Origin of the sequence: Streptosporangium heterodermiicola, from assembly GCF_051390675.1 — a bacterium.
Classification (GTDB): domain Bacteria; phylum Actinomycetota; class Actinomycetes; order Streptosporangiales; family Streptosporangiaceae; genus Streptosporangium.
In genome coordinates, this window is record NZ_JBPJSR010000005.1 from 283,962 (window position 1) to 338,668 (window position 54,707).

The 54,707-nt window shown below is 70.2% G+C and carries 52 protein-coding genes (2 of these 52 cut by a window edge); 25 read left to right on the top strand and 27 right to left on the bottom strand.

Features of this window, described 5'->3' with window-relative positions; translation table 11 throughout:
• On the top strand, window positions 1–728 hold the 3' portion of the coding sequence (locus tag ACSC1Q_RS13605) for a TrmH family RNA methyltransferase (protein ID WP_436759047.1). Its footprint begins 223 nt before the window's first position; only the last 728 of its 951 coding nucleotides appear in the window; its start codon lies beyond the left edge, outside the window; the stop codon is at window positions 726–728.
• A gap of 100 nt (window positions 729–828) precedes the next feature.
• Here the strand turns inward: ACSC1Q_RS13605 and ACSC1Q_RS13610 are convergent, their stop codons facing one another.
• Entirely contained in the window at window positions 829–1,257 is a 429-nt protein-coding gene (locus ACSC1Q_RS13610; RefSeq protein ID WP_436759048.1) for an ATP-binding protein, read from the bottom strand.
• 158 nt (window positions 1,258–1,415) lie between these two features.
• Between ACSC1Q_RS13610 and ACSC1Q_RS13615 the strand changes: the two genes are divergently transcribed.
• Together ACSC1Q_RS13615 and ACSC1Q_RS13620 are read left to right on the top strand one after the other, a co-directional pair.
• Window positions 1,416–2,576: a helix-turn-helix transcriptional regulator gene (locus ACSC1Q_RS13615; protein WP_436759049.1), complete on the top strand. Its 1,161-nt coding sequence runs from the start codon at window positions 1,416–1,418 to the stop codon at window positions 2,574–2,576.
• A 12-nt stretch (window positions 2,577–2,588) separates the two neighbouring features.
• A complete protein-coding gene (locus ACSC1Q_RS13620) occupies window positions 2,589–3,371 on the top strand; it encodes a 5-formyltetrahydrofolate cyclo-ligase (RefSeq protein ID WP_436759050.1) in 783 nt (260 codons plus the stop codon).
• Here the strand turns inward: ACSC1Q_RS13620 and ACSC1Q_RS13625 are convergent.
• From ACSC1Q_RS13625 to ACSC1Q_RS13675, 11 genes are all read right to left on the bottom strand, one after another.
• The gene (locus ACSC1Q_RS13625) at window positions 3,330–5,330 is read right to left on the bottom strand and encodes a hypothetical protein (RefSeq protein ID WP_436759051.1); all 2,001 of its coding nucleotides are present in this window, start codon (window positions 5,328–5,330) and stop codon (window positions 3,330–3,332) included. The genes ACSC1Q_RS13620 and ACSC1Q_RS13625 overlap by 42 nt on opposite strands.
• On the bottom strand, window positions 5,327–6,487 hold the full coding sequence (locus ACSC1Q_RS13630) for a 5'-methylthioadenosine/S-adenosylhomocysteine nucleosidase (protein ID WP_436759052.1): 1,161 nt from the start codon (window positions 6,485–6,487) through the stop codon (window positions 5,327–5,329). The genes ACSC1Q_RS13625 and ACSC1Q_RS13630 overlap by 4 nt, the downstream gene beginning before the upstream one ends.
• Entirely contained in the window at window positions 6,484–7,251 is a 768-nt protein-coding gene (locus ACSC1Q_RS13635) for an NUDIX hydrolase (protein WP_436759053.1), read from the bottom strand. Before ACSC1Q_RS13635 ends, ACSC1Q_RS13630 begins: the two co-directional genes overlap by 4 nt.
• A gap of 495 nt (window positions 7,252–7,746) precedes the next feature.
• The gene (locus ACSC1Q_RS13640; RefSeq protein WP_436759054.1) at window positions 7,747–8,145 is read right to left on the bottom strand and encodes a RidA family protein; all 399 of its coding nucleotides are present in this window, start codon (window positions 8,143–8,145) and stop codon (window positions 7,747–7,749) included.
• Between the two features lie 70 nt (window positions 8,146–8,215).
• On the bottom strand, window positions 8,216–10,132 hold the full coding sequence (gene atzF, locus ACSC1Q_RS13645) for an allophanate hydrolase (protein ID WP_436759055.1): 1,917 nt from the start codon (window positions 10,130–10,132) through the stop codon (window positions 8,216–8,218).
• Between the two features lie 160 nt (window positions 10,133–10,292).
• Entirely contained in the window at window positions 10,293–11,909 is a 1,617-nt protein-coding gene (locus tag ACSC1Q_RS13650) for a SulP family inorganic anion transporter (protein ID WP_436759056.1), read from the bottom strand.
• Window positions 11,910–11,912: 3 nt separating this feature from the next.
• Window positions 11,913–12,593, bottom strand: coding sequence for a cysteine hydrolase family protein (locus tag ACSC1Q_RS13655; RefSeq protein WP_436759057.1), 681 nt, complete (start codon window positions 12,591–12,593; stop codon window positions 11,913–11,915).
• Window positions 12,594–12,773: 180 nt separating this feature from the next.
• Window positions 12,774–13,157 carry a VOC family protein gene (locus ACSC1Q_RS13660; protein ID WP_436759058.1) on the bottom strand — a complete coding sequence of 128 codons (384 nt, stop codon included), beginning with the start codon at window positions 13,155–13,157 and terminating at the stop codon, window positions 12,774–12,776.
• 150 nt (window positions 13,158–13,307) lie between these two features.
• Complete coding sequence (locus ACSC1Q_RS13665; protein WP_436759059.1) at window positions 13,308–13,964, bottom strand: GntR family transcriptional regulator; 657 nt, start codon at window positions 13,962–13,964, stop codon at window positions 13,308–13,310.
• A 126-nt stretch (window positions 13,965–14,090) separates the two neighbouring features.
• A complete protein-coding gene (locus tag ACSC1Q_RS13670) occupies window positions 14,091–15,179 on the bottom strand; it encodes a D-alanyl-D-alanine carboxypeptidase family protein (RefSeq protein WP_436759060.1) in 1,089 nt (362 codons plus the stop codon).
• Window positions 15,180–15,326: 147 nt separating this feature from the next.
• Complete coding sequence (locus ACSC1Q_RS13675) at window positions 15,327–15,737, bottom strand: MerR family transcriptional regulator (protein ID WP_436759061.1); 411 nt, start codon at window positions 15,735–15,737, stop codon at window positions 15,327–15,329.
• Window positions 15,738–15,794: 57 nt separating this feature from the next.
• Between ACSC1Q_RS13675 and ACSC1Q_RS13680 the strand changes: the two genes are divergently transcribed.
• A complete protein-coding gene (locus ACSC1Q_RS13680) occupies window positions 15,795–16,460 on the top strand; it encodes an SDR family NAD(P)-dependent oxidoreductase (protein WP_436759062.1) in 666 nt (221 codons plus the stop codon).
• A gap of 151 nt (window positions 16,461–16,611) precedes the next feature.
• On the opposite strand, the gene ACSC1Q_RS13685 is transcribed toward ACSC1Q_RS13680, so the two are convergent.
• Window positions 16,612–17,154, bottom strand: a complete 543-nt coding sequence (locus tag ACSC1Q_RS13685) for a DedA family protein (protein WP_436759063.1) — start codon at window positions 17,152–17,154, stop codon at window positions 16,612–16,614.
• Between the two features lie 160 nt (window positions 17,155–17,314).
• Here ACSC1Q_RS13685 and ACSC1Q_RS13690 point away from each other — a divergent pair, with 160 nt between their 5' ends.
• Window positions 17,315–17,983 (top strand): hypothetical protein, encoded by a 669-nt coding sequence (locus ACSC1Q_RS13690; RefSeq protein ID WP_436759064.1) that lies wholly within the window; start codon window positions 17,315–17,317, stop codon window positions 17,981–17,983.
• Window positions 17,984–18,048: 65 nt separating this feature from the next.
• On the opposite strand, the gene ACSC1Q_RS13695 is transcribed toward ACSC1Q_RS13690, so the two are convergent.
• From ACSC1Q_RS13695 to ACSC1Q_RS13705, 3 genes are read right to left on the bottom strand one after another with little or no spacing between them, the layout of a single operon-like run.
• Window positions 18,049–21,420 (bottom strand): ATP-binding protein, encoded by a 3,372-nt coding sequence (locus tag ACSC1Q_RS13695; protein ID WP_436759065.1) that lies wholly within the window; start codon window positions 21,418–21,420, stop codon window positions 18,049–18,051.
• A gap of 60 nt (window positions 21,421–21,480) precedes the next feature.
• Entirely contained in the window at window positions 21,481–22,542 is a 1,062-nt protein-coding gene (locus ACSC1Q_RS13700; RefSeq protein ID WP_436759066.1) for a lysylphosphatidylglycerol synthase domain-containing protein, read from the bottom strand.
• A 60-nt stretch (window positions 22,543–22,602) separates the two neighbouring features.
• Window positions 22,603–23,424, bottom strand: coding sequence for a PIG-L deacetylase family protein (locus ACSC1Q_RS13705; protein WP_436759067.1), 822 nt, complete (start codon window positions 23,422–23,424; stop codon window positions 22,603–22,605).
• Window positions 23,425–23,496: 72 nt separating this feature from the next.
• Here ACSC1Q_RS13705 and ACSC1Q_RS13710 point away from each other — a divergent pair, with 72 nt between their 5' ends.
• Window positions 23,497–24,684, top strand: a complete 1,188-nt coding sequence (locus tag ACSC1Q_RS13710; protein ID WP_436759068.1) for a glycosyltransferase family 4 protein — start codon at window positions 23,497–23,499, stop codon at window positions 24,682–24,684.
• 221 nt (window positions 24,685–24,905) lie between these two features.
• On the opposite strand, the gene ACSC1Q_RS13715 is transcribed toward ACSC1Q_RS13710, so the two are convergent.
• Window positions 24,906–25,298, bottom strand: a complete 393-nt coding sequence (locus ACSC1Q_RS13715) for a DUF8711 family protein (protein ID WP_436759069.1) — start codon at window positions 25,296–25,298, stop codon at window positions 24,906–24,908.
• Between the two features lie 133 nt (window positions 25,299–25,431).
• Between ACSC1Q_RS13715 and ACSC1Q_RS13720 the strand changes: the two genes are divergently transcribed.
• A complete protein-coding gene (locus tag ACSC1Q_RS13720) occupies window positions 25,432–26,772 on the top strand; it encodes an APC family permease (RefSeq protein ID WP_436759070.1) in 1,341 nt (446 codons plus the stop codon).
• Window positions 26,773–27,203: 431 nt separating this feature from the next.
• On the opposite strand, the gene ACSC1Q_RS13725 is transcribed toward ACSC1Q_RS13720, so the two are convergent.
• A complete protein-coding gene (locus tag ACSC1Q_RS13725; protein WP_436759071.1) occupies window positions 27,204–28,457 on the bottom strand; it encodes a hypothetical protein in 1,254 nt (417 codons plus the stop codon).
• A 98-nt stretch (window positions 28,458–28,555) separates the two neighbouring features.
• Between ACSC1Q_RS13725 and ACSC1Q_RS13730 the strand changes: the two genes are divergently transcribed.
• The 5 genes from ACSC1Q_RS13730 to ACSC1Q_RS13750 all read left to right on the top strand — a co-directional run bounded on the left by ACSC1Q_RS13730 (window position 28,556) and on the right by ACSC1Q_RS13750 (window position 32,226).
• Window positions 28,556–28,930, top strand: coding sequence for an STAS domain-containing protein (locus tag ACSC1Q_RS13730; protein ID WP_436759072.1), 375 nt, complete (start codon window positions 28,556–28,558; stop codon window positions 28,928–28,930).
• Window positions 28,931–29,017: 87 nt separating this feature from the next.
• The gene (locus ACSC1Q_RS13735) at window positions 29,018–29,383 is read left to right on the top strand and encodes an STAS domain-containing protein (protein ID WP_350968242.1); all 366 of its coding nucleotides are present in this window, start codon (window positions 29,018–29,020) and stop codon (window positions 29,381–29,383) included.
• 293 nt (window positions 29,384–29,676) lie between these two features.
• Entirely contained in the window at window positions 29,677–31,044 is a 1,368-nt protein-coding gene (locus tag ACSC1Q_RS13740; protein ID WP_436759073.1) for an ATP-binding protein, read from the top strand.
• Window positions 31,045–31,157: 113 nt separating this feature from the next.
• A complete protein-coding gene (locus tag ACSC1Q_RS13745) occupies window positions 31,158–31,703 on the top strand; it encodes a helix-turn-helix domain-containing protein (RefSeq protein ID WP_436759074.1) in 546 nt (181 codons plus the stop codon).
• A 175-nt stretch (window positions 31,704–31,878) separates the two neighbouring features.
• Complete coding sequence (locus ACSC1Q_RS13750) at window positions 31,879–32,226, top strand: transposase (RefSeq protein ID WP_436759075.1); 348 nt, start codon at window positions 31,879–31,881, stop codon at window positions 32,224–32,226.
• 77 nt (window positions 32,227–32,303) lie between these two features.
• Here the strand turns inward: ACSC1Q_RS13750 and ACSC1Q_RS13755 are convergent, their stop codons facing one another.
• From ACSC1Q_RS13755 to ACSC1Q_RS13765, 3 genes are all read right to left on the bottom strand, one after another.
• A complete protein-coding gene (locus ACSC1Q_RS13755) occupies window positions 32,304–32,495 on the bottom strand; it encodes a type II toxin-antitoxin system Phd/YefM family antitoxin (protein ID WP_436759076.1) in 192 nt (63 codons plus the stop codon).
• 184 nt (window positions 32,496–32,679) lie between these two features.
• Complete coding sequence (locus ACSC1Q_RS13760) at window positions 32,680–33,405, bottom strand: glycosyltransferase family 2 protein (protein WP_436759077.1); 726 nt, start codon at window positions 33,403–33,405, stop codon at window positions 32,680–32,682.
• 322 nt (window positions 33,406–33,727) lie between these two features.
• Window positions 33,728–34,012 carry a hypothetical protein gene (locus ACSC1Q_RS13765; protein WP_350968244.1) on the bottom strand — a complete coding sequence of 95 codons (285 nt, stop codon included), beginning with the start codon at window positions 34,010–34,012 and terminating at the stop codon, window positions 33,728–33,730.
• Between the two features lie 230 nt (window positions 34,013–34,242).
• On the opposite strand from ACSC1Q_RS13765, the gene ACSC1Q_RS13770 reads away from it, so the two are divergent.
• From ACSC1Q_RS13770 to ACSC1Q_RS13810, 9 genes are all read left to right on the top strand, one after another.
• The gene (locus ACSC1Q_RS13770) at window positions 34,243–35,691 is read left to right on the top strand and encodes a helix-turn-helix domain-containing protein (protein WP_436759078.1); all 1,449 of its coding nucleotides are present in this window, start codon (window positions 34,243–34,245) and stop codon (window positions 35,689–35,691) included.
• Window positions 35,691–36,596, top strand: a complete 906-nt coding sequence (locus ACSC1Q_RS13775) for a phosphotransferase enzyme family protein (protein WP_436759079.1) — start codon at window positions 35,691–35,693, stop codon at window positions 36,594–36,596. The genes ACSC1Q_RS13770 and ACSC1Q_RS13775 overlap by 1 nt, the downstream gene beginning before the upstream one ends.
• Before the next feature lie 22 nt (window positions 36,597–36,618).
• Entirely contained in the window at window positions 36,619–37,062 is a 444-nt protein-coding gene (locus tag ACSC1Q_RS13780; protein ID WP_436759080.1) for an SRPBCC family protein, read from the top strand.
• 99 nt (window positions 37,063–37,161) lie between these two features.
• Window positions 37,162–37,908 carry an IclR family transcriptional regulator gene (locus tag ACSC1Q_RS13785; RefSeq protein ID WP_436759081.1) on the top strand — a complete coding sequence of 249 codons (747 nt, stop codon included), beginning with the start codon at window positions 37,162–37,164 and terminating at the stop codon, window positions 37,906–37,908.
• A gap of 167 nt (window positions 37,909–38,075) precedes the next feature.
• Window positions 38,076–39,251, top strand: coding sequence for a 4-hydroxybenzoate 3-monooxygenase (locus ACSC1Q_RS13790; protein WP_436759082.1), 1,176 nt, complete (start codon window positions 38,076–38,078; stop codon window positions 39,249–39,251).
• A gap of 266 nt (window positions 39,252–39,517) precedes the next feature.
• On the top strand, window positions 39,518–40,177 hold the full coding sequence (locus ACSC1Q_RS13795) for a DUF998 domain-containing protein (RefSeq protein ID WP_436759083.1): 660 nt from the start codon (window positions 39,518–39,520) through the stop codon (window positions 40,175–40,177).
• 193 nt (window positions 40,178–40,370) lie between these two features.
• Window positions 40,371–41,348, top strand: a complete 978-nt coding sequence (locus ACSC1Q_RS13800; protein WP_436759084.1) for a phosphotriesterase family protein — start codon at window positions 40,371–40,373, stop codon at window positions 41,346–41,348.
• Window positions 41,349–41,414: 66 nt separating this feature from the next.
• A complete protein-coding gene (locus ACSC1Q_RS13805; RefSeq protein WP_436759085.1) occupies window positions 41,415–42,857 on the top strand; it encodes a WGR domain-containing protein in 1,443 nt (480 codons plus the stop codon).
• A 121-nt stretch (window positions 42,858–42,978) separates the two neighbouring features.
• Window positions 42,979–43,848 carry an MOSC domain-containing protein gene (locus ACSC1Q_RS13810; RefSeq protein WP_436759086.1) on the top strand — a complete coding sequence of 290 codons (870 nt, stop codon included), beginning with the start codon at window positions 42,979–42,981 and terminating at the stop codon, window positions 43,846–43,848.
• A gap of 105 nt (window positions 43,849–43,953) precedes the next feature.
• On the opposite strand, the gene ACSC1Q_RS13815 is transcribed toward ACSC1Q_RS13810, so the two are convergent.
• Together ACSC1Q_RS13815 and ACSC1Q_RS13820 are read right to left on the bottom strand one after the other, a co-directional pair.
• A complete protein-coding gene (locus ACSC1Q_RS13815) occupies window positions 43,954–45,291 on the bottom strand; it encodes a ricin-type beta-trefoil lectin domain protein (protein WP_436759087.1) in 1,338 nt (445 codons plus the stop codon).
• Window positions 45,292–45,336: 45 nt separating this feature from the next.
• Window positions 45,337–46,740: a ricin-type beta-trefoil lectin domain protein gene (locus tag ACSC1Q_RS13820; RefSeq protein ID WP_436759088.1), complete on the bottom strand. Its 1,404-nt coding sequence runs from the start codon at window positions 46,738–46,740 to the stop codon at window positions 45,337–45,339.
• 941 nt (window positions 46,741–47,681) lie between these two features.
• On the opposite strand from ACSC1Q_RS13820, the gene ACSC1Q_RS13825 reads away from it, so the two are divergent.
• Complete coding sequence (locus ACSC1Q_RS13825; protein WP_436759089.1) at window positions 47,682–48,227, top strand: GNAT family N-acetyltransferase; 546 nt, start codon at window positions 47,682–47,684, stop codon at window positions 48,225–48,227.
• 3 nt (window positions 48,228–48,230) lie between these two features.
• Window positions 48,231–48,437 (top strand): hypothetical protein, encoded by a 207-nt coding sequence (locus ACSC1Q_RS13830; protein ID WP_436759090.1) that lies wholly within the window; start codon window positions 48,231–48,233, stop codon window positions 48,435–48,437.
• 161 nt (window positions 48,438–48,598) lie between these two features.
• Here the strand turns inward: ACSC1Q_RS13830 and ACSC1Q_RS13835 are convergent, their stop codons facing one another.
• Both ACSC1Q_RS13835 and ACSC1Q_RS13840 read right to left on the bottom strand, forming a co-directional pair.
• Window positions 48,599–51,037: a Tex family protein gene (locus tag ACSC1Q_RS13835; protein WP_436759091.1), complete on the bottom strand. Its 2,439-nt coding sequence runs from the start codon at window positions 51,035–51,037 to the stop codon at window positions 48,599–48,601.
• A gap of 128 nt (window positions 51,038–51,165) precedes the next feature.
• Window positions 51,166–52,914 carry a sialidase family protein gene (locus ACSC1Q_RS13840; protein ID WP_436759092.1) on the bottom strand — a complete coding sequence of 583 codons (1,749 nt, stop codon included), beginning with the start codon at window positions 52,912–52,914 and terminating at the stop codon, window positions 51,166–51,168.
• A gap of 171 nt (window positions 52,915–53,085) precedes the next feature.
• Here ACSC1Q_RS13840 and rpmG point away from each other — a divergent pair, with 171 nt between their 5' ends.
• Together rpmG and ACSC1Q_RS13850 are read left to right on the top strand one after the other, a co-directional pair.
• Window positions 53,086–53,250 carry a 50S ribosomal protein L33 gene (rpmG, locus tag ACSC1Q_RS13845; RefSeq protein WP_329084587.1) on the top strand — a complete coding sequence of 55 codons (165 nt, stop codon included), beginning with the start codon at window positions 53,086–53,088 and terminating at the stop codon, window positions 53,248–53,250.
• Between the two features lie 2 nt (window positions 53,251–53,252).
• Window positions 53,253–53,498 (top strand): type B 50S ribosomal protein L31, encoded by a 246-nt coding sequence (locus tag ACSC1Q_RS13850; RefSeq protein WP_436759093.1) that lies wholly within the window; start codon window positions 53,253–53,255, stop codon window positions 53,496–53,498.
• 95 nt (window positions 53,499–53,593) lie between these two features.
• Here the strand turns inward: ACSC1Q_RS13850 and ACSC1Q_RS13855 are convergent, their stop codons facing one another.
• Both ACSC1Q_RS13855 and ACSC1Q_RS13860 read right to left on the bottom strand, forming a co-directional pair.
• Window positions 53,594–54,160: a cellulose binding domain-containing protein gene (locus ACSC1Q_RS13855; RefSeq protein WP_436759094.1), complete on the bottom strand. Its 567-nt coding sequence runs from the start codon at window positions 54,158–54,160 to the stop codon at window positions 53,594–53,596.
• Between the two features lie 203 nt (window positions 54,161–54,363).
• On the bottom strand, window positions 54,364–54,707 hold the final stretch of the coding sequence (locus tag ACSC1Q_RS13860) for a lytic polysaccharide monooxygenase auxiliary activity family 9 protein (RefSeq protein WP_436759095.1). It continues 703 nt past the right edge of the window; 344 of the gene's 1,047 nt are visible here — the last part of the coding sequence; the start codon falls outside the window, past its right edge; it ends in the stop codon at window positions 54,364–54,366.

Sequence of the window (54,707 nt, forward strand, 5' to 3'; positions counted from 1 at the left end):
TCGTGGACGACACCGTCATGGAGGACGTCACCGGCTTCCAGGTCCACCGGGGCGCCCTCGCCGCCATGGAACGCCTCCCGCTTCCCGAGGTGACGGACCTCCTGTCGGGGCACGGGACACGAAGCGCTCCCGTCGGTCACGTGGCACGGTCAGGTGCCTCTGCCACGCGAAGTGCTTTCGCCGAGAACAAGGCGCGGTCAGGCGGCGAACTCGGGACGGGCCACTCCGCCGCGCGAAGCGCTCCCGTCGGGCATGTGGCGCCCCGGCGCGTCCTGGTCCTCGAAGACCTCGTCGACCACGGCAACGTCGGCGCCATCTTCCGCTGCGCCGCCGCCCTGGGCGTGGAGGCGGTCATCCTCTCGCCGCGCTGCGCCGACCCTCTCTACCGGCGCTCGGTGAAGGTCTCGATGGGCGCGGTCTTCGCGATCCCGTATGCCCGGATGACCGACTGGTACGCGGGCCTGGCCGAGCTGCGCGGGGCGGGCTTCCAGACGCTCGCCCTCACCCCGGACCAGTCCGCCACTCCCATGGACAGAGTCACCATGGCCGATCGGGTGGCCCTGCTCCTCGGTTCGGAGGGGGACGGGCTCTCCTCCCGCTGGCTGCGCGAAGCCGACGATGCGGTGTGCATCCCGATGAGCCCAGCCGCGATGGGCCTGGGCGTCGACTCCCTCAACGTGGTGGCCGCCGCCGCCATCGCCTGCCATGGACTCATGCGCGCGGGGTGAGCTATTAGGGCGGGGTCGACTTCTCATGAATCCGCGAGTGCCCGCATCGGCGGACGAACCGAACGAGCACTTCCCGATGTCATTGTCCTATCCAGTTGTCCTACCCATCGGACGACGGGGCGGTGAGCTCACACCAGACCGTCTTGCCGGACTCCGCCAGCCGCACCCCCCAGCGATCGGCGCACGCGTCGACGATCAGAAGCCCTCGCCCCGTCTCCTCCTCGGAACCCGGCTCCCGCCATATCGGCAGGGTGGTCCTGTCACAATCGCGGACCTCGATCCTGAGCGTTCCGACCGTGTATGTCAGCAGCACCTTCACGGACGCGCCACCCGCACGGGCGTGCCTGACCGCGTTGGCCGTCAGCTCAGTGACAAGGAGATCGGCCCGCTCCTGGAAGTGCGTGATCTCCCATTGGGTGAGTGCCTGCCGTACCAGCATGCGTGCCATGGGGGCCGACGCCGGAACCGGGGACAAGGTGAATACCCGCGACAGGTCATCGCTCGTGTACGTAGGGTGGCGACTGGTCATAGCTCAGCAGAAGACATCCCCGCGCCCTCTCGTTCCACAGCACAACGGTGCGGAAACGACGCATCGATGTCGCGTTGAGCCTGATGAGCTGCGCGAAGGAGAGGAACACTCCAGGAGGAACTCCTGACAGTCCTACGGCCTCACGGGAGGAGCGAAGCATGCCGACCAGACGACAACGGCTTACACAACGGCGCAAATCGCTGGGTTTCTCGCAGGAGAGCTTCGCGCACGCCGTTGGGGTCGAACGCTCGACCGTCGTGCGGTGGGAACTCGGCGAGACCGAACCGCGCCCGTGGCAACGTCCCAAACTCGCGGTGATCCTCAAGGTCTCCCTGGAAGAACTCGAAGGCATCCTCTCCAGCTACATGGATGGCGCAGCAGGGCTGGATCGACTCGAATTCGTATTGCGAAATCCCGTAGCCGTCGACCTCGTGGCGGTCGCCCACCTGGCGCAGGAGGTGCAGCGCCTCACCGCCGAGTACGACACCGCGCTCTCCGCCTCGCTGCTCGCCGCCGCAGGTCAGTGCCACAGTCACCTGTCCCTGCTGCGGAACCACGCACCGAATCGGCGGATCCGGCGCGAGCTGTGCGTCTCGATAGCCGAATCGGCGACGCTGATGGGACAACTCGTCTGGGATGCCTCGCAGAGACGCGACCACGCTGTTTCGGCGCGCTATTTCGATCAGGCGGTGAGCGCCGCCAGAGAAGCCGGGGATCCCGTTCTGGAAGCTCACGCTCATCTGCGCAAAGGATTCGTGGCGTTGTACGGGACCAAGGAACTCAAGGAAGGGCTGAGGCTCTGTCACGAGACGGCGATCGTCGGTGAATCGGCGAGCCAGGTGCTCGTGGGCCTGGGGTTCCTGCACGTCGGTGAGGCGCACGCCATGCTCGGCGAACGCCGCGACTGCGAGAGGGCACTGGGAGCGGCGGGGGAGGCCTTCGCCCGGATCCGCGACGATGACGAGGCCGTTCACATGTTCTCGTTCTCTCAGTTCGACCGCATGGCCGGATCCTGCTACCTGTTTCTCGGGGTGCACGACAGAGCCGAGAAGATCCTCGCCAGAACCGCGCGAGAGCTCGTCCAGTGGAAGAAGTCCCGTTCCATCGTGCTGGGAAATCTCACGCTGGCCCACATCCGTCAGGGAAAGCCGGAGGAAGCCTGCGGCACGCTCCACGAGGCGATCGACCTCGTGGAGGCAACGCGAGGTGGCGGCGGGCTGAATATCGTCTTCACCGCCGGACGTGAACTGTCCCCCTGGAGGCATGAGCCGTGGGCGCGGGAAATCAGCGACCGTCTCTTCGCGCTCATGGCAGCGTGAGAGGTAGGAGACATGAGCCTTGACGAGGACAAGCGGGCCGTCCGCGAGCGTGTGTGGTCCGCTCTGATCGAGGCGGGGATCTCGACCCCTGACGCTTATGGCTACATCCCCGACTTCGTGGGCTCCGACAGGGCCGCCGAGTTACTTGCCGCGACTCCTCCGTGGCGGAAGGCGCGAACGGTGAAGGCCAACCCGGATATCGCCCAGCTTCCCGTACGGGCGAGTGCGCTCACCGATGGCAAGGTCCTTTACATGGCGGTTCCGAAACTTGCCACGATCGAGCCCTTTTATCTCATCGACCCGGCGCGCTCCACACTGCCTCCGGCTCAGGCGGCATCGAGCAAGGTCGCGTTAGAGGCCAGCCCCAGGGTGGGGATCGAGGAGATGTGCCCGATCGACCTGGTGGTCTGCGGAACCGTCGCGGTCAACCGGGAGGGTGTCCGGCTCGGCAAGGGAGCGGGCTACTCCGACATCGAGGTGGCACTACTCGTCGAGGCGGGCCTGGTGAGCGACCGGACAGTGATCGTGACCACCGTCCATTCGCTTCAGGTGCTCGACGAGCCTCTCCCCAGGGGCGCGCACGACTTCAGGGTGGATCTCATCGTCACGGAGAAGGATGTCATCGCCTGTCCGCCTCATCGTCGGCCCAGCGGTCTGATCTGGTCCGGTATGCCCGCAGAAAAGATAGCCGCGATTCCTCTCCTGAAAGCACGAGCCAAGAACAGCATCAGCCCTGGGGATACGCCTAAGCGGCTAAAAGAAAATCCCGTGAGCGGCGTTGGCGAGATTCGCTAGTCCGTCTTGCTCTCGCTGACGTTCGTGATTGATCCATTCTTTTCCTTCAGCGGCAACGCCTTCGAGGATGTGCAAGGTGTTTCCTAGTCCTGCGGCGTCGAGTGTCACCTGCGACACAGTTCGTGTGTCCTCTCCCGGTTCGACGATATCCGGTGGAGGTCCGGTCACCTCGACCTTGATCGGATGGCCGTTCACGAGTGTCAGTTCGAAAGTTCTGTGGCCGTCGTCGGCTTCGGTGACCTGAACCGCAGCAACTGCGTCGTATCGATAGTTGATCCGCCCCCGATCATGGAAAGCAGCCTTCTCGAAGTCGAGGTCGACGGTTATCTGCCGTACGCCGTCCACAGTGAGCAGGAAGATCAACAGTTTGTACCTCGAATAGCGCCAAGGGCCCTTTCGGACTCGCGCCCGCTTGTAGTACGTGGCGGGCGCTTCGATGAAGGCATGGGCGATGACATCACGCGGAGCCAGCTTGTAGTGCCGCATCGCCTCTTCCATCAATGCCTTGCGGTCGCAGTCCAGCCAGTGAGCCATCTCGAGATCGCCGGGCTTGTCTGCAAGCTTGCGTGTCCACCGTTGGAAGGCCGACTCGCGATCGGCCAGCAGTTGTTTGGCTTCTTCCTGTTCGACGGCGAATCGCTTGTGCTCCATGATTATGCGTAACCAGTCGCCGACAGCGATCCGGCCACTCCCCAAGGCAACGACCGTGGCAGCCGCGACACTGAACGGTCTGACGTGCAGCCCACCCCAGATCGTGATCGCTCCGCCCACAGCCAGTGCGGCGGCTCCCAGGATGAACAACGCCTTCGTAGACGTGGGGACTCTCAACTGGTCGCGGTACTCCCAGAGGGTGCCCGCCTGCCATCGCGTTTTCACATCGCTGACGAGATACCTGGTGAGCCAGGCGACTCGTTTGGCGTCGATTCTGCTCTCCCGGTACAGGTCGACGACTTCATCACGCAGAGTCTGGCGAACGCCAGCTGTACGAGCGAGCCACTCCGTCCTGTCCGTGCTTCGCGGGACATACCTTGCGAAATAGTCGTTGAACTGTCGGTCGATCTTATTCGCGAACCCATGTTGCGAGGTAGAGGTCGGACGCTGCCCCACGGCCAGGTACTCCTTGTCCTTGGCTTGGCGGCGCTCGATCCGGAACCGCCACTCCACGCCGCTTCGCGCCCACGTGTAGCAGCCGGTGACGAAGAGCAGCAGGGCTGGGGCTGCCGATGACCAGGCGTGCTGCCATGACAGGGCGCCGATGAAGCAGGCGGACGCCAGCGACAGGATCGTAGTCGTGATAGACCGAATCCAGGCGCCGGTCGTGGTTACGGCCGGTCGCGGCCATCGCACCCGTGCCGGGATCGGTTCTGGCTGGAAGAACTTCCAGACCCGTTGCAAGCGTCGGCCCTCGCATCGATCTTTCCTTGCCGAGTCGAACGCCCGAGCCCAGAGACCGTCTTGGACAGGACCGTTCAGAAACATCTCGAGATTCCGGAGAATCTCGTCTCGCTGGCTGATGTCCAATCCTCTGAGCTCCTCGTCGATGGCAGGAGAATCAACGTCCCCCTTCTCAAGAGACACCAGGAGGCGATTGATCACCTTGATCGCCCTGCTCCACCGATCGTCGGCTCCTCCGACGACCTTCCCCTGTACGAAAAGCAACGGAGAAAGGTCTTCCTTCGGTACCTGCTGCAGCGTCCGGCCACTCAGCAGGGCGAGCAGCAGATAGAAACAGGAGCGGCTCGTCACGTAGCCGTCAACCACAGCTTCGCCGATGTACTCCCGCGCCTTCGTTGGCATACCGCCGTGTAGATAACGGACACCCACCTCGAACTTTTCCTGGGGTGAGGCATGGGGGGGAACCTGGTACACATTGACATCTCCGTGTATGGTCTCCGCCTGAACGCCGACGGTGGCCGAGTCCTCCGCGATGTTGGTTGAGATGGCGCCTGGGATGCTCATAAGACGCCTCGGACCGCCGCGATGATTGACGTCACCTTCGATGCCAGATCAACCACATCCATCAGCAGACCGCGCAGCCTCTTAAGCGCGATCATTGCCCTGTTCCTGCCCTTCTCGGTGCTCGCCGACAGAGACTCGGTTGCGACGATGATTTCTTCCTCTGCTGCGGCGAACGTGGCTTCGTCCACTTCCCCCGCCGTTCGCGCCCTTCCGAGCCTGTCGCGGAGTTCTACGAGCTGTGCCGCCACATCGAGTACAGCCTCAGGCGGCTGTCCGATCGAGACATTGCCGTAGATGCGCCCAGCTTGTACACCCACTCGCGCGTTGCCGCTGGCGACGTTTTTAATGCTCTCGGTCACCGGTTTACCTCCCGCCTTTCCTGCCGTATCGGCAGATCGACCGTGGTTTGATTCCAGAGCCAGCTCTTCGGCGAGGGCGGTGGCGAACGCCGCAGCGTTCGCTACCGCCCTCGCCTGCCAGTTCGCGCCATCGGTGGCCACTTTGGTACCGTCGGCCCGGTCGCTGATGCCGCGTATCACGACCATCGGCAGTGATCTGTTCAGATGGGCGGCTTGTGCCACACCAGCGGCTTCCATCTCGATAGCCAATGCATCGTTGTAGGTTTGACGAACCCACTGGGCATGCGCGGAGATCGCAGAGTCCTGCACAACCTCGCCGGCCGCGATCGGCCCGAAGCGCACCTTTGGGATGGCTACGCCGTCGGCGAGGCGCCGTGTCCAGGCACCGCTTCGGGCGAGGTGACGCGCGATCTGATCTGGCTCGTGCGAGATCTCCCAAGCGCGGGGGCGCGCCTTGAATCCGTCGTCCTCGCTGGTACCACCGTGGTAGGCATAGACGTGGGTCGCGACCACCACATCGCCTAAGCCGATGTCGGGCCATAGAGCGCCGGCAACGCCTACGAACAGCAAGGCGAACGGGTTGAACTCGGTGATCGCCCGCTCGGCGAGCACTGCGGCGGGCTGGTTTCCCTTGCCGACCAGCCCCAAAACCACTTGGCACCCGCCGTCCGGGAGCTGGCCGACCTCGAAACGCGTACCGGCCCGATGACGATGCATTCGCAGTCCGGTCAGGTTCTTTCGAACGGCCTGGTACTCCAAATCCAGTGCCGTGAGGATCACAATGGGATGCTCGTTCATAAGTGCACGCCTCCTTCGGGCACGCTCTGGACCGACGGACTGTCAAGGTCTTCAGACACGGCTTGAGCCGAGCGGATCATCGGGGGGTACAGCACTTGGACCGGACCTGCTCTGAAGAGCCGAGCAGGGCGACCGGTCTCCGTTCGGCGCGTAGGGCCGTTTGCAACGATGAAACCGCGCGCGTTCTGAACCTTGCGGTAGAAATTCCGGGGATCAAGCCGGACCCCCCACACAGCCTCGTATACCTGTTGAAGTTCTGAGATGGTGAAGGTCTCGCCGCAGAACGCCGTCGCGAGTGCTGAATGCTCAAGCTTGACGCGTGCGCGTTCGATGCCATCTGCAATGATCTGCCCGTGGTCGAACGCCAGCTCCGCGGGTGAGGATAAAGCGTGCTCTACCGGTTTCCAGGAGGCACTGGTGGCGTCCGTACCTGAGATGGGTTCCGGCAAGCGTGGTGCGATTGCCAGGTGGGCGACCGACACCACACGGCCGCGAGGATCACGCCCCGGTTTGCCGTACACCCCTAGTGTCTCCAGATGTGGCACGTCATCCAGGCCCGCCTCTTCGGACAATTCCCGACGCGCTGCCACCGCGATGTCCTCATCCTGGTTGTGGAGAAAACCTCCCGGCAAAGCGAGTGAGCCGCGATAGGGCTCGACACCACGTTCGACGAGCAGCACGTGCAGGCGCGCACCGCGCAAAGTCAAGATCACCAGGTCGACCGCAAGCAGAACACTCGGCGGCTCCCATTGGTCGTCGTTCATGGATACACGGTAGCTTTTTGTCAGACTGACAGGAAGTCCTGGAGGGGGGCGACTTTCAGCACGACAGATGGCCCAGGCTTGATAAGTCCTGGGATGCGGAGGTAGCGGGCGGAGCCGTCAGCTCTTGCTTGGCCGTGTACGGTATGCAAGAAGGCGGACACAGAAAGCCCTGGAGAACGGCGATCGCTCACGATTGAGTCGCCCGGTGAGGCCTCGTTCTCCGTTCAGTGCGCTATGCCATCTGTCCTGTCCGCCAACCAGCGTTCCGTCGGCCGCTGGCTAGCGTCGACTGCGGACTGCTGTCGACAAGATCGTGGAGATGATCGATCTACGACAGATGCGAGTGCAGGTCCCTGATGCCTATGATCCACACGGGCGATGCCATCTCTTGATGGCCCCCCTTCTCCTGGTCAAGGCGATAACCGTGTTTGGTGCGGTTTCAGGTGGCGATTTGGCACACAAATAGCTGATTGCTCTCGACAGGCGAGAATTCCATCACCCCTGGAATACTGCGGGGCGGCGCGCGTCCACCTCGATCTCGATTCTCATCCGGGGGTCGGCGAGGCCGCACACGAGCATCGTCGCGGCCGGGCGGACCTCGCCGAAGCGGCGGTGCAGGGTCGGCCAGCAGGGCTCGAAGTCCGCCCGGTCGGGCAGCATGTACCGCACCCGGACGACGTCGGTGAACGAGCAGCCCGCCTCGGCCAGCGCCGCTTCGATGTTGCGCAGACACTGCTCGGCCTGCTCGACCACGTCGTCGGAGATCGTCATGGTCGCGTAGTCGTAGCCGGTCGTCCCGGACACGTGGACCCGGTCGCCGTCGACCACCGCCCGCGCGTATCCGATCTGTTCCTCGAAGGTCGAACCGCTCAGGATCGCGAACCGCTCGGTCATGCGGAAAACGGTAGCAACCAGCGCCCGCTACCACCGAGGCCGGAACGACCGAGGAGTCGTCGCCGGATCGTCAGGGCCGTGGCAGGGAGAGGAGATAGTCCGGCCAGTTGCCGTGGTGGCTGATGTCGGGGGCCCGCTCGATGGCGTACGGCTCGCAGAGGAAGCCGTGCACCGCGCGGCCGTCGGTGAGCTGGACCGTGCCGAGGCCGAGAGGCGGGGCGGTCTGCGTCAGCAGGACGCCGAGTGCCGACGGGCTCAGCTCGTACAGCTCCACCTCCACCTGGACGCCGCCGGAGGTCGAACGGACCAGCCCGGGGAGGGGGAGATCACCGCTGTTCAGGGCGTAGAGGCGATAGAGGGGGGCCGTCAGGGCGGTTCCCAGGCCGGTGGCACCGAGGGAGGTGAGCCGGTCGTGCAACGGCTGGCCCGAGCGGTGCGCGCCGACCACGGCGAGCACCACTCGCGCCTCGGGGGCGGGGGCGGGGGTGAGGGCGGGGAGCACGGCCGCTCCCGCTTCCGGGGGGTGCGGGGCCACCGGTCGAGCGTCCGGTACAGAGGTGGTCGCCGGTCGCGTGTCCGGGACGGGGATCGGGGGACCGCCGGTCAGGGCGTGGAAGGCGGCGCCGAGACCGGCGAGGAGTTCGTCGGAGCCCGCCGGTCCCAGGAAGGTGACGCCGTGCGGGCGGCCGGCGGTCGTCGTTCCCGCGGGCACGGAGATCCCGGCCAGGTCGAGGAGGTTGGTGAAGGTGGTGTAGTGGCCGAGGATCGCGTTGCGCTCGATCGGGCTTTCGAGCATCTCCGCGACCGTGAAGGTGGTGGGCACGGTCGGGACCGCGAGGACGTCCATCGAGGCCCACGCCCGCCGGGTCTCCGCGTCCAGCGCGCGCAGGCGGTAGAGCCCCTCGAAGGCGTCCACCGCGCTGAGCGCTCCGCCGCCGGACAGCACCTTCAGGGTGACCGGGTGGACCTCGCCGGGGTTGCGGGTCACGAAGTCGCCGACCGCGGCGAGCCGTTCGGCGAGCCACGGACCCTCGTAGAGCAGCCGTCCCGCGGCGAGGAACGGGTCGAGGTCGACGGGGACGAGCGTGTGGCCGAGGCCGCTGAGCCGTTCCGCCGCCTCCGCGAAGGCCGCCTCGGCGGCGGTGTCGCCGAAGAACTCCGGGTCGCGCGGCACCCCGACGCGCAGGGAGTACGCGGCGGGCGGCACCTGGCCGGGGACGGGGAGTTCCCGTGACCAGGGGTCGGCGGGTTCGAAGGCCGCGATGGCGGACAGGACGGCCAGGCCGTCGGCGGCCGAGCGGGCGAAGACGCTCGGGCAGTCCAGGGACGCGCACGCGGGCACCACGCCGAGCGTGCTGACGAGGCCCCGGCTCGGCTTGACCCCGACGGTGCCGGTGAGCGCGGCGGGCACCCGGCCGGACCCGGCCGTGTCGGTGCCGACGGCGAACGAGACCAGGTCCGCGGCCACCGCCACCGCCGAGCCCGAGCTGGACCCGCCGGAGATCAGGCCCGGGAGCAGCGGTGACTCGCACGCGCCGTACGGGCTGCGGGTGCCCGACAGGCCGGTGGCGAACTGGTCCAGGTTCGTCTTGCCGACGAGGAGGGCGCCCGCCGCGAGCAGCCGTTCCACCAGCGGCGCGCCGCGTTCCGGGACGTAGGAGTAGGCGGGGCAGGCCGCGGTGGTGGGCAGCCCGGCGACGTCCACGTTGTCCTTGACCGCGAACGGGACGCCGTAGAGCGGCGGCCGGGTGTCCGGGTCCGGCCAGCGGCGGGCCAGCTCGGCCGCGTCGCCGAGCAGGTCCGCCGCCGGGCGCAGGGTGATCCACACGTGGTCGTCACCCCGCGCCGCGATCCGCGCGAGCACTTCCCTCGCGACGTCGGTGGGGTCGGCGGTCCCGGAGCGGTAGAGGCCGGAGAGACTCTCCAGGTCCAGGTGGAGCGGGCTCTCCAGGGTGGGCATGCTGTCCGGATCAGGCGGAGGGTGCATGTGCCTTTCCTGTTTGTGTGCTTGTGGGTGCGTGGTTCCCGACGTCACGTGCTCTCTGTAGTCGACACGGAGGCGCGGATCGGTTCGTGAGGGGCGTCGGTGTGCGGGTGTGCCCCGCGAGCGGGTGTCGGCGGGGGCCAGTCGGCTCGCGGGGCGGCGCTCACGGGGTGGCGGGGGCCGCCGACGGACCCGCGGCGACCGGCGTCGCGGCTGTCGGCTCGGGTTCGTCGGCGGCGACCGCCGTCTCGTCCGACGGCCGGGGCTTGAGGAAGATGAAGGCGAGCAGGATCAGCCCCGCGAAGAGGTAGCCCAGCGAGACCTGGCCGTTGGCGTTCCACTCGACCCGTTCACCGTGGATCAGCCCGATGAAGGCCAGGGCCGCTCCGGCGAAGGCGTACCCGGCGGCCCACAGGAACGACCGGTCGATGACGAAGGCCGTGATCGAGCCGAGTATCAGACCGGCGAGCACGGCGCCGCCGCCGAGCAGGGCCGTTCCCTCGTAGACCGTCCCGCTCTGCGCGATCGTGTCGTACCCGACCTCCCGCGCGCTGGTCCCCGCGGCGGCGAGCGCGTTGTCCATGTAGCCCTGCGCCCAGGAGGCGATGTTGGGGATGATCGCGATCACCACGGCCACCGCGTGCGCCTTCGGCACCGACTGGAAGGCCTGGGCGCCGATGAGCAGCCCGATGTAGAGCAGGATCGGCACGATCGCGGGCGTCGGCAGCACCGCGCCGAGCAGCGCGAACATGCCGAGGAAGCAGAACAGCGCGATCACGACGCCGCTCGCCATCGAGTAGCTCGTACGGCCGCCCGCGGACTTCCACCCCGGGTGGCCGATGTAGACGGCGGGCGGGAACGGCGAGCCCAGCATCGAGCCGACCACCGCGCCCGCGCCGTCGGCCAGGAGCACCGAGCGCAGGTTGTACGAGTCGCCCGCGGCGGCGGCGCTCTCCACGTTGCTCATGCCCTCGGTGAAGTTGTAGATGCCCAGGGGGATGGCGGTGGCGAGCAGCGGGGAGACCTGGCCGAGCCCTTCGAGGAGGCGGTCGATGTTCAGCGACGGCAGGCTCACCGCGATGTTCTCGGCGGCGGCGCCCACGTCGGCGGGGTTCATGTAGCCGCCGATCCAGGCGATCGCGGTACCGGCCAGGAGCGCGGCGAGCCCGACGGGGATGTTGCCCGGCAGCCTCAGGTCGGTGAAGAAGCCGACCATGATGATGACCAGCACCGGCAGCGCGATCCAGGCCGCCTCCCACATCTGCGCGGCGGGCCGCATCGAGATGAAGGCGATCGAGATGCCCGCCAGGGTGCCGAGCATCGCCGCCCTGGGGGTGAAGCGGCGGATGTACGGGCCCACGAAGGCGCCGATCAGCACGATGACGCCGATGATGAAGCACCAGGCCAGCCCCGCCACCCAGGCCTGCAGGGGGTTCCTGGTCGCCAGGTAGGTCGGCAGCATGATCACGAACACCACGATGAACATGTGCGGGACGCTGGGCCCGTACGGCATCGCGCACACGTCGGTGCGGTTCTCGCGGCGGGCCAGCCGCCGGGCGAGGTAGGTGTAGTACACGTTGCCGATCAGGAGCTGGATGCCCATCGCCGGGAGGATGACGCCGAAGACGTCGGAGCCGGGCAGGTGGACGACCCCGAGGCAGAGGCCGCTCAGCACCAGCACGTTGACCATCACGTTGAAGCCGAGGCCGAAGAAGGCGTTGGTGTCCCCGCTGACCCACCAGGGGAGTTTGAGTTTGACGGGGTCGGTTGTCGTGGTCATCGGTCAGCTCCGTGTTTCGAGTGCCTTGAGATAGCCGCCGGAGGGGGCGACCCAGCCGAAGATGCCGCCCTGCGCGGCGATCATTTCCAGCCCGTACCGCTGGAACTCGGCGAAGTACGAGCCCACGCAGTCGGACAGGACCAGGCACTCGTAACCCCGGTCGTTCGCCTCGCGGACGGTGGTGTGCACGCACACCTCGGTCGTGACGCCGGTGACGATCAGGCTGCGGATGCCGGCCGCGCGGAGGGTCTCGTCCAGGCCGGTGGCGTGGAAGGAGCCCTTGCCGGGCTTGTCGACGACGAGTTCGCCCTCGATGGGGGCCAGCTCGTCGATGATGTCGTGGCCGTACTCGCCGCGGATCAGGATCCGTCCCTTGGGGCCGGGATCCCCGATGCGCAGCGACGGCGCGCCGCGGCCGAGCTTGGCGGGCGGGCAGTCGGACAGGTCGGGCAGGTGCCCCTCGCGGGTGTGGATGACGGTCATCCCCGCCGCGCGCGTGGCGGCCAGCACCTCCTGGAGCGGCGGGATGACCCGCCGCAGCATGGACACGTCGTTGCCCAGGGTCTCCCCGAAACCCCCGGGCTCGACGAAGTCCCGTTGCATGTCGATGAGCAGCAGCGCTGTGTGTCGCGGATCGAACCCGTATGCGTACGGCTCGGCCTCGACGAGAAGCGGATCGGACACGTTGACTCCGTTCCTCGGATCCTCCTTTTGTCGATTGTCGACAGAATTATGTCGGCAGGTTTCCCGTCCGGTTACGCTTCTGTTAGCGGCTCGGGCCGGAGCGTGATCGTGCCGTCCGGCGTACGCCCCTCGCGTGGCCCGGGGCGTGGTCGTGCGTCCGGCGTACGCCCACTACGTGGCTCAGCCGGGATAGTTGCTGAGCTCGATCAGGTTCCCGTCGGGGTCGCGGACGTAGACGCTGGTCATCGGGCCCAGGGCGCCGGTGCGGCCGACCGGTCCCTCCTCCACCGCGACCCCGGCGGCGGCCAGCTCGGCCACCACGCGATCGAGGGGCGTGCCGATGACGAGGCACAGGTCCGCGCTGCCCGGCGTGGGACGTTCGGCCCTGGGCTCGAACTCCTTACCCGCCTGATGCAGGTTGATCTTCTGCTGCCCGAAGGACAGGGCCCTGCGCCCGCCCTGGAAGGTCACCGGTGTCATCCCGAGGACCCGCACGTAGAAGTCGACGGTGGCCTCGATGTCGGCCACCGTGAGAACGAGATGATCGAGCCGTTCGACGCGCATGGCGTCGCCCTCCTCCCGTGAGAACCCCCTTGGGCCTTGGACGGGAACCTTCCCCGTTTCCCGCGAGGACCCGCGCCGGATTCCGTGAAGATCTTTCCTGGTGCCCGCCGGAGACCCCGGAGGACCCGGAAGGCCCTCCCGGCCAGGTGGTCAGCCGATGTAGGTGCGTGCACCGTGCCGGGACAGGGCGTCGAGCGCGGTGGCCGGGTCGCCGGAGGCGATGGCCTCGAAGAGCCGCCGGTGCCGCTCCACCCCCTCTGACGGGGCCCGCTGCTCGGCCTCCCTGCGCAGGTTCGCGGCCATGTAGAGCTGCAGCTTCAGGATGACGGGCTCGTACGCCATCAGCAGCTGGCGGTGGCCCGCCAGCGCGACGAGCGCGACGTGGAAGCGCCGGTGCGCCTCGTTCTCGCTGAGCGGGTCGTCCAGCCGTACCGCCGACGCCATGCCCTCAAGGGCCTCGGCCAGCACGGTCAGCGCGGTCATGCCGTGGGCGCCGGAGAGCGGCAGCGCGGTCTCGACCGCGTAGCGTTCGAGCACGTCGCGCAGCCCGAACAGCTCGTCCACGTCGTCCCTGGTCAGCTCGGTGACGCGGGCCCCCCGCCGGGGCAGGTGCTCCACCAGCCCCTGCTGCCCGAGCGACCGCAGCGCCTCGCGCAGCGGCGCCCGGCTGATGCCGAACCGCTGGGTGAGCTGCTCCTCGATCAGCCGCTCACCCGGCGCGAGGGCACCGGAGAGGATCTCGTGCCGGAGCCGCCGCATCGAAAGCTCGACCAGGCTGGGGTGTTTCAGCTCCCCATCGGGTTCCACCCGTCCAACTCCTCTCGACGTGTGGAACAAACTCTCTCAGAGTTCGGCCGGATTCCCGCGCGCGGGATGGCGGCGCGGCCGGGGGCCGGTCACGCACTCACCGGGAGCACGCCGCTCCCGCCGTCCTCACAGCTGGGGCGGAGTCAGCTCGGGCGGAGTCTGCTCGCCCGCCCAGTCGAGGAGCCGTGTCGCGCTCTGGAAGCGCCGGTCGGCGTTGGACTCGCCGAGGATGACACCCACGAGCCGGTGGCCGTCGCGGTCGGCGGCGAACGACAGGCAGTATCCGGCAGCGCTCGTGTAACCGGTCTTCAGGCCCATCACCCCGGGCGTCTTGCCGAGCAGCTTGTTGGAGTTGGTCCAGGAGTGCGCCCGGTGCACCTTGGTCTTCGCCACGACGTGGCGCCTGGTGGACGCGATGATCCGCAGCAGCGGGTCGCGCAGCGCGAGGTCGGCCAGCTTCGCCTGGTCCAGGGCGGTGGAGTAGCCGGGAGCCGGCTTCGGCAGGCCGTCGGCACTGGCGTAACGGGTGTCGACCAGTCCCATCGAGCGGGCCGTGGCGTTCATCTTCGCCACGAACGCCGCGTTGCCGGGACCGTAGACGCGGGCCAGCGCGTGGGAGGCGTCCGCCCCCGAGGGGAGCATGACCGCGTAGAGCAGGTCCCTGACGGTCAGCCGCTCCCCGGCGCGCAGGGAGGCGTGGGTCGCGCCGTTCGTCGCCGCGTGCTTTACGTCCGCCGCCTGGATCGTGACGGTGGCGTCCAGTTTCGCCTCCCTGAGGACGACGTACGCCGTCATCACCTTGGTCAGGCTGGCCACCGGCATCCGCTTCCCCGCCTGCTTGCTCAGGTGGATCGTTCCCGTGCCCGCGTCGTACAGGTACGCGGCCCGTCCCGGCACCGAGGGAACGGAGGCGCGTCGCCCGGCGGCGGGCGCGGCGGTGAAGGCGAGTGTGCGGGACGCGGCGGTGAAGGCGGGCCTGCCTGACGCGGCGGTGCGGACGGACGCGCGGGGCGCGTACCGTGCGGGCGGCGCGGCGGGCGGCGCGGACGCCAGGGTTCCGGTGGCCGGGACGTGCGCCGGAGGCCTGCCGGTCAGCGCGGGTGCCGAGGCCTCCGAGGCTCCCGCGGCCAGGGCGGGCACCGGAGACACGGTGGCCAGGGTGACCGCGGTGACCAGCGCGGCGCGGGCTATGAGGCGTGTTCCCCCGTGATGCATGCGAGCCATGCTGACAGAGGCCACCGTTAATATGCGGAAGTTGGCGGTTTGGCTATGGAAAAGTTGACATCGGTGCCGTGGGGGGACAGGAAGGCGCTGGCGCCGGGGCGTGTGGGAGTGCGCGACCACGAAGTCGGGGGTGCCCGATCACGGGACGGACTCGCGTGGCCCATGTGCCGCCTGCCGCAGCGCCGCGTCGAGGATCGCGTCCAGCATTCCCTGGGAGCTCCGGAGCTGGGCGATCGTCTCGGCGATGCGGGCGCGTTCGCGCCGCAGGTCCTCGACGAAGGCCGGGCAGCCGGACGACACCATCAGCTCGCCGTCGTCGTGAACGCAGTGCAGGACCCGGGCGATGACCGCGGTGGGAAGCCCGGCGGCGAGCATGGCGCGGATGTGGCGCACCGTCGCGATGTCCGTCCCGGTGTACTCGCGGTAGCCGTTGACCAGCCGGACCGGCCTGAGCAGGCCCTGCTCCTCGTAGTAGCGCAACAGCCGCCTGTGCACCCCGGTCTCGCGGGCCAGGTCGCCGATCCGCATCCGGTTCCTCTCGCTTGACATTCACATAGATGTGACGCTTTACGGTCCCAAGTATCGCTGATCACGAAAAGTGGGGAGATGTCGATGCCGAGTGCGGTGATCATTGGTGCGGGTCCGGGGATCGGGCAGGCTGTGGCCCGCCGTTTCGCCAGGGAGGGGATGCCGATCACGCTGATCGCCCGGAGCGGGCGGACGCTGCGTTCCGTGGCCGAGGCGGTCGCTCCCCATGGTGTCCCGGTTGTCACGGTGGAGGCCGACAGCACCGACCAGGACGCGTTGGACGCCGCACTCGACAAGGCCGTCGGCGAGCACGGCGTGCCGGACGTCGTCGTGTACAACGCCGCGATCATCCAGGCCGACGCGCCGGGCGAGCTGCCGGTACGCGCTCACATGGAGGCGTGGGCGGTGAACGTGGTCGGCGCGCTCAACGCCGCCGCCCACGTCGCGCCCGCGATGGCGGCACGCGGTGACGGGACGTTCCTCATCACGGGCGGCATGCCCGAGCCCAAGCCGCGATACGTGAGCCTCTCGCTGGGCAAGGCAGGCGTCCGTACCCTGGTCACCCTGCTCGACCAGGAGTACGGGCCCTCCGGGGTGCACGTGGCGAGCGTCACCGTGGCCGGTCCGGTCGCCCCCGGCACCGACTTCGACCCGGATGACATCGCCGAGCACTACTGGCGGCTGCACACACAACCACGCCACCAGTGGGAACGGGAGACTCTGCACGCCGGCCGCCCGCGATGACCGGCGCCGAGGCCGCGAACGCTCTCACCGGCGGCGGGCTTCGAACGAACACCACCCGGCCGAGATCGTCTCGCTGTTCGGCCGGGATCCGCCCGGACACCACTTCGAGGCCCACAGGTTCGAGGCCCACCGGCTCGCCGAGCCGGTCGTCTCAGGCCGTGGCGGCCAGTTTCTCCGCCTCGCGGCGGGCGGCCCGGTGACGGCGCCAGCGGACGAATCCGACGATCACCGCGACCGCCGCCAGCGCGGCCAGGCCCGCCAGGAGCGGCGACCGGGCGGCGAGCCCCAGCCAGCCCCAGATCACCGAGTACAGGCCGAACGAGGTCACCGGCACCCAGGTCAGGCAGCCGAGCGCGCTGGCCACGACGTACCAGGGATAGGAGATCCGCAGCACCCCGGCCACCCAGGGCAGCGTGTGGCGCAGCCCCGGCACCCAGAAGCAGGCGTAGACGGCGAGCGCGCCCCACTTCCTGACGACGTTCTCGACCCGGGTGATGTTCTCCTGGCCGATCTTGGTGCCCAGTCGCGAGGTGTAGAGCTTGGAGCCCAGGACGTGGCCGATCCAGTAGTAGGCCTGGAACGCGCCGAAAAGGGCCACGCCGCCGACGATCACCCAGAGCCACAGGGGCATGCCCAGGAAGGACGCGGAGGCCGGGTCGGGGATGCCCGCCACAACAGGTCGCACTCTGAACATCACCACCACGGTCGTTCCACCTGCCTACCCCGATATTAGGCCAGGCTTACCTGAACCGGCAGACCGGCGTCCCCCCGAGCGTTCCGGCTGCAAGCGGACGTCAACTCCAGAGCAAGAACCGTGGCGTACACCTGGGGTGTAACGAAGAAAGGTGTATGTCATGAGTCCGCGTAGCAGTGTGGCGCCGATGATGGCGAGTGGAACCGCGAGCGCCGTCAAGCTGCTCGTCGCCACCCTCGCCTTCGCCGGAGCCTACCTGGGGGTCGAGGCCACGTACGGCACCCCCGCCCGGATCCCGGCCGGTGCGGCGGCGCAGGCGCCGGTACGGACGGTGGAGCTGTCGTCGCGGTCGATGCCGGCCACGGAGCAGTTCGAGGCCACGGAGCGGGTCCGGGCGACGGAGCGGGTCTCCGCCGCGGGCCGGGTTCCCGCCGCGGACAAGATCACGGACAAGACGGCGGACAAGGCCACGGACAAGACGGCGGACAAGGTCACGGGTAAGGTCACGGACAAGGTCGCGGCCTCCGGCACGGTCACCGTCAGCGCGCTCGACGCGCTCGGTCCCTGCGACAGGCCGTACCAGGCGCGGAGCGTCGTCGACAACGACGACCCCCGGGCCACCGTCTCCTACGGCTGGCGCCTGGAGCGCTGGAGCCCGGGCACCCGCCGCTGGCAGACCTACCTGGGCACCGGGTCCGGTTTCAGCGGCGGGAGCCAGACCGTCGAGTGGCAGCCCAGGATCGTGAACAACCCCGGCTGGTACCGCGTCGTGCTGTCGGTCTCCGGCGACATCCCGCTGCGCAGCGAGAAGTTCCTCGTCGGCTGCTGACCCGCCCCGCCCGAGGAAGCGCAGGCCCGAGGAAGCACAGGCCCGAGGAAGCCCCTCGGAAGGCGTCAGCCGCTGAGGGAACGCTGGGCCGCCTCCACCCACCGGCTCACGCCCACCCGCTCGGCCACCGCGAGGGCGTTCTCGTAGTGCGGCTTCACCGCGTCGGCGAAGCCCAGCCGCAGCGCCAGGTCGCCCAGGGTCAGGGCGACCGGCCAGAGCGCCACCACCCCGGTCCCGGCGCCCGCGATCCGGTCGGCGAACGGCTTCAGCGTGTCGTACGCCTCGATCATCCGCTCCCGGTCGTCCAGCAGCATGCCCGCCAGGGCCCGCCAGATCATCGCCAGCTCGTAGAGGAAGTCGGGACGCACCGGCGTCTTCACCGCGATCACGGCCCGCGCGTCGCGGTGGTGGCCCGCCGAGGCGAGGGCCACCGCGTAGGCGTCGAGGGTCCACTTGGCCCCGCGCTGGTGCGCCTCGGCCAGCGGCTCGACCATCTCCGCGGCCCGCCCGTTCACCAGGTGCAGGCAGAACGTGGTGATCAGCGGCAGGTCCTGGCGGCCCTCCAGCATCCCGGCCTTGGCGGTCAGCCGGGCGGCCTCGCGGTAGGCGCGTTCCGCGCCGGCGAAGTCACCGGCGATCATCAGGCGCTGCCCGGCGTACCAGGCGACCACGGAGGCGGGCGCGGACAGGCCGTACTGCCTGGCCAGCCTCTCGGCGGCGGCCACGTGCGCGTCGGCCTCGGCGAACGCGCCCGAGGCGGCCGCGCACTCCATCAGCACCAGGTGGGCCAGCGCCTGCACCGAGATCTGCCCGGTCGCCTTGCCGACCTCCAGCAGCTCCCTGCCGATGACCTCGCGCTCGCCCACCGGGGTGATCCCGTACGACTGGCGCAGCCGCCCGCTCAGCGCGGTCGCGAGCAGGGCGGGGTCACCGGAGCGCCGGGCCAGCTCCTCGGCCTCCAGCGAGGCCTGCTCGCCCCGGGGGGTGGCCGACCCCTCAAGCTCCAGGGCGAGCGTGGCCAGCAGGCTCGCCCGCAGCGACTGCTCACCGGCGGGCAGCTCGACCAGCGCCTGCTCGGCGACGTCGACGATCTCCCAGGCGGTGCGGGTGAAGTCGCGGGCCATGCCCTTGTGCGGCACCGCGAGCGAGGCGGCGACCCGGGCGGTGAGCTCCAGGTTGCCCAGCGGCAGCGCGGCGTCCATCGCCTCGCGCCGCCGCCTGCGGGCCGCGGCCATGTCCCCGCAGAGCGCCAGCGCCTTGATCAGCCGCAGGGTCAGCAGCAGCCGCTCCCTGGTGCTGTCGGGCGTGTGGGTGATGCCCGACCTGTCGAAGGCGGCGATGGCCTGCTCCCACAGCGTGGCCGCCTCGCGGTGGGCGAAGCGCCGCTCGGCCTGCTCGGCGGCGAGCCCGGCGTAGTGCACCGTCTTGCCGGCGGTCTCGCTGGTGCCCGCGGAGTCGTAGTGGTGGGCCAGCGCGGCCACGTCACCGGGGTTCCTGCGCTCGATCACCGAGGCCACCGCGGCGTGCAGCCGGGAGCGGCGCAGCCGGGAGGCGTCGGAGTACAGGGTGTCGCGGACCAGGTCGTGGTCGAAGCGGAGCATGCCGGGACCCGGCTCGGTGACCAGGCCGGCGAGCAGCGCCGCCTCCACCGCGTCGACCACGGCCTCCTCGTCGCCCGAGACGTCGACCAGCACGTCCACGTCGACGTCGCGGCCGATCACCGCGGCCTGCAGCAGGATCTGCTGGGCGATCGCGGGCAGCCGGGAGATCCGCCTGCGCAGCACGTCGCGGACGCCGGAGGGCACGCCGGAGATAACCTCGGCGGCCGTCGCGCGGTCGCTCACCGCCTCGGCGTCGAGCAGGCGCACCGTCTCGCGGACGAAGAAGGGGTTGCCGCCGGTGCGCTCGACGATGCTGTTGACCGCGTCCTCGTCGACCTCGCGCACGCAGGTCGCCCTGACCAGCTCGGCCACCGCCTTGGTGTCGAGCCCGGTGAGGCCGACCCGGACGGGACCGAGCCTGGCCAGCGCGGCCAGCACGTCGGCCTGCTGGTCGCTCAGCTCGCTGTCGCGGCAGGTCACCACGAGCAGCACCCGGCTGGTGGCGAGCAGGCTCGGCAGCGCGCGGAGCAGCGCCAGCGTCTGGTCGTCGGCCCAGTGCAGGTCCTCCAGGGTGAGCAGGATCGGCGTCTCCTTGGCGACGGCGGCGAGGTAGCCGCCCACCGCCCGGTGCAGCCGGAACCCGCCGGAGGCCTGGTCGTCGTCGGGCTCGGGGGCCGCGTCGTCGAGGAGCGGTGCCAGCAGCGAGGCGTACTCGCCGGGCCCGGCCGCGTTCACCAGGGTGCGCAGGATCTCCACCCAGGCCCAGCCGGGAGGCGTGGCGCTGCTGTCGGGACACGCGCCGGAGGAGATGCCCCACCCGTCGTCGGCCAGCCGCCTGATGAGCTGGCGGACCAGCGTGGTCTTGCCCGCACCCGCGTCTCCGCTGATGACCGCGACGGTGAACCGGCCGGTCCTGGCCGCGGCGGTGGTGAGCCTGCCCAGCTCGGCGTCGCGGCCGACGAACGGCTCCGGCTCCAGCGGGGGAAGCTCCACCGGGGCCACCGTGGGCCTGGGCGGCCAGGTCTCCGCGGCCACCTGCTGGCGCTGCCTGGACGGCGGCGGGGCGGCGAGCTGCAGGCCGGGATCCTGGGACAGGATGTCGGACTCCAGCTTGCGCAGCGCCGGGCCCGGGTCGATGCCCAGCTCGTCGGAGAGGATCGTGCGCGCCCGGCGCAGCGCCGCCAGCGCGTCGCCCTGCCGCCCGCAGCGGTACAGGCCAAGGGCGAGCAGCCGCCAGCCCTCCTCGCGGAGCGGGTGCTCGGTGGTCAGCGCCTCCAGGTCGGGCACCGACTCGGCGGGCAGGCCCATCCGCAGGCCGCTGTCGCCGTGCCGCTCGCGGGCGACCAGGCGCAGCTCGGTGAGCCGGTTCACCTCGGCCTCGGCCCACGGCTGGTCGGCGAAGTCGGAGTATGGAGTGCCGCGCCACAGGCCCAGGGCCTTCTCCAGGCGGGTCCGCGCGGAGGCGGGGTCGTCACTCTCCAGATGCTCTCCGGCGGTGCGGACCAGCGTCTCGAAACGGAGCGCGTCGACCTGGTCGGGGGCGGCGCGCAGCGCGTAGCCGGAGGCGACGGTCACCAGCAGCCGGTTGGGCCCCCCGCGGGGACGGCCCGGCTCCAGCACCCTGCGCAGCCGGGAGATGTAGACCTGGAGACCCGACTGGGCACCCTTGGCCGCGTCGTCGTCCCACAGGTCGTACAGCAAGGAGTCGACGGGGACGACCTGCCCGCGTGCGACGAGCAGGCGTGCCAGGACCGCACGCTGACGAAGCCCGCCCAGGTCGAGCTCGTCCTCACCGGAATGCGCCTCGACCGGGCCGAGAACTCGGAACGCCACCATGTCAGCCGCCACGCTATGTGGGCCTTCCAATCGCATACAAGGTATTTCGTATTTCCCAATCTAGCGGCTGATCGACTCCTTTTCAGGGGCCGTCGCGGCGTTCTCACGCCTGCGCAGGAACGTCCACGCACCGAGCGCCAGCCCGCCGAAGGGGATTTCGACAGTGTAGGTCCAGAACCCGAAAAGCAGGGCGGCGGCGGTGGCGGAGTCCAGCGGGGCACCGAAGAAGACGAGTGCGCCGATGGTTCCGGCCTCCATTATCCCCGTACCGCTGGGAGTCACCAAAGCCGTCGTCAACACCCGGGACAGGGCGAAGGCGGCGATCGACTGCGCCAGGCCGGGATAGGCGCCGGTCGCGTGCAGGCAGACGACGAGGATGAGCCACTGGAAGGCGAGGAAGAAGAGCATGCCCAGCGTCAGCCCGGCCCAGCGGCTCCGTACGATCTCGGAGGTGTCGGCCCGCAGCTTGACCAGCGCCTCGGAGGCGGCGTGCCGGCCGGGACGGATCCGGCGGGGGAGCACGCGGGTCAGGGCGTCGAGACCGCGGCCCAGGACGTTCGCGGCGCGGTCCCAGTAGAGGGCGACGGTCACCACGGCGACCAGCACCAGGATGGACAGCACCCCCACCCAGCCCGCCCTGGTCACCGACGGGCTGAGCGGCTCCCCGCTGAACAGCAGGGCCACGATGCCCGCCGCGGGCAGCAGGAAGCGGAACAGGGTGTTCCAGACGCCGGTGGTCAGCGTGGAGACCACGACGGCCCGCGCGGTGAAACCCCAGCTCTTGGCCATCGCGAACGTCATCGCCACCCCGGCCGCGCCGCCGAAGGGGAGCAGGTTGCTCACCGCGCTGCCGCTCGCGTTCAGCGTCAGCGCCTGCAGGTGGGTGAGCCCGGGGAGGGAGGCGGTCAGCACGAACGTGTACGCGAGGAGGCTGAGCAGCCAGACGGCGGCCATCAGCGCGATCTCCTGACCGCTCAGCGCGGCGAACTGCGCGCCGATCTGCGCCCAGGAGACGTGCTTGCCCGTCAGGGCCGCGACGACCTGGGGCATGAAGAACACGAGCGTGGCGGCGAGTGCCAGCGACACGACCGACAACCCGACCTGGAACAACCTGCTCTTCATCCGAACCCGACCCGCCCGCTCCTCATCCGGCACCCCCGGCCAAGTCTGCCGGTCCCGGCCTCATCCTTTGGGAGGAACTTCGAAGGGATGCCTCAGCCGGGAGCCCAGGGGGGCGTCCCGGCGGACGTACCACTCGGTGCCGAAGACGAGACGGTACAGCGGCTGGGGGATCTTGAGCATCACCCCGAGCGTGCGGGTGTCGGCGCCGGTGGCCTGGGAGGCGTGGGCGGCCATGCTCGCCCGCTTCTGGCGGGCGAAGCGCCGCACGGCGACCCGGTGGGTGATCACCTCGCCGGGGGAGTACGCCCGCTCGAAGGCCCGGATGTCGAGCTGCGGGTAGAACCTCCTGGCGAGCCGCAGCCCCCGCAGCAGGGGGTCGCGGTTGACGGTGGCCTCCAGCACGATCGGGGTCCTCGCGATCTCGGCCGCCCGGCCGCCGACCCGGTGCACCTGCACGTGGTCGGGGTGGCCGTAGCCGCCCGCCGGGTCGTAGGTCGTCAGCAGGTCGGCCTTCTCCTCGGTGAGGATGGCGGCGAGCCGCCGCGCGGCCTCCTCGGCGTCGGCGTCGATGAAGGCGTCGTCGGGCCGGTCGTCGGCGACCCCGCCGCCGGGCGCGAGCCCGGAGTCGCCGTAGCCGAGGTTCACCACCCGGGCGCAGCCGAGCGCCGCCGCCGATTTGTACAGCTCGGCCACGCGGGCGGCGCCCAGCGCCTCACCGGGTTCGAGGTCGGCCTGGCCCCGCTCTCCCGAGGTCGCCACGACGAGCACCACCCGGTGGCCCTCGGCGGCGAGCATCGCCATGGTGCCCGCGGTGAGCAGGGCCTCGTCGTCGGGATGGGCATGAAAGAACACTGCTGTCTTGACGCTGCTGATCAGGCTCACTCCGTTCGCGCGACTCGGACGCGCCCTCGCGGGGCACGCAGGCATGATCTCACGCGGGTCTACGCTGGCACGGTGAGGATCCTCCACATCAGTGACTGTTACCTGCCGCGTCTCGGTGGGATCGAGGTGCAGGTCGCCGATCTGATCCGGGCGCAGCGGGAGGCGGGCCACCAGGTCGAGGTGGCGACCGCCACCCCGGGTGAGAGCCTGCCCGGCGTGCACAGGATCGTCGCGAGACTACCGTTCGACCTGCCGGTCCATCCGTTCGGGGTGGGACACCTGCTCCGCCTGGTGAGGGCGCGGCGTCCCGACGTGGTGCACGTGCACACGGGCGCGGTCTCGCCGTTCGCCTGGATGGGCGTGCGGGCGGCGACCCGCGCGGGCCTGCCCGTGGTCGTCACCGTGCACAGCATGTGGGACCCGGTCACGCGGGCGCTCTACCGGGGGCTGCGGCCGCTGTTCGGGTGGCACCGCTGGGGGCTGGTGGGCACCGCGGTGAGCGAGGCCGCCGCGCTGCCGATCCGCGCGGTGGCCGGGCCCGGCGTGCCGGTGCACGTGGTCTCCAACGGCCTGGACCTCTCCGGCTGGCGCTCGTCACCCCTCCCCTCGCCCTCCTCGCGGCCCCCCGCCGATCCCGTACGGGCCGATCCGGGCGGGGACCCCTCGCGGCCCGTGCCGGAGGAGGGCGGTCCGGTGCGGCCGGAGCCGGTGCACGTCGTCGCGGTGGGGCGGCTCGCGCCGCGCAAGCAGCCGGTCCGGTTGCTGAGGCTCCTGCGGGAGGCGCGCGCCCAGGTGCCGGGGGAGACGCCGATGCGGGCGACCGTCGTCGGGGACGGCCCGGCCCGGTCGCAGATGGAGCGCTACCTGAGGGCGAACGGCATGACCGGCTGGGTCTCGCTCCCCGGCCGCTACAGCCGCGACCGGATCCGCGAGCTGCTCGCCTCGACGGACGTGTTCGTCGCCCCCGCGCCCCGCGAGTCCTTCGGGCTGGCCGCGCTGGAGGCGAGGGCCGCGGGGGTGCCGGTGGTGGCACGCGCGCAGAGCGGGGTGGCCGACTTCGTACGGCCGGGCAAGGAGGGGCTGCTCGGGGAGACTTTCGACGACCTGGTCGCGTCGGTGGCCAGGCTGGTCCGCGACCGCGAGCTGCGCGAGTCGATCGCGGCGAACAACCGGGAGACCGAGCCCGTCCGCAGCTCCTGGCCCGTGGTGCTCGAAGGCTTCGAACGCTGCTACGAGCAGGCCCGCGCCGCCAGGACCTGACGTGCCCCGCCCCCGGACGCGCGAGGCGAGGCCGGGAGAACGCGCGAGGCCCCCGCCGTGCGGTGGCAGGGGCCTCGATGGAACCCGGTGGAGATGTGGAGATGGTGGTACGGCCGCCGCGCCGCACTGCCCCCCGCAGGCGGTGCGGCGGCCGTACCGGGAGTGCCTCCTGTCACCAGGGGGCACGAGTCCGGTCGACGGGTTCGTCCGGGAGCGAGTGCCTAGGAGCAGGCCTCGGCGAGCTTGGTGCTCGCCTCCTGGGCCTTCGTCGTGAGCGACCCCAGGGCCGTGGCGGCCGCGGTGGGGTCGTTCGGGTCGATCTTCACCGACTCGAACGTCGCGGCGAGGTCGGTGAGGGCGGTGGCCACCTCGCCGTCGGCCGTGCCCGCCAGCGCCTTGAGGTCGGTGGCGAGCTTGGCGGTGGCGTCGTTGTACTTGTTGAGGTCACCGGCGCTCGCCGCGGCGGCGGTGGTGAAGTCCGCGAAGGGCTTCGACCAGGCGGCCTCGGTGCAGACCGCGCTGTTGGCGGTCGCGCCGCAGGCGGCGGTCATCGATATGAGAGCGATTCCCGCGGCGGTGACGGCGAGGCGGCGGGAAGAGAGGGCGCGGAACATTTCTGCCTTTCATTGCATTTCGTGACAGTTGGAACTGTAGGCAGGGTTCCTTGCGGATCACTTTCATGGTGCTTACAGCAGTGACTCGTGTGACCTGACGTGATTTTGCCCCCGCGGGGGGTAAGGGCGGGGTATGGCTGAGGCGATCGTCGATCCCGGTTCCGGTCAGCACTCGCTCAAGCGGGTCATCGGGCGCAGGGTCCTTCTTCTGTTCGTGGTGGGCGACATCCTCGGCGCGGGGATATACGCCCTGGTCGGGAAGGTCGCCGGACACGTCGGCGGAGCGCTGTGGGTGCCCTTCCTGGTGTCCTTCGTGCTGGCGGCGCTGACGGCGACCGCCTATGCCGAACTTGTCGGCAAATATCCTCAAGCAGCCGGTGCCGCGCTTTACGCGAACAAAGCGTTCAATATTCCTTTTGTCACTTTTATTGTGGCGTTCGCGGTGCTGATGAGCGGGATCACCTCGGCGAGCGCGGCGGCGCGGGCATTCGGCGGCGACTACCTCGGGGAGTTCGTCAGCCTGCCGGTGGTCGTCGGGGCGTTCCTCTTCCTCGGTCTGGTCGCGCTGGTGAACTTCGCCGGGATCTCCGAGTCCATCAAGGTCAACGTGGTGCTGACGATCATCGAGGCGTTCGGCCTGCTGGTCATCATCGCGATCGGGATCTTCGCCCTGCTCTCCGGCGACGGCGATCCGTCGCGGGCCCTGGAGTTCCACCCGGCCAATGGCGCCTTCCTCGGCGTCCTGGGCGGTACGGCTCTCGCCTTCTACGCGCTGCTCGGCTTCGAGGACTCGGTCAACCTCGCCGAGGAGGCCAAGGACCCGCAGCGAGACTTCCCCCGCGCGCTCTTCGGCGGCCTGACCATCGCGGCGGTCATCTACCTGGGCGTCGCGTTCACGGCGACCATGCTGGTCGACACCAAGACGCTGACGGACTCGTCCGGCCCGCTGCTGGAGGTCGTCAAGGTCGCCGGGCTGGCGTTCCCGCCCAAGCTGTTCGCCCTGATCGCACTGCTCGCGGTGGGCAACACCGCTCTGATCAACATGCTCATGGCCTCGCGCCTGGTATATGGCATGGCGCGTGAGGGGATCGTGCCGCGAGTCTTCGCGTCGGTCCATTCGACGAGGTCCACCCCGTGGGTGGCCATCGTCTTCACCGTGGGTGTCGCGGCGGTGCTGGTCGCCACCGGCGACGTGGGCGGCCTGGCCGACACCACGGTGCTGTTGTTGCTGTGTGTCTTCACGCTGGTCAACGTGGCCGTGCTGGTTCTCCGCAAGGACCGGGTGGACCACGATCACTTCCGGGCGCCGAGCTGGATGCCGGTCCTGGGGGCGGTGGTCTGTTTCGTCCTGGCGCTTCCCGTCACCGGCCGGGGCGTGGACGTCTACGTCCGCGCGGGGGTGCTGCTCGTGATCGGGGTGGCCCTCTGGTTCGTCAACCGGCTGTTCCTCTCAGAAGGGCAGCGTCCGTCCTGAGGGCGTACGGAGGTCCAGGGAGATGGGTTTCCGGGGCGGCCGGGGCTTTTGGAGGATAAGAACCTTTTTCATGTGATACTCCCTCTTTGTTGGAGTTTGAGAGAGACTACGTCACCTGACCGACTTTTTCACGGATTTTTTACCAAGCGTGTGCAGGTCTGGGGTTGATTCAGGGGTTCTAGGGGTCGCGTGAGCGCACGGAGGTGGGCGGCGTCCGGGGCGGAAGTCTGACCTCCGGCGTCCCGGCCGTGTCGTCGAGGGCTCTGTCGTGGCGTTTGGTGGATAAAGTCCGCCATGTCCGCACAGTAAGCGGCTCATGTTTCCGGCAGCGACACCGTGTGTTCCAAATCCGCGACCTCGGCACCGCGCGGGAGGCGGCAGAGCCTCGGAGACTTCGGGGGACTTCGGGGGACTCCGGGGGAATCGGGGCCTCAGCGGCGGAGCATGAAGGCCTTCTCGTCGTCGCCCACGCCGACCGAGCCCACCGCCCACAGCGTCTCGGTGCCCGGCACCCGGGCCAGGACGGTCCCGGCGACGTCGTCGGTCTCGTCGTACTGCTGGGTGGTGGTGTAGGTACGGAACAGCGGACCGTACTCGCGTGACCAGGTGGTGCCGTCGAAGTGGAGGATGAGCACCTGCCCGGTGTGGTCGGCGTCGACGCCGCTGATCCACAGGTCGCCGGGGCCGGAGGCGGTGACCCCGTGCAGGCTCCCCCGGGAGACCGGCACCTCGACCCGCGTCCAGCGGGTCCCGTCCCAGCGCATGACGAGCGGCCGCGCCCCCTCGCCGCCCGCCCCGGCGTCCGGCCCGGCCTCGCTCCCCGGCCCGGTCGCCGGGGCGGCGGAGACCTGCCCGACCGCCCACACCTCCGACGGCGAGACCTGCCAGACCCGGTTTAGGCGGCCGCCGGGAACGGGGGGCGTCTCCAGGTTCTCCCACGATCCGGCCGTGCCGTGCCAGACCAGCGGGGTCGTGGTCTCGCTCGTCCCCACCGCCCAGACGTGTCCCTCCCCCGAGGTGATCGCCTCGAAGGTGCCCCCGGTGCTCAGCGCGTTGCGGAACCCGCCGCCCGCCCACTCCAGGACGACCGCGCCTGAGGGGCCGTTCGCGGCGAACCACGCGTCGCCGCCGCTCGCCGTGACGTCCGCGAGCCGGTAGTCCTCGGCTACCCCGAAGGGCCGGTGCGGAGCCCAGGCCCGCCCGTTCCAGTGCGCGGCGAACGCGCTGGGGCCGTTGCCCGCCACCCACACGTCGTCGGGCCCGGCCGCGCCGACCCCCTCCAGGCGGTGGGCGCCGGCTCCCCCGCCCAGCGGTATCTCCCGCCAGCGGGTCCCGTTCCAGCGCAGGACGGCGGGCGTGCCCTCCCGGTCCTCCGCGCTGTCCTGGTATCCGACGGCCCAGGCGTCGCGGGGCCCGGTCGCGGCCACGTCGAGCAGCGCCGTGCCGCCCGACAGCTTCGCGCCCCCCACGGCCGCCCACTCGGCGGACGCGGCGACCGCCCCGGTCGCCACCGGGCTCGCCGAGGGGCCCGGCGACGCGGGACCCGGGGAGGTGGAGGAAGGGGCGCCGGGGGAGGCCGGGGTCGCGGTGGTCGCGGTGGGCGCGGTGGGAGCCGGACCCGCGCCGCACGCGGCGATCAGGAGCGTTCCGAAGACCAGGATCGCCGTCGGGCGCGCTTTCACCATGCCACCATTGTTCCGCATGCCTCCGTCCTCCGGCCGTGCCCGCGATGATTAGACCCGCCTGGCTGGGGCACCGGGGACGTACGCGGGAGAGGATGCCGATGTCGAAGGCTGAGAAGGACGCGAGATTTCGCGTCCGGGCCGACAAGCACAGCCATTTCACCGCCCTGCACGCGGTGGGGGCACTGGACTACGGGTCCTCCCCGCTGCTGAAGGAGCAGGCGGACGTCGCGCTGGGCGCGACGGACCACCCGCACCTGGTGATCGACCTCACCGAGGTCACCTTCTGCGACTCCACCGGATACGGCGTGCTCATGTACGCCCTCACCCGCGTCCGCCGGGTCGCGGGCTCGCTCGTCCTCGTCGGCCCCTCGACCGTGATGAGACAACGGCTGAGCCGCCTGGGGGTGGCCGAGCTGTTCGACACCCGGCGCACGGTCGAAGAGGCGATGGAGGCCTTTCCCAAGCCGACGTGAACGGCCGTGCTTCTCCACATCGAGGCGATCCGCGCCGTATGAGACAGTTATGGTTGCTTGGGCAAAGGGTCGGTCAGAGGGTTGGTCATGTTCGTGGGAGATGAGCCGGAGTCGGTTTTCACCGTCACCTCCGGACTGCACGGTACGACGCTCGTCGTGCGTGCGAGTGGAGAGCTTGATCACTACCACACGTCCGTGCTGCGCGAGGAGATGGGCAGGGCATGGGACTCCCTGCCCTCGCCGATACTGATCCTCGACCTGTCCGCCCTGACCTTCTGCGACTCCTCCGGGATCGGCGAGCTGCTCCAGGTGCGCCACCAGGGCCTGAACCGGGAGGTGCGGGTCATCCTCACCGGCGTCCAGGGCAACCTCGCCAGGCGCCTTCACCTCGCCGGGCTGATCCAGGTGTTCGAGGTGCTCCCCTCCGTGGCCGACGCGCTTGAGGTGGCCTGAGGCCGTACGGCGGCCCCGATCTCTGTTCGGCTCACCACTCCTGGCCGGCCCACCTCCTTTGGTGGGTGCCCTTCCGCTCTCCACGGGACGTGCTCTCCGTCTGACGATCGACCAGGTCAGGGGCCCGATATGAGCTTGCGGCCTAGGCTCTTCATGTAGATTCAATCTAAGTAAGACTTGATATTACTTAGGTGGGATTTATGAAGTTCGCAGGCAGGACCTTCGACCTCGACCGGTTGGACGCACAGTTGCGGCTCGTACTGGAGGGGAAGGGCGGGACCCGGGGTCGGGCGGTGATCCTCACCGGCCGCAGGCGAGTGGGCAAGTCACGCCTGGCGCAGGAGTTCTGTGATCGCTCCGGCCTGCCATATGTCGTCTTCCAGGCGACGAGAGGGCGCGGCCCCGTCGCGGAGCGGAGCGACTTCGCCGAGGCCGTCGCCTGCTCCGGGCTCGCGGGAGGCGAGCTTGTGCAGGGGACGGTGCCGCAGGACTGGAACCACGCGCTGCGGTCGCTGGCGCTGGCCGCGGGTGACGAGACCCCGTGCGTCGTCGTTCTCGACGAGGTCCCGTGGCTGATCGAGCAGGACGGGGAGTTCGAGGGAGCTCTGCAGACGATATGGGACAGGTACCTCTCCACACGGCCGATCCTGTTGATCCTGGTCGGAAGTGACCTGTCAGTGATGGAGTCCTTGCAGGAGTACGGTCGTCCGTTCTTCGGCCGGGCCGCTCGCATGACGTTGAAGCCGCTTGACCTCCATGACGTCGCCGACATGACGGGGCTGCCCGCCGCCGACGCGGTGGACGCGCTCCTCATCACTGGAGGTTTCCCCGAAGTGGTCCGTTCGTGGGAGCGAGGTGTGGCCAGGGTTGATTTTCTGCGCGATAGCCTCGCCAGCCCGCTGTCCGCTCTTCTCGCCGCCGGGGAGTTGTCCCTGCTCGGGGAGTTTCCGTCGGCGACCCACGCCCGGGCCGTACTGGAGACCATCGGGGCAGGGGAGCGCACCTTCGGCGCGATCGCCGCGAACGTGGGAGGAGTGGCGCCGTTGCCGTCCGGTACCCTGGCGCCGATCCTCACGAACCTGGTCGCCAAACAGGTGGTGGCGGCCGATTTTCCCCTTTCCGATCGGCCCGACACCAAGAACAAGCGGTACCGGGTGGCCGACCGCTACCTCCGGTTCTGGCTCGCGTTCCTGCGGCGGGCCATCGCCGACAGCGACCGGGGCCGGTCGGATCTGGCACTGCGGCGGATCGAGCGTTCGTGGACGACCTGGCGAGGCCGAGCGGTGGAGCCGCTCGTGCGCGACTGCCTGGCCAGAATGCTTCCGGATGACGAATGGCCGGACACCGAGGTCGTGGGCGGCTGGTGGAACCGGCAGAACAATCCGGAGATCGACCTCGTGGGCGCGGACCGGGAGCCGGTTGCGAGCCGGGTCCACTTCGTCGGATCGATCAAGTGGCTCGAAGCGCGCCCCTTCGATCGCCACGACTACGACGCTCTGGTTCAGGGCTCCGCAGCCGTCCCCGGCGTGACCAACGACACTCCGAAAGTGGCGGTCTCCAGAGCGGGGTTCGAACCGGGGCTCCCACTGGCCGAAGCCTGGACGCCGGAGGACCTGCTGGCGGCGTGGCGGCACCGAGAGAACCGCCCGGAATCTGCCTAGCCCTGCCCACCGCACCAACATCAGCACCTGCTACTGAGGTTGAAGCTCGGGGGTTAGATCATCGATGGTGATTCATGGCCGTTGGATGACCTCGCGTTCGGTATGCCGGAGGTATGAGGTATCCGGAGGGCGGTGGATTGACCGCCAAGGACCGAGCGCGACGTGAGGCGGTGCGGCTGCGGGCGGCGGAGATGTTCGCGCGGGGGACGTCGCAGGCTGAGGTGGCGCGGTTGCTGCGGGTCTCGCCGATGTCGGCCAGTCGCTGGTATCGCGCCTGGCAGGTCGGGGGAATCGCGGCGCTGGCCTCCAAAGGACCGGCCGGGTGGCCGTGTCGGCTGAATGAGGAACAGCGCGAGCGGCTGGAGGCCGAACTGCGGGCCGGACCGGCCGCGCACGGCTGGGGTGAGGATCAGCGCTGGACGCTGGCGCGGATCGCCGAGGTGATCGCCCGGTTGTTTCACCTGCGCTACAGCCTGCGCGGGGTGTCGTTGTTGTTGCACCGGATGGGCTGGTCGCCGCAGATGAGCGTGCACCGGGCCGCCGAGCGTGACGAGGTGGTGATCACCTGGTGGAAGACCGAGCAGTGGCAGCGGATAAAAGGACGGCGGCGGCTTCGGGCTCGTGGATCTGCTTCCAGGACGAAGCCGGTCAGATCCTGAGGCCGCCCCGGGCACGCACCTGGTCGTGGCGGGGACACCCGCCGGTGGTGACCGTGTCGGGCAAGGGCTCGGGCCGGGTGTCGATCGCCGGCCTGGTCTGCTGCAAGCCTGGCCGGCGCAGCCGGTTGATCTACCGGATCCGGCTGCATCGAGGCATGAGGGTGAGCGCCGCAGCTTGGCCGAACGTGACTACGCCGACCTGCTGGACGCCGCCCACCAGCAGCTTGGCGCGCCGATCATACTGGTGTGGGACAACCTCAACACCCACATCAGCCGGGCGATGCAGTCCTACATCGCCGCCCGCGATTGGCTGACGGTCTACCGGCCGCCCGCCTACGCGCCTGAGCTCAACCCGGCCGAGGGCATCTGGGCCAACCTCCGTAACGGGCTGGGCAATCTGGCGGTCACTGGCCTGGACGCCCTCAACGCGATCATCAAGACCCGGCTGAAACGCGTGCAATATCGGCCCGACCTCATCACCGGCTTCTTCAACGAGACCGGTCTGCCCTTCGAACTGACCTAACCCTGGAGATTTAGTCTCAGTAGTCGAAATCGATCTCTCGGGGAAGTCCTGGTTCCGGGGAACTTGATGTCGTCGCCCTAGTCGGGATTGGGGAGAAGGAACCGCCTGAAGTCGGGGGCGTCACCTCTGAGGCGACGGTATTCGGCGATGTCGATGACGACGGCCACCTCTTCCCCATGCCGGGTGACTACCTGAGGGCCTTCGTTCACCGCACGCCACACGACCTCACTGAAGCGCTGTTTCGCCTCCTGGACCTGCCATCCGCTCATGACCGTCCCCCTGTCTGGTCTGTCTAGACCTGGACTAGCTCCGGAGCGAGATCACGCGGGTGATTCTCGCTCCTGCCTGACGGCTGTCACCTGACAGATCCCGCGCTGATCGAGCACGTGATCCTCATTCTTCCCCCACCCGCTGGGACGCGGTTCGTCTGATCTTCGGGGAGTTCTCGCCGGGTCAGACGGTGGCGTGCTCCTGGGGCAGGCGGATGCCGACGCGTCCCTCGCGCTCGCGGAGGATGGTGCGGAGCACCCGCAGGCCGTCGCGGACGGCGTGCAGGTTGCTGGCGCCGTGGATGCGGCTGCGCTCGTGGCTGGGGACCTCGCGGATGACGAGACCGGCCTGGGCGGCGCGGATGTTCATCAGGGTCTCGATCTCGAAGCCGTCGCAGTCGAGGTCGAGAGCGTCGAGGTGGCGGGCCCAGAAGGCGTTGTAGCCGTAGCACAGGTCGGTGTAGCGGGTGCCGTACAGCCGGTTGGTCATCTTGGTCAGCATCGTGTTGCCGAGCGAGCGGATCGGGCTGATGTCGTCCGAGCCTCCGCCGGGGGCACAGCGGGACCCCTTGGCGAAGTCGGCGCCCTCGACCAGCGCGGTCACGAAGGCGTGGATCTCCCGGCCGTCGGTGGACCCGTCGGCGTCGATCATGACGATGATGTCACCGGTCGCGGCGGCGAAGCCCTCGGTGAGAGCGTTGCCCTTGCCCTTGCGGGTCTGCGTGACGACGCGCAGCCCGGGGCGCAGGGCCTTGGCCACGGCCACCGTGTCGTCGGTGGAGTTGCCGTCGACCAGGATCACCTCGTCGATCCAGGACGGCAGGGTCGCGAAGACGTGGGGGAGGTTCTCCGCTTCGTTCATGGCAGGGACGATCACGCTGACACTGAAAGCGAAAGGGGCGCTGTTCATGGTTACAAGGTCTAACGAACCACCTGCAGAACACTTGAAAGCCTCTTGCAACCCCGTATGCGACGGAGGATCGTGCCTCTTGACCTCCCCTTGGGGGCGGCGGGAAGGTCTCTTCGCCAACCGTTCCCAAGGGGGAGGCGCGACCCGATGCGGATCGCCGGGATCGTCAGAAGGGGAGCGTACGACCCGAGGGGCTGCGCAGATCGAGCGGCACCGGCTCACGGGGCGGACGCGGACGTTGCACGACCAGGATCCTTTTCACGGTGCCGCTCCATTCTGGGCTTGATCACCGGGTGTTACCCATGCCAGGCCCAAGAATCACCTATCTCCGTATCACATGAAGAACACTGGCCACACGTTCCGCGGCCGTCGCGACGTCCTCCGCGTGGCCGATGCGCCCCGCCCAGGACAGCCAGAACCACCACTCGCCGTCCTCCTCGTGGGCGGCGAGCACGTCCTCCGTCCTGGCCGGGGCCATGGGGTTGATCACATGAAGCCGTGGATAAAGTCCCGCGGCCGACCTCAGACGCACCTGAAAGGCGTGCGCCTCCAACTGGGCGGCCAACCGACGCAGATGGTCGATGCCCTCGCCGCGCTCTGTCATCATCCGGATCACTCCTGGCGGACACTCGTGACTTGCCTCTCTGCAGAGTGCGGTTTCGTGGCACTTGAGGCAATCGGTCCCTCCGCAACCCCCCTCAGGATCAGTGGAATAGACCGGAAAGTCGCTGATGTTCCGTGGGGAAACCGCGAATAAAAAGAACGTCGCGCACAGCTGCGTTTACGCTGAGGTGCGTGTTTGTTAATGTTGTGTAAACAGCGACCGGGAGGGGCGCCGTGGCCCGAGGTGAGCATTCCCCCGCGTGCGCGCGACGATGGCGGGAGCAGGCGGCGTCCAGGCAGTGGACCCACTGGCAGACCGCGCAGGCCATCCACGGCTGCTGCGGGGTGAGCCTGCTCAAGGCACACCGCCTGGCCAGGGGATGGTCCGCCAGGCAGTCCGTCCAGGAGCTGGAGGAGCTCTGTGAGCGCCAGGACCTGGGCGAGGCGCGGGCCAGCATCGACCTGCTCAACGCCTGGGAGAACAACCGTGCACGACCGCGCCCGCAGACCATCGATCTGCTGGCCCGACTCTACCGCGCGAACGCCGTGAGGCTGGGCCTGGCCGGAGACTACTGCGAGGACGGCGGGGGCACCAAGGTCGTGGTCGTCTCCGGCGGCGAGGCCCGCGCGCCGTACCAGACGGAGGAACGGGAACGGTCCGAGGACGACATCGAGCGGCGGGCGCTGTTCCACCACGCCCTGCTCGGCTCGGGGTCCGTGATGACCGGCCGGCTGCTCGCCGAGGTCGAGCGGACCCGTCAGGACCTGGACCGTACGCTCGCCGTCGCCACCGTCTCGGAGGAGCAGCTCGACCGGCTCGACGAGCAGGTGCTGCGCTACCGGCGCGAGTACATCAGCAGCGCGCCGGTGCCGATGCTCTACCGGCTCATGCTGGAGCTGTCGGACGTCCGCACGCTCTCGCTGGCCCGCCAGCCCGCGATGGCCCAGCGCCGCCTGCTCAACGCCACCGTGATGCTCGCGCTGCTGTCGGCCGACGCGCTGATGAAGCTCGGCGACACCCGCCAGGCCCACGCCTGGTACGGCACCGCGCGCAACGCCTCCGACGACATGGGCGACGTGCGGCTGCGCGCCCTCGTCCGGGCGCAACAGGCGATGCTCCCCTACTACTACGGCGACCTGGCCGAGACCGTGCGGCTGGCCCGCGAGGCCAGGATGCTCGCCGGCAGCGCGCCCAGCTCCCCGGCGGCGCTCGGCGCGGCGGCGGAGGCGCGGGCGCTGGCCCGGATGGGCGAGCACAAGGCGGCGAGGGTCGCGCTCGCCGAGGCGGAGCGGATCTTCGCCAAGATGCCCCCCGAGGGGCACGACCACCTGGCGTTCCGGTTCTCGGAGCGGCGGCTGCAGTTCTACCGGATCGGCACCCTGATCGAACTGGGCGAGGACGTCGACTGGAAGCCGGGGCCCGCCGGGCCCTCGGTGCCGTACGCCATCGACCCGGTCCTCCTCCTGCTCGACCAGGCCGCGCACCTGGTCCGCGACGGGAAGATCGACGACGCCTGCCACCTGGCGGAGAAGGCGCTGCTCCAGGTCCCGCCGGAGCACCGCACCTCCATCGTGCTCAACCGCGCGCGGGCGCTGCTGTCGGAGGTGCCCCAGACCAGGCACAGGGCGGCGGCGGTGCGGCGCCTGACCGACCTCGTCACCGGCGCGGCACCGGTCAGCTGATGAACGCGCTCGCCGAGGAGGCTTTCACCGTCCTGCGGGAGGTCTGCGAGGACCTCGGCATCGACCACAGGGACGCGGAGCTGCTGCGGGTGCGCAGCAACGCCGTCTTCAAGCTGCGCAGCGAGATCGTGGTCAGGATCGCCACCGCTCCCAACGCGCTGACCCGGCTGCCGCTGGTCCTCGCGGTGGCGCGCTGGCTCGCCGAGCAGGGGTTCCCCGCGGTGCGCCCGGCCGACGAGATCTCCGAGCAGCCCGTGGTGCACGAGGGCAGGGTCGTCACCTTCTGGCACTACGTCCCGGCCAGCGGCCGTCCGACCACCACGGAGCTGGGCGAGATCCTGCGCAGCCTGCACCTGCTGCCGGTCCCGCCGGTGGCGTTGCGGCGTTTCGTCGACCCGCTGTGCGAGGTGCGCCGCGCCGTGGACCGGTCCGAGGAGCTCACCCCCTGCCAGCGGGCCTGGCTGCGCGACCGCATCGCGGAGCTGACGGAGCGCTGGTCGGACCTCGGCATGGACGACGCGCCGGTGCTGCTGCACGGCGACGCGTGGATCGACAACCTGCTGCGCTGCACGGACGGCCACGTGGTGCTCTGCGACTGGGACGGCGTCGCGGTCGGCCCCCGCGAGTGGGACCTGGTCCACACCTACCACGGCCAGCGGCGCTTCGGCCTGACCTCCGCCGACGTGGACGCCTTCGCCGACGCGTACGGCAGCGACCTGCGTTCCTGGCCGGGATACTCCACCCTCATGGAGGTCAGGGACATCTACGCGGTGGGCATCCACATCCGCAACGCCGCCGCCGACCCGTTCTCCAGGCGCGAGCTTCCCCGCAGGCTGGATTCCCTCACCCGAGGTGAGCAACATGCCCGCTGGTACATGGCCGAACCCGTTACTGTCTCCCAGTAAAGGATCTTAAACGGGGGCATACATGCCAAAGGTCACACTGCGTAACACCTTCCATGTCCGCAACACCCCAGAGGCGCTGCACGCCCATCTGAGCCAGCCGCAGAGCTACGTGGGGCTCTCGCCGATGGTGGTCGCCGTCAAGGACGTCGAGCGGGACGAGTCCGAGACCCGCTACACCTCGGTTGAGCGGTTCAAATTCTTCGGCCTCGTCAAGTACGACAACATGATCAAGGTGACGTTGCGGAGCACGCCGCGGACCGTCGAGGGCGAGGTCGACAGCCCCGGCGGGGTGCGCCTGGACTACCGGTTCACCCTCAACGAGAAGGAGGGGGGCACCGAGGTCGAGGACATCCTCGTGGTGCACGCCTGGATCAGGCCGTTGCTGGGCTACGCCGCGAAGAAGGCCCGCGAGGTGCAGCTCGCCCGCGCCGGGGTCCTGGCCGCCCGCCTGGGCTCCGCTCCCTAGGCTCCCCATCGCGGCCATCGCGGCCATCGCGGCCGTCGTGGCCGTCGTGGCCGGCGCGGTCGGCGCGGCGGCGGTGGGCCCGCGCCTAGGGTGGGGCGCGTGAGGGCGCCCACGGTCACCGGGAAGGTCATGGCCATCCTCGGCGCGTTCCTGCCGGGAGACGTGCGGCTGACGCTCACCGAGATCTGCCGCCGGGCCGAGCTGCCGCCCGCCACCGGCCACCGGCTGCTCAGGGAGCTGGTGGCGGGCGGGTTCATGGAACGGCTCCCCGACGGCTCCTACCGGGTGGGGATGCTCCTGTGGCAGATCGGCGCCCAGGCCGCCGAGCCGAGGGAGCTGCGCGAGCTCGCCCTGCCGTACATGGAGGACCTCTACGTCGCCACCCGCGAGAACGTGCAGCTCGCGGTGCTCCGCGACGACCGGGCGCTGTACGTCGAGCGGCTGCGCGGGCCCACCTCCGTGCCGGTCGTCTCGCGGGTGGCGGGGGAGCTGCCGCTGCACGCGACCGGGGTCGGCAAGGTCCTGCTCGCCTTCGCCGACCCGGAGACGGTGGAGCGGGTGCTCGCCGGGGAGCTCACCCCGCACGCGCCGAACACGGTGGTGGACCCGGCGCGGCTCCGTACCGAGCTGGAGGAGGTCCGCAGGACCGGGATCGCCCGCACGCAGGAGGAGATGTCGGTGGGCACCTGCTCGGTCGCGGTGCCGGTGCGGGGGGCGGGCGGCCGGGTGGTGGCGGCGCTGTCGCTGGTGACCTGGCGGCACAACGCCGATCCGCGGCGGCTGGCCGCGGCCGTGCTGTCCGCCGCAGCCGCTCTCTCCCGCGACCTCGCCGCCGCTCCCCGCTGAGCGTTCACGGCCGCTGGTTGCCCGCGTCTCCTGTTCTGTACGGCCCCGTTCCCGCTTTCCCGCCTGCGCTGGACGCGTACGGCCGCTTCCCGCTTCCGCCGGGCGGGGTTTTCCGCTGAGCGGAAGGGTGCGCTGTGCGGGGGCGGGCGGTACGGAATGCTCGGTGCATGCGAACTCAGGTCGGGATCGTCGGCGCGGGACCCGCCGGGCTGCTCCTCTCCCATCTGCTCCACCTGCGGGGCATCGACTCGGTGGTCCTGGAGGCGCGGAGCAGGGAGTACGTCGAGCAGCGCGTGCGGGCCGGGGTGCTGGAGCAGGGCACGGTGGACCTGCTGAACGAGGCGGGCGTCGGCGACCGGATGCGCGCGGAGGGGCTGCCGCACCACGGCATCGAGCTGCGCTACAGCGGGGCCGGGCATCGCATCGCCTTCGAGAGGCTGGTCCCCGGGCGGGCCATCACCGTCTACGGCCAGCAGGAGGTCGTGAAGGACCTCATCGCCCGGCGGCTGGCCGACGGGGGAAGGATCCTCTTCGACGTCCCCGACGTGGCGCTGCACTCGCTGGAGAAGGACCCCTACCTCACCTTCCGGGGCGAGCGCCTCGACTGCGACGTCATCGCCGGGTGCGACGGCTTCCACGGCGTCTCGCGGCCGTCGATCCCCGAGGGGGTCCTGTCGGTCTTCCAGCGCGACTACCCGTTCGCCTGGCTCGGCATCCTCGCGCGGGTCCCGCCGTCGTCCGAGGAGCTGATCTACTCCCGCAACGACCGGGGCTTCGCGCTGCACAGCATGCGCTCCCCGGAGATCAGCCGCTTCTACCTCCAGGTCCCCCCGGACGCCTCGCTCGACGACTGGCCGGACGAGCGGATCTGGGCCGAGCTGCGGGCACGGCTGGAGACGGTGCCGGGGTTCGCGCTGGCCGAGGGGCCGATCATCTCCAGGGACCTGTCGGCGATGCGCTCGTTCGTCGCCGAGCCCATGCGTCACGGCAACCTCTACCTCGCCGGGGACGCCGCCCACATCGTGCCGCCCACCGGCGCCAAGGGGCTCAACCTGGCCGTCGCGGACGTCCGGCTGCTGACCGCGGCGCTGGCGGAGTTCTACGCGACGGGCTCCACGGCGCCGCTGGACACGTACTCCGCCAGCTGCCTCAAGCGGGTCTGGCGTGCCCAGCACTTCTCGTGGTGGATGACGACGCTGCTGCACACCCTGGACGACGACGACCCCTACGGGCGGCGCCTGCAGACCTCGCACCTCGACTACGTCACCTCCTCCGAGGCCGCGGCGACCACGCTCGCGGAGAACTACGTCGGCCTGCCCTTCGACTTCGGGGCCCACCCGTGACTCCCACCGGCCCGCCCTCGCTTCGGCCCCCCCCACCGGCCGGGAGGGTCCCGGACGGGCCGCCTCGCGGGTTCCGTCCTCGGGGGCGGAACCCTGAGGGGGAATGCCATACCGTGGCGGGCTTTCGTGCAGATCAGGGGTGCATATCAGGGAATATCCCCGGAGAGTGAACACCACCCCGTCCCGGGGGGCATCCGGGACCGTTCAGGGGTGGGCTGGGGCTGTCTCCGATATTCCGTGATCTTGGTCGCCGCCATCGTTGAGACATGGGAAGCCAGGCGTTCACGCGGCACACGATGATCCTCGGCGGCTACGCGGCGATCGGCGCGGGGGCCGTCGCGATGCTCGGACTGCACGTGGTCACCGGCCTCGACCCGGTGCACACCGTGATCAGCGAGTACGCGTTCGAGGCGGCCGGATGGATGCTGCCCCTGTCGCTCACGCTCTTCTCCGTCGCGGCGACGATCATCGGCGCCATGCTGGCCCGTCGCGGGGAGGACCGCGCGGTGGCCCTGCTGGTCGGGACCTGGGGCCTGTGCATGCTGCTGATCGGCGCCTTCCCGACCGACGAGCCCGGCGTGCCGCTGTCGATGTCCGGCGGCATCCACAGGTACGCGGCGTTCGTGGCCTTCCTGGCGATGCCGATCGCCGGGCTGCTCCTGGCCAGACGGTACGCGGCCAGCCCGTACGCCCGCCCGGTCCGGCTGCTCAGCCTGGCCGCGCTGGGCGTGCTGGTCCTGGTGGTCCTCCCGTACGTGGTGCGGATGTTCGGCGTGGACCTGACCAACGACGACATCCCCGCCGGGGTGGTCCAGCGGCTGGTGGTGGGGTTCGAGGTGGCGGTGCTGGCCATGCTGGGACTGGTGGCCGGTGCCAGGCACGGCGGCCGCGTCCACCGCCCGCTCCCGGCGACCGCCCGCGCCTGACCACCGTTCCCGCCCGGCCGCCCGCGCCTGACCGTTCCCGCGCGGGTCGCTCCGGGTGGTCTCGGCCTGACCGTTCCCGTGCGGGTCGCTCCGCGTGGCAGGTTGACGGTCCCGGGGGCCCGGCCTACCTTCGCAGGAAGCGACCGCTCGGTACGTCATCGCCGTCAGGTCGGACCATCCCCGGAGGGCGCGCATGCCGGTCGTGAACACCGTCAGAGGTCCCGTCGACGTCGCCGACCTGGGCCGGACCCTCATGCACGAGCACGTCTTCGTCCTCTCACCCGAGCACGTCGACAACTACGGCAGGGGCGCGTGGTGGGACGAGGAGTACCGGGTGGCCGACGCCGTCACCAAGCTCAGGGCGGTGGCGGCGACGGGCGTGCGGACCGTCGTCGACCCGACCGTGTGGGGACTGGGCCGCTACATCCCGCGTGTGCGGCGGGTGGCGGACCAGGTGCCGGAGCTGAACATCGTCGTCGCCTCCGGGATCTACTCCTTCGACGAGGTCCCGCACCAGTACGAGCACCGGGGCCCCGGCCTGATGATGGACGTGCCCGAGCCGATGGTCGAGGACTTCTCCCGCGACATCGTCGAGGGCATCGCCGACACCGGGGTGAAGGCCGCGTTCCTCAAGTGCGCGATCGAGAGGAAGGGGCTCACCCCCGGCGTCGAGCGGATCTGCCGGGCGGTCGCACAGACCCACCTGCGGACCGGCGTGCCGATCACGGTGCACACCAACCCCTCCACCGGGAGCGGGCTGGTCGTCCTGGACCTGTTCCGGAAGGAGGGGGTCGACCCGGCCAAGGTCGTGCTCGGGCACTCGGGCGACTCCAACGACCTCGACCACCTGATGCGGCTGGCCGACACCGGCGCGACGCTCGGCATGGACCGCTTCGGGCTGGACGCCTACAACCCCACGGCGTCGCGGATCGCCACCGTCGTCGCGCTCTGCGAGCGCGGCTACGCCGACCGGATGGTGCTCAGCCACGACAGCGCGTGCTTCATGGACTACTTCGGCGACGCCTGGGACGAGGGCGTACCGCTCGCCGCGCCGAACTGGCACTTCGGCCACATCCACGGCGACGTGCTCCCGGCCCTGCGGGAGGCAGGGGTGAGCGACGCGCAGGTGGACCAGATGCTGATCGACAATCCTCGCCGCTACTTTTCCTGACTTTTCGCTATTTGTCGTACGGCTGCCCTACGCTCCCGGAAAGTCGATCGACCGAGAAGGTGGAGCATGGCCGCGCGGAGCACTTACCTGGAACTGTCCGAGGACGGCGGGAGCTCGCACAAGTTCTACGAGGTCGTGGTCGACGGGACCGAGGTGACGATCAGGTACGGCCGCATCGGCGAGTCGGGTCAGGCCAAGGCGTCGGCGTTCGCGAGCGAGGCGAAGGCCGAGGCGGCCGCCGCGAAGAAGATCAACGAGAAGGTCCGCAGGGGGTACGCCCCCGCCGTCCAGGGGGTGCGCCAGCGCCGCGCGGTCACCCGGCGCAGCGTGGAGAGCAGCCGCTCCACCGCGACCCAGGCGCCCGTGCTGTGGCGCTTCGCCAGCGGCGCGGCGGCGTTCGGCGTCTTCGTCGACTCCGAGCGCTGCTGGGTCGGCAACCAGCGCGGCGACGTCTACACCGTCACCCACGGCGGCACCGTCACCGGCCGCTTCAAGCTGCCCGACGGGGTCAAGTGCATCGTCGGCGACGACTTCTGGATCTACGCGGGCGCCGACGACGGCAAGGTCTACGACCTCGGCGGCAAGGTCCCGAGGGTCGCGTACGAGATCGCCGAGGACGTCGACATCTACTGGCTGGACATCCACGACGGCGTGCTGGGCGTCTCCGACAGGGCCGGGCGGATCACCACCATCGACCACGAGGACGAGTTCCAGTGGGCGCGCAAGGGCAGGGGCGACTCGGCCTGGATGGTCCGCTGCGACGACGAGGCCGTCTACCACGGCCACTCCACCGGGGTGGCCCGCTACGACGCCGCCGACGGCACGCCGGTCTGGGAGACGCCCGTCAACGGCGCGGTGCTGTTCGGCTGGCAGGAGGCCGACTCCGTCTACGCCGGGACCTCGCGCTCCACCGTGCACCGCCTGCGCAAGTCGGACGGCGCCTCCCAGGCGGTCTACCGCTGCGACGCCACGGTCTTCTCCTGCGCCACCGCCCCCGGCGGCCGGTACGTCTTCGCCGGTGACAACCACTCGTCGATCTACTGCTTCGACGAGAGCGGCGAGCGCCTGTGGAAGCTGGCCACCGGCTGCGGCTCCGCCTTCTCCATGCAGTATCTCGACGACCGCCTCTACATCGTGACCACCGACGGCACCCTGGCCTGCATCGACGCCACCGAGGCGGCGATCAGGGCGGCCCAGGAGGGCACCGTCCCCGAGGTGGTCGACGTCAAGGCGTCCGCCGGGCTGGCCGTGGTGGAGCCCACCACCGCGCTGGAGACCGTGGTGTTCGACACCGTCGCCGACACGGGCGACGGCGTGGTGGTGGAGTGCTTCCGCGAGGGCGAGCGGCTCCGGGTGCGGGTGGTCAGCGAGGGCTACGACGTGCGGCGCAACGTGCAGTTCCCCAAGGGCGTGCGCGAGGCCGGGGCCCGCTATCTCGTCGAGGGGGTCCGCTTCTCCGAGCGGGGCGGCTTCTACCGCGCGTACGGCGACATCAGGCGCCTGCTCTGATCCCCCTGCTCTTGATCCTCCCGGTCCCACGTCGGACGGGCATCGATAAAACTGACGAGATTTTGTCAGATACTGTCGCTTCCTGACCTCCCCTCAGCGCGGATGTCCTAGCGTCCGATACATGGTGCGCGAATTCCGCGGTGCGACCCCGGTGGGGGCGGGGGAGAACTCCGCAGGTGAAGGCCCGGCGCGCGATGGGGGGAGCGCGGTCGCCGTCGTCGTGGAACTGAACGTTTTCCCGATCAAAAGCGCGGGCGGCACCCCCCTGGCCGAGGCCGAGCTGACCCCGACCGGGCTGCGGTACGACCGGGAGTTCATGCTGGTCCGGCCGGACCTGCGGCACCTGTCACAGCGGGAGCTGCCCCGGCTGGCGACGCTGCGGCCCGCGTACGACGGCGGGAAACTCGTCGTGGGCGCGCCCGGGGCGGTGACGTCCCTGGTCCACGAGCCGGTGGACGGGCCGGTGCTGGACGTGACCGTGCACGGGACGCCCTGCCAGGGCGTGGACCAGGGGGAGGAGGCCGCCACGTGGTTCTCCGGCCTCCTCGGAGCGCCCTGCCGCCTGGTCCGCTTCACCGGCACCCGGTCCACCTCGCGTGGCGGCGGCACGCTGACGTACGCCGACGGCCACCCGCTCTCCGTGCTGTCGCGCGAGTCCCTCGACGACCTGAACCGGCGGTTGGACGGCCCGCTGCCGATGGACCGGTTCCGGCCCAACATCGTGCTGGAGGGACTCGGCCCCTACGGTGAGGACGCGCCGTCCACCCTGCGTATCGGCGCCGTGGAGATCGAGCTCACCAAACCCTGCGGGCGCTGCGTCATCGTCAACGTCGACCAGGAGTCCGCGCGCAAGAGCGGCGAACCCCTGCGGGTGCTGGCCGGCTACCGGACCCGGGTCTTCGACGGCGATCGCGGCATCATGTTCGGCCGGCTCGGCATCCCGCGCGCCTTCGGCACGATCGCGGTCGGCGACACGGTCACCGCGTCGTGAGCGGCGGCGAACGGCACAAACAGCACAAACGGGAAAGGCCCGTCGCGGGCCGGAACCGGGGGTGTGGGTTCCGGCCCGCGACGGGCCAGGTGAGGCCAGGCCGGGTCAGGCCGGGACGGTCCACTTCTGGTTGGGGGTGCCGGTGCAGGTCCAGATCTGCAGGCGGGTGCCGTTGGCGCTGGACTGGCCGGTGGCGTCCAGGCACTTGTTGGCGGCCGGGTTCACGAGGTCCCGGGCCGACGAGTTGTAGGCCCACCGCTGGGCGGCGGTGCCGTTGCAGTCGTACAGCTGGATCTTCGCTCCGTCGGCGGTGGAGGCGGCGGTGACGTCCAGGCACTTGCCGAGGGCGCGCACGGTGCCGTCGGTGCCCAGGGTCCACTGCTGGGCGCCGCTGCCGTTGCAGTCGTACAGCTGGATGGGGGTGCCGTTGGCGCTGCTGGCCGCGGCGACGTCGACGCACTTGCCGCCGATGCCGGTGATCTGTCCCGTACGGCCGCCGCCACCGCTGGGCGGGGCGTAGACGCGGACGTAGTCGACGGTGAGCTGCTGGGGGAAGGTGGTGGAGGCGTCGGGCGAGCCGGGCCAGTTACCACCGACGGCGAGGTTGAGGATCATGAAGAACGGGTGGTCGTAGACCCAGGGGTTGCCCCGCGTGTCGGCGGGGGTCTTCCTGGAGAACTGGACGCCGTCGACGTACCAGGTCACCGCGCCGGGCTCCCAGTCGACGGCGAAGGTGTGGAAGGCGTCGGCGAAGGCCTGGCCCGCCGGGAGGTTGTAGCTGCCGCTGAGCGGGCTGCCCCCCGAGTAGCCGGGGCCGTGGAGGCTGCCGAGCACCTGTCCTGGGACGGTGCCGACGTTCTCCATGATGTCGATCTCGCCGTTGGCGGGCCAGCCGGCCCCTCCGGTGCCGAGCATCCAGAACGCGGGCCACATGCCCTTGCCCCGGGGGAGCTTCATCCGCGTCTCGAAGCGGCCGTAGGCGCGGGTGAAGGTCGCGGCGGTGGTCAGCTTGCCCGAGGTGTACTCGCACGAGCCGTACCAGCAGCCGAGTCCCGCGGGGTTGCCCTTGCGCGCGGTGATGACCAGGTTGCCCGCGCCGTCGTGGGCGATGTTCTCGTTGCCGGCCGTGTAGTACTGCCGCTCGTTGTTCCCCCAGCCGCCGCCGCCGACGTCCCGGCGCCACTTGGTGGTGTCGGGCCCGGCGCCGGAGGCGGCGTTGAACTCGTCCGACCACACGAGGGGGCCGGGCGCGGGGGCCGCCAGGGCGGCGGTGTTCTTCTGTACGGCGGTGGCCTGGGCGCCCGCCTGGGTGGGGACGAGCGTGGCGGAGCCGAGGGCGAGGAGTGTCGCGGCGAGGAGGCCGCCGATCCGCGCGAGCCGTGTCCGTGAGTGGCTCCGCGCGGGGCGAGGGCCGGGAAGGGGCGCCGGGCTGGTGGAGGTCATCGGCTGTTCCTTTCGAGCCGGGGTCCGCTGGAAGGGGGGCACGGTCTAGAAGCCGGCCGTGATGCGGGTGAACTCCCAGTTGGGCTGGGAGATGCCGCTGCACTCGGAGCCCGCGTCGCCGCCGGGGCAGGGACGGTCGCGGTTGACGGCCCAGTAGGCCAGACGGGTCAGGCCCTTGGACTTGGCCCAGTCGCGGATCTGGGTCCAGGCCGCCACGGTGGTCAGCTCGCCCTGGTCGGACAGGCCGTTCATGCCGGAGATGCCCATCCGGGCGTACGCCTGCGCGTCGGTCCAGCCGTTGGCGGCCTTGAGCGCGTTCTTCAGGCCCTCGGAGGAGCTGACGGTGGCGTTGTAGATGTTCGAGGCGCCGAAGTTGAACGGCATGATCGTGTAGTTGTCGATCGGCACGGCCAGCGCCTTGGCCTGGTTGATCAGGCGGACGCCGGTCGAGCTCGGGCCGTTGATCCCGGTACCGAAGGTGACGGCGATCTTGACGTTCGGGTTGTTCTGCTTGACGATCTTCAGGCCGTTGAGGATGCGGTCCTGGACGGTGTAGTTCTCGAACTCGTCGGTGTTCTCGATGTCGAAGTCGACGACCGCCGGGCCGACGGCGTTGATGACCTGCTGCACGGCTCCGGCGAAGGCGGCCGGGGTGGAGCAGTTCGGGCCGAGCTTGTTACCCGACCAGCCGCCGAAGGAGACCTGCACGCTGCCGCCCGCGGCCTTGATCTGGTTGATCGCGGCCTGGTCGGTGCCGCCGGTCAGCGGCCTGGAGCCGTCCCAGCGCGGGGTGCAGCCGCCGCCGGACAGGATGAACGCCATGGTGAAGGACTTCACGCCGGTGGTGCTCATGATCGTCGCCGGGCTCGGCGGGTTGCCCCAGCCCATGTAGAGGTACGGTGCCCCGGCCATCTTGCCGGCCGGAGGGGGCGTGGTGCCGCCGTCGCTCGGGGCGTTCCACTTCTGGTTGGCGGTGCCGGTGCAGGTCCAGATCTGCAGGCGGGTGCCGTTGGCGCTGGACTGGCCGGTGGCGTCCAGGCACTTGTTGGCGGCCGGGTTCACGAGGTCGCGAGCCGCGCTGTAGGTCCACTGCTGCGCCGAGCTGCCGTTGCAGTCGTACAGCTGGATCTGCGCTCCGTTGGCGGTGGAGGCGGCGGTGACGTCCAGGCACTTGCCGAGGGCGCGCACGGTGCCGTCGCCGTTGCGGGTCCACTGCTGTGCCGTGCTGCCGTTGCAGTCGTACAGCTGGATGGCGGTGCCGTTGGCGCTGCTGGCCGCGGCGACGTCGACGCACTTGCCGCCGATACCGGTGATCTGCCCGGTGGCGGCGGCGGCCGGCGACGCGGTCGTCACGCCGGCGAGGGCGAGGACGACGACGGTGAAAATCCCGCCGAGAGTGGTGGGGAGCGAGATACGACGGCGCCGGCGAGGCGACTGTCCGGTGTCCATGCGCGGACTTCCTTCCGTCTTGGGGAGGCGACGTACGGGTGACGCCACGCCCGGGTGGGGACGCGACGCGCGCGTGACGTCACGACCCGTATCAGGGGGGTGACATGCGGGTGGTGCCGGACACGGCGAGCGTGCTTCCCGCGAGCGGCCGCACGGTGGCCCGGGGCGGGCCCGCCTCGCGGCGGCACGCGCTTGCTCGGCGCGTCCTGGGCCCTGCCGCGACGGATACGGCAGGGGGAACGGGGACCTTCACGGGCGGTGGGGCGGCCAGTGCGCCCCGCGCTCGTGACGGGGTGTGGTCAGGGCGGTGGGGCGGGCGCGATCGTCACGCCCGTCGCCGGCCGGTGTCAGGGGAGGCGAGTCATGGGGGGTCCCTTCACGGCAAGGTCTCGCTTGCCCGGGACCTTAGGCCAGCCTTCATTCTCAAGTCAATACAAGCAGTAAAAAAAGCGGCACGCCCCCGGGTTCCGGTTTGCACGAAACGCTGTGGATCGATGGGAAAAAGGAAAGTTTACTAACTGTGGAAGCCCTGACGGGAACGTTCCATGCGGTGGTGTTGTCAGGATCTTCTGTCAGGAAATTCGGGGCCGGTGGAGGGAGGGACGCGCGCGGCCCGGCGCGGTGGTGTGCCCGGCCGGGGTGCCGTTGCGTTCCGGTGCCACGTGTGCGCGGCACCGTACGCTCCGTGTCGTATGGGCGTGGCACCGTACGCTCCGTTCTGCCCGTGCTTGCCCGCGCCGTCCTGTGCCGCCGTGTGCCGCCTGTGTTACTCGTGTCGCCATGCGTCGCCGGTGCGGGCCCGCGCCCGGTGGCGGGACGCCGTTCGGATCATCCGTGGCGTGGCGTTATTCGGTGTCCTTACCGACTTTTCGTGTGGTGTGATGTCCGGTAGGTGGCGAGCCCTCGCGCGCCGCCAGGCGAGCGACAGTGGGGTCCAGATCATGCTTCGTGGAGACAGGGTCCTGCTCAGGGCCATCACCAAGGAGGACCTGGTCCCGCTCCACCGGCTGAACGACGATGTGGAGACGGCGGCCGGAGCCATCACGACGCCCTGGCTTCCCGAGACGCTCGACCAGGCGATCGCCCACTACGAGCGGCGCAAGCCCGACCCGGCCAACGTCGAGTTCGCCGTCCAGTCCCTCTCCGGGGATCTGCTCGGGTCCTGCGTCGTCTGGGGGATCGACACCCTCAACCGCAACGGGCACCTGGGCATCTCGCTGCTCCCCGAGGCGCGCGGCCACGGCTACGCCCCTGACGCGCTGCGACTGATGTGCGACTACGCCTTCCGCATCCGCGGCCTGAACCGGCTGGGCCTGGAGACGCTCGCCACCAACAGCGCGATGATCGCCGCCGCGGAGAAGTCCGGCTTCCAGCGCGAGGGCACGCTCCGCAAGCACGCCTGGGTGGCCGGGTCCTTCGTCGACGAGGCGCTGTTCGGCCTGCTCGCCTTCGAGTTCCGCGACCCGCGCACCACGAAGGATCTGTGAACGATGAAGACCTGGCTTCCGATCGGCCTCGGCGTCCTGCTCGTCCTGGCGGGCGGCCTCTGGGCGCTCCAGGGTCTCGGCTACGTGGGCGGCAGCTCCATGAGCGGCGCGCGGGAATGGTTCTGGATCGGCCTGGCCACCCTCGCCGTCGGCCTCGTCCTCGCCGTCCTCGCCGTCTCCGCCCTCCGCCGGGGCCGCCGCCCCCGGTGAGCGGGGCCGCCGTTCTCGCGGGGTGACCGGTACGGCCGCCGTCGCGTGAAGGCGGTGGCCGTACCGGCCCCGACGCCGTCCGGGTGTCCGGTGGCATCGGGAACGGCACGGCCACGGGGGCGGTGTGTCCCGTACGGGCGCGCGGGTGACCTGACGCCCGCCTAGCGTTTGCCGCCGGAGTTGCCGGAGCCGTCGAGTCCGGCGCGGCGCAGCGCGTCGGCCATCGCGCCGCTCGGCGCGTTGCGCTGCCGGTCGCCGCGCCCCTGACCGCCCTGTCCGCTCTGCCCGCCGCGCCCCTGACCGCCTTGCCCGCCCTGGCCGCCGCGTCCCTGCCCGCCACCCTGCCCGCCACCGCGCCTGCCGCCGCCGTCGCCCTGGCGCTGACCGCCACCGCCCTGCTGGTCGCGCTGGTCGCGCTGGTCGCGCGGCCCACGGGGACCTGCAGGCTTGACGTCGTCCTCCAGCCGGAGGGTGAGCGAGATGCGCTTGCGCGGGATGTCGACGTCGAGCACCTTCACCCGGACGATGTCGCCGGGCTTGACCACCTCGCGCGGGTCCTTGACGAAGTTGTGCGACAGCGCCGACACGTGGACCAGGCCGTCCTGGTGCACGCCGACGTCGACGAACGCGCCGAAGGCGGCGACGTTGGTGACCACGCCCTCCAGCAGCATGCCGGGGGTGAGGTCGGAGAGCTTCTCCACGCCCTCCTTGAAGGTCGCGGTCTTGAAGGCGGGTCGCGGGTCGCGGCCCGGCTTCTCCAGCTCGGTGAGGATGTCGGTGACGGTCGGCAGGCCGAAGGTGTCGTCCACGAACTCCTGCGGGCGCAGCGCCCGCAGCGCCGTGCCGTTGCCGATCAGGGACGCGAGGTCGCCGCCGGTGCTCTTCAGGATGCGCCGCACCACCGGGTACGACTCCGGGTGCACGCTGGAGGTGTCGAGCGGGTCGTCGCCGTCGCGGATGCGCAGGAAGCCCGCGCACTGCTCGAAGGCCTTCGGGCCGAGCCTGGGGACCTCCTTCAGCGCCTTGCGGGAGCGGAACGGGCCGTTGGCGTCGCGGTGCTGGACGATATTGTCCGCGAGCCCGGAGCCGATGCCGGAGACCCGGGTGAGCAGCGGCGCCGAGGCGGTGTTGACGTCGACGCCGACCGCGTTCACGCAGTCCTCCACCACGGCGTCGAGCGAGCGGGAGAGCTTGGTCTCGGCGAGGTCGTGCTGGTACTGGCCGACGCCGATCGACTTGGGGTCGATCTTGACCAGCTCGGCCAGCGGGTCCTGCAGCCGCCGCGCGATCGACACGGCGCCGCGCAGCGACACGTCCATGCCGGGCAGCTCCTGCGAGGCGAACGCGGAGGCGGAGTATACCGAGGCCCCGGCCTCGGACACCACGATCTTGGTGAGCCCGGGGACCAGCTTCACCAGCTCGCCCGCGAGCTTGTCGGTCTCGCGCGAGGCGGTGCCGTTGCCGATGGAGACGAGCTCGACATCGTGCTTCTTGGCCAGCGCGGCGAGGGTGGCCAGCGACTGGTCCCACTGGCGGCGCGGCTCGTGGGGGTAGATGGTGTCGGTGGCGAGCACCTTGCCGGTCGCGTCGACCACCGCGACCTTCACGCCGGTGCGCAGCCCGGGGTCCAGCCCCATGGTCGCGCGGCTCCCGGCGGGCGCGGCGAGCAGCAGGTCGCGCAGGTTCGCGGCGAACACGCGCACCGCCTCCTCCTCGGCGGCCTGCCACATGCGCATCCGCAGGTCGATGCCGAGGTGGACGAGGACGCGGGTGCGCCAGGCCCAGCGGACCGTGTCGGCCAGCCACGCGTCGGCGGGCCGTCCCTGGTCGGAGATGCCGAAGTGGTGCGCGATGCGGCCCTCGTAGGTGCCGGTGGGCTCCTGCTCGGGCTCCAGGGTGAGGGTGAGGATCTCCTCCTTCTCCCCGCGGAACATCGCCAGGATCCGGTGCGAGGGCAGCTTGGTGAACGGCTCGGCGAAGTCGAAGTAGTCGGAGAACTTGGCGCCCCCCTCCTCCTTGCCCTCGCGGACCGCCGCGACCAGGCGGCCCTTCGTCCACATCCGCTCGCGCAGCTCGCCGACCAGGTCGGCGTCCTCGCCGAACCGCTCGACCAGGATCGCGCGGGCACCCTCCAGCGCGGCGGCCGCGTCGGCCACCCCCTCGCCGACGAACGCCTCCGCCGCGGCCCGCGGGTCGACCGACGGGTCCGACAGCAGGCCGTCGGCGAGCGGTTCGAGCCCCGCCTCCCTGGCGATCTGCGCCTTGGTCCGCCGCTTGGGCTTGTACGGGAGGTAGATGTCCTCAAGACGGGCCTTGGAGTCGGCCGCCAGGATCTGCGCCCGCAGGGCGTCGTCGAGCTTGCCCTGGCCCTGGATCGACTCCAGGATCGCGGTGCGTCGCTCCTCCAGCTCCCGCAGGTAGCGCAGCCGCTCCTCCAGCGTGCGCAGCTGCGTGTCGTCGAGCATCTCGGTGGCTTCCTTGCGGTAGCGGGCGATGAACGGCACGGTCGCCCCGCCGTCGAGCAGGTCCACCGCCGCACTCACCTGTCGCTCGCGCACACCCAGCTCTTCGGCGATCCGCTGATGAATAGACGTGGTCACGATCTCTCTTCCTCTGTGATGGCGGTCTCCAAGCTACCGCCTCACCCCCTTGGCGGGCCGGGGAGCCGGAGGGACGAATCACCTGAGATCAGGAAAAGAACCATGTGGCCGTACGGGAAGCGGGGACGTCAGGGCAGTACCTCAAGGGTGGGGGTGAGCCGGGTCCACTCGACGGTCGCCCCGGCCGCGTTGCCGCCGGGGGTGCCGGTCACCCAGTGCGTGAGCTGGGGGCTCTCCCTGCTGTCCTGGATCACCCAGGTCGCCCCGGTGTCGGCGCCGTCCCTGAACAGGCGGGCCGTCCCCGCGCTGTCCACCCGTACCCTCCAGGTCGCCGTCCGTCCGGCCGCGTCCAGTGAATAGGCCTTCTCCCAGACGGCGGAGCCCTTGCGCATCGTCCAGACCCCGCTCCGCTGCACGGTCAGCATGAGCCGCCTGGCGCCGTTGGCCACCTTCGCGCCGAGACAGACCCCGTCGCCGGTACGAGGGTCGAGCGCGCTGTCGTCGTCCACCCGGCCGCGGAACTCCAGGGTGAAGTCGCACCCCTTGGAGGCGTCGAGGGGGAAGGAGGCCCGGCACGACGCGGTGCCGGTGCTCGCGAGCCGGAGCCCGCCGCCGGAGCCCCCGGTGACCCGGGCGCCGCCGCCCAGCGTCCAGCCCCTCGCGTTCGCGCCGGTGGTCCAGTCGCCCGCGGCGAGGGGCGCGCCGGAGAGGGGACGGGAGATGTCGAGCCTGGCGACCTTGATGTTGGTCTGGTTGTGCTCCCAGACGACGAAGAACCGGCCGGGTTCGTACTCGTCGGCGCTGGGGTAGACATCCCACCCCCGGGCCGCGCCCTTCGTCAGCCGGGGGCCGTCGGCGAAGAGCCGCGCCGGCTCCCAGGGCTCGCCCGGCCGCCTGACCTTGTAGTAGAGCACCTCACGATACTGGTCGGGCTTGCTCGCCGAGGAGCCGGTGAACGGCCCGGCCAGCGTGTTGAAGACGGCCAGCTGCCGGCCCGCCGAGTCGCGGGTGAAGAACGTCTTGACGTAGTAGTTGGGCAGGTCCGCGTCCAGCCTCAGCGGCGACCACGTCAGCCCGCCGTCGGTGCTGGTCGCCGTGGCGCTGTGGGCCGCGCCCGTGCGGTAGCGGGCGTCGCGCGCCGCCGCCGAGGTGCCGCTCCTCAGGTCCAGGGCGCGGGTCACCATCACGAGCGTCCCCGGGTCGTCGTGGGAGAGCGCGATCTGCGGCTCCTCGATCGCCACTCCCGGCGGGTTCTCCGCGAGCGCGCCGGTGGTCCAGTTCACCAGGTCGGCCGAGCGCAGCACGCCCGCCCTGTTCGTGCCGTCCGCGTGCCGCCAGTACGGCACCAGCCACACGCCGCCGAACCGCAGCGGCTTGCCCGCGACGACCACGCCCCTGCCGTTGTCCGGCACGCCGACGGTGACGGGGAAGGCGGTCCACGTACGGCCTCCGTCGGTGCTCCTCCTGACGACCAGCGAGGTGGGGAAGCCGTCGACGTCGCCCTCCCGGTCGCGGTCGCGCTCGACGGAGATCAGGCCGAGCAGCGCGTACAGCGTGCCCGCGTCGTTGAGGAAGATCACGTAGTGGTAGCGGGTCGTGGCGGTGGCGGCGGCGAGCGTGCCCACGGTCCAGGTCAGGCCGCCGTCCTGCGAGCGGGCGTACATGATGGAGCCCTGGTCGGTCGGCGCCGGGTCCCGCGCGTCCTTGACCCCGGCCCGCCAGGCGACCACCAGCCGCCGCCGGTCCAGGGCGACGATGTCGGGAACCCGGTTGCCCTCGTGGGCGAGCTCCCCGTCGGGGCTCCTGTCGACCTTGCCGTACACGGTGACGGGAGGGCTGACGTCCGATCCGACGATCTCGGTTTCCGGCCAGGGCATGGATCACAGCGAACAGGGGGCGGATGGACGGGAGGTTGCCGGGGGGTGAAGCCTGCCCGGCCGTCGTCCTCCTCGGTCCCACCCGACAGGGTTCTTTGGGCGGGAATGTCCAGCCAATGAAAACCGTTATCACCGGCATCGTGCGATCCACCACCCCGAGAGGAGCCGACCGTGGCCAGGAACGAGGTGCGCTCAGTGATCAAGCTGAGGTCCACCGCGGGCACCGGTTTCACCTACGTGACCCGCAAGAACCGGCGTAACGACCCCGACCGGCTCACCCTCGTCAAGTACGACCCGATCGTCCGCCAGCACGTCCCGTTCCGAGAGGACAGATAGCCATGAAGAAGGGCATCCACCCCGAGTACCGCCCGGTCGTCTTCCGCGACCCGAGTGCCGGTTTCGCCTTCCTGACCCGTTCGACCGTCGACAGCCGCAAGACCGTCGAGTGGGAGGACGGCAACGTCTACCCGGTGGTCGACGTCGACGTCTCCTCGGCGAGCCACCCCTTCTACACCGGACGCGGCCGGATCGTCGACACGGCCGGACGCGTCGAGCGTTTCAAGCAGCGCTACGGGAAGCGCTGACGCCGGACGGATCCCGGCCGGTCCGGCCCGGCCGGGGCCGCGGCCTCCACGGGAGTACGCGGCGGGAGTGCCGCTCACGGTCCGGGCCGGTGCCGTCAGCCGCAGGTGATCTCGGTGAAGGTCGGGGGAGTGGTGGCGGCTCCCACGAAACCGATGTCGGAGACGGTCGCCCCCGGCGGCAGCGACGGCTTCTCCTTGGGAGCGTGGATCATCGCGACGGGACCGCTCTGCATGTGGGTGCCGTTCCACGACTGCCTGAAGGTCGCCTCGCGCGGCTGCATCCACTGGATGTACCAGTCACGCATCGGCCGGTCGGTGGTGTTCTCGATCGTCGCGGTGCCCCGGTAGCCGCCCGGCCACGACTCCACCAGGGTGACCGTCGCCCGGCACCTCGCCGAGGCCGAAGCCGAGGTTGAGGCCGAGGTTGAGGCCGTGGTCGTCGTGGTCGTGGTCGTCGCCGGAGTGTTCTGGCGGGCGTTCCCCTGGGCGGACGGGGACGCCGGGGCGGCGCTGTGGGAGGGCGGGGAGAGCGGGTGCGCCACGGCGTGCCCGCCCTCCCCGCCCTCCGCCGTCTGTCCGGCGCAGGCCGCCGCGACCAGGGCCACCGCCGCTCCGAGCGAGACGAGACCCAGCAGTGAGGCGATCTTCGTGGTGGGCGGCACGGGACTCCCTTCCGCCCTTTCACGAGGGCGCGGCCTTTCACGAGGACGTGGCCTTTCGCGAGGGCGTGGCCTTTCGCGAGGGCGCGGCGGCCAGGCGGTTCGCCGGACTGTCCGCCCCGCCCTGTTCCGCCGGACCGGCGCGACAGGGCGGGGCGGGCGCGGGCCGGTCCCCGCCGGTGCGTACCGGCGGGGACCGCGTCCCGCTAGGGGCTGGTGCAGGTGACGGTGGGGGAGCCGCTGGTCCCCGTCCCGGTGAATCCGAAGGTGGTCGAGCCGCCGCCCGCCAACGTCCGGTTCCAGTCGACGTTCTTCGCCGTGACGGTGGACCCCGACGTGGTGTGCGTGGCGTTCCACAGGCTGTTCACCGCGCTGCCGCTGCCGAGCGTCCACCTCGCCGTCCAGCCGTTGATGACGGCCGTGCCCGAGTTGCGTACGGTCACCTCGGCCTGGAAGCCGCCGGACCAGGAGCTGATGATCCGGTAGGTGGCGCTGCACGCCCCGCCGGGGCCGGGCGTCGGCGTCACGGTCGGGGTGGGCGTCGGGGTCG

What these genes read in the sequence shown, in the direction of transcription:
- atzF (WP_436759055.1), bottom strand. Translation starts at nt 10,132, where the DNA reads ATGCACCCTCCGCCTGATCCGGACAGCATGCCCACCCTGGAGAGCCCG.
- ACSC1Q_RS13625 (WP_436759051.1), bottom strand. Translation starts at nt 5,330, where the DNA reads ATGAGCATCCCAGGCGCCATCTCAACCAACATCGCGGAGGACTCGGCC.
- ACSC1Q_RS13830 (WP_436759090.1), top strand. Translation starts at nt 48,231, where the DNA reads ATGAAGACCTGGCTTCCGATCGGCCTCGGCGTCCTGCTCGTCCTGGCG.
- ACSC1Q_RS13675 (WP_436759061.1), bottom strand. Translation starts at nt 15,737, where the DNA reads ATGTCAAGCGAGAGGAACCGGATGCGGATCGGCGACCTGGCCCGCGAG.
- ACSC1Q_RS13820 (WP_436759088.1), bottom strand. Translation starts at nt 46,740, where the DNA reads ATGGACACCGGACAGTCGCCTCGCCGGCGCCGTCGTATCTCGCTCCCC.
- ACSC1Q_RS13840 (WP_436759092.1), bottom strand. Translation starts at nt 52,914, where the DNA reads ATGCCCTGGCCGGAAACCGAGATCGTCGGATCGGACGTCAGCCCTCCC.
- ACSC1Q_RS13795 (WP_436759083.1), top strand. Translation starts at nt 39,518, where the DNA reads ATGGGAAGCCAGGCGTTCACGCGGCACACGATGATCCTCGGCGGCTAC.
- ACSC1Q_RS13815 (WP_436759087.1), bottom strand. Translation starts at nt 45,291, where the DNA reads ATGACCTCCACCAGCCCGGCGCCCCTTCCCGGCCCTCGCCCCGCGCGG.
- ACSC1Q_RS13765 (WP_350968244.1), bottom strand. Translation starts at nt 34,012, where the DNA reads ATGATGACAGAGCGCGGCGAGGGCATCGACCATCTGCGTCGGTTGGCC.
- ACSC1Q_RS13810 (WP_436759086.1), top strand. Translation starts at nt 42,979, where the DNA reads ATGGTGCGCGAATTCCGCGGTGCGACCCCGGTGGGGGCGGGGGAGAAC.
- ACSC1Q_RS13630 (WP_436759052.1), bottom strand. Translation starts at nt 6,487, where the DNA reads ATGAACGAGCATCCCATTGTGATCCTCACGGCACTGGATTTGGAGTAC.
- ACSC1Q_RS13730 (WP_436759072.1), top strand. Translation starts at nt 28,556, where the DNA reads ATGTCGAAGGCTGAGAAGGACGCGAGATTTCGCGTCCGGGCCGACAAG.
- ACSC1Q_RS13775 (WP_436759079.1), top strand. Translation starts at nt 35,691, where the DNA reads ATGAACGCGCTCGCCGAGGAGGCTTTCACCGTCCTGCGGGAGGTCTGC.
- ACSC1Q_RS13650 (WP_436759056.1), bottom strand. Translation starts at nt 11,909, where the DNA reads ATGACCACGACAACCGACCCCGTCAAACTCAAACTCCCCTGGTGGGTC.
- ACSC1Q_RS13760 (WP_436759077.1), bottom strand. Translation starts at nt 33,405, where the DNA reads ATGAACAGCGCCCCTTTCGCTTTCAGTGTCAGCGTGATCGTCCCTGCC.
- ACSC1Q_RS13755 (WP_436759076.1), bottom strand. Translation starts at nt 32,495, where the DNA reads ATGAGCGGATGGCAGGTCCAGGAGGCGAAACAGCGCTTCAGTGAGGTC.
- ACSC1Q_RS13825 (WP_436759089.1), top strand. Translation starts at nt 47,682, where the DNA reads ATGCTTCGTGGAGACAGGGTCCTGCTCAGGGCCATCACCAAGGAGGAC.
- ACSC1Q_RS13715 (WP_436759069.1), bottom strand. Translation starts at nt 25,298, where the DNA reads ATGTTCCGCGCCCTCTCTTCCCGCCGCCTCGCCGTCACCGCCGCGGGA.
- ACSC1Q_RS13690 (WP_436759064.1), top strand. Translation starts at nt 17,315, where the DNA reads ATGAGTCCGCGTAGCAGTGTGGCGCCGATGATGGCGAGTGGAACCGCG.
- ACSC1Q_RS13700 (WP_436759066.1), bottom strand. Translation starts at nt 22,542, where the DNA reads ATGAAGAGCAGGTTGTTCCAGGTCGGGTTGTCGGTCGTGTCGCTGGCA.
- ACSC1Q_RS13640 (WP_436759054.1), bottom strand. Translation starts at nt 8,145, where the DNA reads ATGACCGAGCGGTTCGCGATCCTGAGCGGTTCGACCTTCGAGGAACAG.
- ACSC1Q_RS13735 (WP_350968242.1), top strand. Translation starts at nt 29,018, where the DNA reads ATGTTCGTGGGAGATGAGCCGGAGTCGGTTTTCACCGTCACCTCCGGA.
- ACSC1Q_RS13615 (WP_436759049.1), top strand. Translation starts at nt 1,416, where the DNA reads ATGCCGACCAGACGACAACGGCTTACACAACGGCGCAAATCGCTGGGT.
- ACSC1Q_RS13720 (WP_436759070.1), top strand. Translation starts at nt 25,432, where the DNA reads ATGGCTGAGGCGATCGTCGATCCCGGTTCCGGTCAGCACTCGCTCAAG.
- ACSC1Q_RS13620 (WP_436759050.1), top strand. Translation starts at nt 2,589, where the DNA reads ATGAGCCTTGACGAGGACAAGCGGGCCGTCCGCGAGCGTGTGTGGTCC.
- ACSC1Q_RS13850 (WP_436759093.1), top strand. Translation starts at nt 53,253, where the DNA reads ATGAAGAAGGGCATCCACCCCGAGTACCGCCCGGTCGTCTTCCGCGAC.
- ACSC1Q_RS13800 (WP_436759084.1), top strand. Translation starts at nt 40,371, where the DNA reads ATGCCGGTCGTGAACACCGTCAGAGGTCCCGTCGACGTCGCCGACCTG.
- ACSC1Q_RS13780 (WP_436759080.1), top strand. Translation starts at nt 36,619, where the DNA reads ATGCCAAAGGTCACACTGCGTAACACCTTCCATGTCCGCAACACCCCA.
- ACSC1Q_RS13660 (WP_436759058.1), bottom strand. Translation starts at nt 13,157, where the DNA reads ATGCGCGTCGAACGGCTCGATCATCTCGTTCTCACGGTGGCCGACATC.
- ACSC1Q_RS13695 (WP_436759065.1), bottom strand. Translation starts at nt 21,420, where the DNA reads ATGGTGGCGTTCCGAGTTCTCGGCCCGGTCGAGGCGCATTCCGGTGAG.
- ACSC1Q_RS13610 (WP_436759048.1), bottom strand. Translation starts at nt 1,257, where the DNA reads ATGACCAGTCGCCACCCTACGTACACGAGCGATGACCTGTCGCGGGTA.
- ACSC1Q_RS13685 (WP_436759063.1), bottom strand. Translation starts at nt 17,154, where the DNA reads ATGTTCAGAGTGCGACCTGTTGTGGCGGGCATCCCCGACCCGGCCTCC.
- ACSC1Q_RS13790 (WP_436759082.1), top strand. Translation starts at nt 38,076, where the DNA reads ATGCGAACTCAGGTCGGGATCGTCGGCGCGGGACCCGCCGGGCTGCTC.
- ACSC1Q_RS13635 (WP_436759053.1), bottom strand. Translation starts at nt 7,251, where the DNA reads ATGAACGACGACCAATGGGAGCCGCCGAGTGTTCTGCTTGCGGTCGAC.
- ACSC1Q_RS13805 (WP_436759085.1), top strand. Translation starts at nt 41,415, where the DNA reads ATGGCCGCGCGGAGCACTTACCTGGAACTGTCCGAGGACGGCGGGAGC.
- ACSC1Q_RS13725 (WP_436759071.1), bottom strand. Translation starts at nt 28,457, where the DNA reads ATGGTGAAAGCGCGCCCGACGGCGATCCTGGTCTTCGGAACGCTCCTG.
- ACSC1Q_RS13745 (WP_436759074.1), top strand. Translation starts at nt 31,158, where the DNA reads ATGAGGTATCCGGAGGGCGGTGGATTGACCGCCAAGGACCGAGCGCGA.
- ACSC1Q_RS13670 (WP_436759060.1), bottom strand. Translation starts at nt 15,179, where the DNA reads ATGCATCACGGGGGAACACGCCTCATAGCCCGCGCCGCGCTGGTCACC.
- ACSC1Q_RS13680 (WP_436759062.1), top strand. Translation starts at nt 15,795, where the DNA reads ATGTCGATGCCGAGTGCGGTGATCATTGGTGCGGGTCCGGGGATCGGG.